At 48.2% G+C, this 57671-nt stretch carries 50 protein-coding genes (1 of these 50 running past the window's edge); 28 read left to right on the top strand and 22 right to left on the bottom strand.

What is annotated here, in order from left to right:
• From pabB to H141_RS0112445, 3 genes are all read left to right on the top strand, one after another.
• On the top strand, window positions 1-1275 hold the 3' portion of the coding sequence (gene pabB / locus H141_RS0112455; RefSeq protein ID WP_019676606.1) for an aminodeoxychorismate synthase component I. It extends 114 nt beyond the left edge of the window; 1275 of the gene's 1389 nt are visible here — the last part of the coding sequence; the start codon falls outside the window, past its left edge; it ends in the stop codon at window positions 1273-1275.
• Window positions 1265-1867, top strand: coding sequence for a CoA pyrophosphatase (locus H141_RS0112450; protein ID WP_019676605.1), 603 nt, complete (start codon window positions 1265-1267; stop codon window positions 1865-1867). Before pabB ends, H141_RS0112450 begins: the two co-directional genes overlap by 11 nt.
• 308 nt (window positions 1868-2175) lie before the next feature.
• A complete protein-coding gene (locus H141_RS0112445) occupies window positions 2176-3558 on the top strand; it encodes an L-serine ammonia-lyase (RefSeq protein ID WP_019676604.1) in 1383 nt (460 codons plus the stop codon).
• Window positions 3559-3621: 63 nt separating this feature from the next.
• Here the strand turns inward: H141_RS0112445 and H141_RS20240 are convergent, their stop codons facing one another.
• The 4 genes from H141_RS20240 to H141_RS0112425 are packed head-to-tail and all read right to left on the bottom strand — an operon-like array spanning window position 3622 to window position 10332.
• Entirely contained in the window at window positions 3622-3879 is a 258-nt protein-coding gene (locus H141_RS20240; protein ID WP_019676603.1) for a putative signal transducing protein, read from the bottom strand.
• Window positions 3880-3933: 54 nt separating this feature from the next.
• On the bottom strand, window positions 3934-5541 hold the full coding sequence (locus tag H141_RS0112435; protein WP_019676602.1) for an L-lactate permease: 1608 nt from the start codon (window positions 5539-5541) through the stop codon (window positions 3934-3936).
• Between the two features lie 44 nt (window positions 5542-5585).
• A complete protein-coding gene (locus H141_RS20235) occupies window positions 5586-9095 on the bottom strand; it encodes an efflux RND transporter permease subunit (protein WP_019676601.1) in 3510 nt (1169 codons plus the stop codon).
• 1 nt (window position 9096) lies between these two features.
• Window positions 9097-10332 carry an efflux RND transporter periplasmic adaptor subunit gene (locus H141_RS0112425; RefSeq protein WP_019676600.1) on the bottom strand — a complete coding sequence of 412 codons (1236 nt, stop codon included), beginning with the start codon at window positions 10330-10332 and terminating at the stop codon, window positions 9097-9099.
• A gap of 489 nt (window positions 10333-10821) precedes the next feature.
• Between H141_RS0112425 and H141_RS0112420 the strand changes: the two genes are divergently transcribed.
• Window positions 10822-11130, top strand: a complete 309-nt coding sequence (locus tag H141_RS0112420; RefSeq protein WP_019676599.1) for an isoamylase early set domain-containing protein — start codon at window positions 10822-10824, stop codon at window positions 11128-11130.
• 87 nt (window positions 11131-11217) lie between these two features.
• On the opposite strand, the gene H141_RS0112415 is transcribed toward H141_RS0112420, so the two are convergent.
• A complete protein-coding gene (locus tag H141_RS0112415; RefSeq protein ID WP_019676598.1) occupies window positions 11218-12336 on the bottom strand; it encodes a beta-ketoacyl-ACP synthase III in 1119 nt (372 codons plus the stop codon).
• A 330-nt stretch (window positions 12337-12666) separates the two neighbouring features.
• Between H141_RS0112415 and tamA the strand changes: the two genes are divergently transcribed.
• Together tamA and tamB are read left to right on the top strand one after the other, a co-directional pair.
• On the top strand, window positions 12667-14352 hold the full coding sequence (gene tamA, locus H141_RS0112410) for an autotransporter assembly complex protein TamA (protein WP_051090405.1): 1686 nt from the start codon (window positions 12667-12669) through the stop codon (window positions 14350-14352).
• Window positions 14349-17990 (top strand): autotransporter assembly complex protein TamB, encoded by a 3642-nt coding sequence (gene tamB / locus H141_RS0112405; protein ID WP_019676596.1) that lies wholly within the window; start codon window positions 14349-14351, stop codon window positions 17988-17990. The genes tamA and tamB overlap by 4 nt, the downstream gene beginning before the upstream one ends.
• A 2-nt stretch (window positions 17991-17992) precedes the next feature.
• Here tamB and H141_RS0112400 read toward each other — a convergent pair whose 3' ends face one another.
• Both H141_RS0112400 and H141_RS0112395 read right to left on the bottom strand, forming a co-directional pair.
• The gene (locus H141_RS0112400) at window positions 17993-18778 is read right to left on the bottom strand and encodes a methyltransferase (RefSeq protein WP_019676595.1); all 786 of its coding nucleotides are present in this window, start codon (window positions 18776-18778) and stop codon (window positions 17993-17995) included.
• Window positions 18775-19536 (bottom strand): Nif3-like dinuclear metal center hexameric protein, encoded by a 762-nt coding sequence (locus H141_RS0112395; protein ID WP_019676594.1) that lies wholly within the window; start codon window positions 19534-19536, stop codon window positions 18775-18777. The genes H141_RS0112400 and H141_RS0112395 overlap by 4 nt, the downstream gene beginning before the upstream one ends.
• Window positions 19537-19677: 141 nt before the next feature.
• On the opposite strand from H141_RS0112395, the gene H141_RS0112390 reads away from it, so the two are divergent.
• The gene (locus tag H141_RS0112390; RefSeq protein ID WP_019676593.1) at window positions 19678-20076 is read left to right on the top strand and encodes a hypothetical protein; all 399 of its coding nucleotides are present in this window, start codon (window positions 19678-19680) and stop codon (window positions 20074-20076) included.
• A 28-nt stretch (window positions 20077-20104) separates the two neighbouring features.
• On the opposite strand, the gene H141_RS0112385 is transcribed toward H141_RS0112390, so the two are convergent.
• On the bottom strand, window positions 20105-21355 hold the full coding sequence (locus H141_RS0112385; protein WP_026349423.1) for a glycosyltransferase: 1251 nt from the start codon (window positions 21353-21355) through the stop codon (window positions 20105-20107).
• 184 nt (window positions 21356-21539) lie between these two features.
• On the opposite strand from H141_RS0112385, the gene trhA reads away from it, so the two are divergent.
• The gene (gene trhA, locus H141_RS0112380; RefSeq protein WP_019676591.1) at window positions 21540-22187 is read left to right on the top strand and encodes a PAQR family membrane homeostasis protein TrhA; all 648 of its coding nucleotides are present in this window, start codon (window positions 21540-21542) and stop codon (window positions 22185-22187) included.
• Window positions 22188-22272: 85 nt separating this feature from the next.
• Here the strand turns inward: trhA and H141_RS0112375 are convergent, their stop codons facing one another.
• Window positions 22273-23811 (bottom strand): S8 family serine peptidase, encoded by a 1539-nt coding sequence (locus H141_RS0112375; protein ID WP_019676590.1) that lies wholly within the window; start codon window positions 23809-23811, stop codon window positions 22273-22275.
• Between the two features lie 404 nt (window positions 23812-24215).
• Here H141_RS0112375 and trxB point away from each other — a divergent pair, with 404 nt between their 5' ends.
• The 4 genes from trxB to infA all read left to right on the top strand — a co-directional run bounded on the left by trxB (window position 24216) and on the right by infA (window position 26952).
• Window positions 24216-25172: a thioredoxin-disulfide reductase gene (gene trxB, locus H141_RS0112370; protein ID WP_019676589.1), complete on the top strand. Its 957-nt coding sequence runs from the start codon at window positions 24216-24218 to the stop codon at window positions 25170-25172.
• Window positions 25173-25199: 27 nt separating this feature from the next.
• Complete coding sequence (gene aat / locus H141_RS0112365; RefSeq protein WP_019676588.1) at window positions 25200-25916, top strand: leucyl/phenylalanyl-tRNA--protein transferase; 717 nt, start codon at window positions 25200-25202, stop codon at window positions 25914-25916.
• Complete coding sequence (locus tag H141_RS0112360; RefSeq protein WP_019676587.1) at window positions 25909-26637, top strand: arginyltransferase; 729 nt, start codon at window positions 25909-25911, stop codon at window positions 26635-26637. The genes aat and H141_RS0112360 overlap by 8 nt, the downstream gene beginning before the upstream one ends.
• Window positions 26638-26733: 96 nt before the next feature.
• Window positions 26734-26952, top strand: a complete 219-nt coding sequence (infA, locus tag H141_RS0112355; RefSeq protein ID WP_019676586.1) for a translation initiation factor IF-1 — start codon at window positions 26734-26736, stop codon at window positions 26950-26952.
• A gap of 66 nt (window positions 26953-27018) precedes the next feature.
• Here the strand turns inward: infA and clpA are convergent, their stop codons facing one another.
• Both clpA and clpS read right to left on the bottom strand, forming a co-directional pair.
• Window positions 27019-29286: an ATP-dependent Clp protease ATP-binding subunit ClpA gene (clpA, locus tag H141_RS0112350; RefSeq protein ID WP_019676585.1), complete on the bottom strand. Its 2268-nt coding sequence runs from the start codon at window positions 29284-29286 to the stop codon at window positions 27019-27021.
• A 52-nt stretch (window positions 29287-29338) separates the two neighbouring features.
• Window positions 29339-29659: an ATP-dependent Clp protease adapter ClpS gene (gene clpS / locus H141_RS0112345; RefSeq protein WP_019676584.1), complete on the bottom strand. Its 321-nt coding sequence runs from the start codon at window positions 29657-29659 to the stop codon at window positions 29339-29341.
• 191 nt (window positions 29660-29850) lie between these two features.
• On the opposite strand from clpS, the gene cspD reads away from it, so the two are divergent.
• Entirely contained in the window at window positions 29851-30063 is a 213-nt protein-coding gene (cspD, locus tag H141_RS0112340; protein WP_019676583.1) for a cold shock domain-containing protein CspD, read from the top strand.
• Between the two features lie 95 nt (window positions 30064-30158).
• Here cspD and H141_RS0112335 read toward each other — a convergent pair whose 3' ends face one another.
• Window positions 30159-32387, bottom strand: a complete 2229-nt coding sequence (locus H141_RS0112335) for an NADP-dependent isocitrate dehydrogenase (RefSeq protein ID WP_019676582.1) — start codon at window positions 32385-32387, stop codon at window positions 30159-30161.
• A 298-nt stretch (window positions 32388-32685) separates the two neighbouring features.
• On the opposite strand from H141_RS0112335, the gene H141_RS0112325 reads away from it, so the two are divergent.
• The 6 genes from H141_RS0112325 (at window position 32686) to H141_RS0112300 (ending at window position 38022) form a co-directional block, all read left to right on the top strand.
• Window positions 32686-33222 (top strand): pseudouridine synthase, encoded by a 537-nt coding sequence (locus H141_RS0112325; protein ID WP_019676581.1) that lies wholly within the window; start codon window positions 32686-32688, stop codon window positions 33220-33222.
• A complete protein-coding gene (locus H141_RS0112320) occupies window positions 33219-33671 on the top strand; it encodes an NUDIX domain-containing protein (RefSeq protein ID WP_019676580.1) in 453 nt (150 codons plus the stop codon). The genes H141_RS0112325 and H141_RS0112320 overlap by 4 nt, the downstream gene beginning before the upstream one ends.
• A 67-nt stretch (window positions 33672-33738) precedes the next feature.
• On the top strand, window positions 33739-34842 hold the full coding sequence (gene mnmA / locus H141_RS0112315; RefSeq protein WP_019676579.1) for a tRNA 2-thiouridine(34) synthase MnmA: 1104 nt from the start codon (window positions 33739-33741) through the stop codon (window positions 34840-34842).
• Window positions 34843-34844: 2 nt separating this feature from the next.
• Window positions 34845-35474: a high frequency lysogenization protein HflD gene (gene hflD, locus H141_RS0112310; RefSeq protein ID WP_019676578.1), complete on the top strand. Its 630-nt coding sequence runs from the start codon at window positions 34845-34847 to the stop codon at window positions 35472-35474.
• Between the two features lie 15 nt (window positions 35475-35489).
• On the top strand, window positions 35490-36863 hold the full coding sequence (purB, locus tag H141_RS0112305) for an adenylosuccinate lyase (RefSeq protein WP_019676577.1): 1374 nt from the start codon (window positions 35490-35492) through the stop codon (window positions 36861-36863).
• Between the two features lie 4 nt (window positions 36864-36867).
• Complete coding sequence (locus H141_RS0112300; RefSeq protein ID WP_019676576.1) at window positions 36868-38022, top strand: ribosomal protein uL16 3-hydroxylase; 1155 nt, start codon at window positions 36868-36870, stop codon at window positions 38020-38022.
• A 99-nt stretch (window positions 38023-38121) separates the two neighbouring features.
• On the opposite strand, the gene H141_RS0112290 is transcribed toward H141_RS0112300, so the two are convergent.
• Complete coding sequence (locus H141_RS0112290) at window positions 38122-38571, bottom strand: DUF4826 family protein (protein ID WP_019676575.1); 450 nt, start codon at window positions 38569-38571, stop codon at window positions 38122-38124.
• A gap of 148 nt (window positions 38572-38719) precedes the next feature.
• On the opposite strand from H141_RS0112290, the gene H141_RS0112285 reads away from it, so the two are divergent.
• Window positions 38720-39841 carry a Leu/Phe/Val dehydrogenase gene (locus tag H141_RS0112285; RefSeq protein WP_276202889.1) on the top strand — a complete coding sequence of 374 codons (1122 nt, stop codon included), beginning with the start codon at window positions 38720-38722 and terminating at the stop codon, window positions 39839-39841.
• A gap of 102 nt (window positions 39842-39943) precedes the next feature.
• Here the strand turns inward: H141_RS0112285 and H141_RS0112280 are convergent, their stop codons facing one another.
• Both H141_RS0112280 and psrA read right to left on the bottom strand, forming a co-directional pair.
• Window positions 39944-42259, bottom strand: a complete 2316-nt coding sequence (locus tag H141_RS0112280; RefSeq protein ID WP_019676573.1) for an acyl-CoA dehydrogenase — start codon at window positions 42257-42259, stop codon at window positions 39944-39946.
• An 11-nt stretch (window positions 42260-42270) separates the two neighbouring features.
• Window positions 42271-42945, bottom strand: a complete 675-nt coding sequence (gene psrA / locus H141_RS0112275) for a TetR family transcriptional repressor PsrA (RefSeq protein WP_019676572.1) — start codon at window positions 42943-42945, stop codon at window positions 42271-42273.
• 480 nt (window positions 42946-43425) lie between these two features.
• Between psrA and H141_RS0112270 the strand changes: the two genes are divergently transcribed.
• The 5 genes from H141_RS0112270 to H141_RS0112250 all read left to right on the top strand — a co-directional run bounded on the left by H141_RS0112270 (window position 43426) and on the right by H141_RS0112250 (window position 50231).
• A complete protein-coding gene (locus H141_RS0112270) occupies window positions 43426-46029 on the top strand; it encodes a TonB-dependent receptor plug domain-containing protein (RefSeq protein ID WP_019676571.1) in 2604 nt (867 codons plus the stop codon).
• A gap of 152 nt (window positions 46030-46181) precedes the next feature.
• A complete protein-coding gene (locus H141_RS0112265; RefSeq protein ID WP_019676570.1) occupies window positions 46182-47444 on the top strand; it encodes an HD-GYP domain-containing protein in 1263 nt (420 codons plus the stop codon).
• Between the two features lie 44 nt (window positions 47445-47488).
• Window positions 47489-48115: a uracil phosphoribosyltransferase gene (gene upp / locus H141_RS0112260; RefSeq protein ID WP_019676569.1), complete on the top strand. Its 627-nt coding sequence runs from the start codon at window positions 47489-47491 to the stop codon at window positions 48113-48115.
• Window positions 48116-48181: 66 nt separating this feature from the next.
• On the top strand, window positions 48182-49063 hold the full coding sequence (locus tag H141_RS0112255; protein ID WP_019676568.1) for an alpha/beta fold hydrolase: 882 nt from the start codon (window positions 48182-48184) through the stop codon (window positions 49061-49063).
• A 64-nt stretch (window positions 49064-49127) separates the two neighbouring features.
• Window positions 49128-50231 (top strand): META domain-containing protein, encoded by a 1104-nt coding sequence (locus tag H141_RS0112250; RefSeq protein ID WP_026349421.1) that lies wholly within the window; start codon window positions 49128-49130, stop codon window positions 50229-50231.
• Between the two features lie 76 nt (window positions 50232-50307).
• On the opposite strand, the gene rplT is transcribed toward H141_RS0112250, so the two are convergent.
• From rplT to thrS, 4 genes are all read right to left on the bottom strand, one after another.
• Window positions 50308-50664 carry a 50S ribosomal protein L20 gene (rplT, locus tag H141_RS0112245; protein ID WP_019676566.1) on the bottom strand — a complete coding sequence of 119 codons (357 nt, stop codon included), beginning with the start codon at window positions 50662-50664 and terminating at the stop codon, window positions 50308-50310.
• Window positions 50665-50680: 16 nt separating this feature from the next.
• Window positions 50681-50878: a 50S ribosomal protein L35 gene (gene rpmI, locus H141_RS21155; protein ID WP_027672243.1), complete on the bottom strand. Its 198-nt coding sequence runs from the start codon at window positions 50876-50878 to the stop codon at window positions 50681-50683.
• Window positions 50879-50969: 91 nt separating this feature from the next.
• Window positions 50970-51512 carry a translation initiation factor IF-3 gene (gene infC, locus H141_RS0112240; RefSeq protein WP_026349420.1) on the bottom strand — a complete coding sequence of 181 codons (543 nt, stop codon included), beginning with the start codon at window positions 51510-51512 and terminating at the stop codon, window positions 50970-50972.
• A 40-nt stretch (window positions 51513-51552) separates the two neighbouring features.
• Window positions 51553-53463, bottom strand: a complete 1911-nt coding sequence (gene thrS, locus H141_RS0112235; RefSeq protein WP_019676564.1) for a threonine--tRNA ligase — start codon at window positions 53461-53463, stop codon at window positions 51553-51555.
• A 347-nt stretch (window positions 53464-53810) separates the two neighbouring features.
• Here thrS and H141_RS0112230 point away from each other — a divergent pair, with 347 nt between their 5' ends.
• Window positions 53811-54476 (top strand): hypothetical protein, encoded by a 666-nt coding sequence (locus H141_RS0112230; protein WP_019676563.1) that lies wholly within the window; start codon window positions 53811-53813, stop codon window positions 54474-54476.
• A 29-nt stretch (window positions 54477-54505) separates the two neighbouring features.
• Here the strand turns inward: H141_RS0112230 and H141_RS20960 are convergent, their stop codons facing one another.
• The 3 genes from H141_RS20960 to H141_RS22105 form a co-directional block, all read right to left on the bottom strand.
• Entirely contained in the window at window positions 54506-54661 is a 156-nt protein-coding gene (locus H141_RS20960) for a phage regulatory CII family protein (protein ID WP_157610903.1), read from the bottom strand.
• Window positions 54662-54687: 26 nt separating this feature from the next.
• Window positions 54688-54903 carry a phage regulatory CII family protein gene (locus H141_RS21460; protein ID WP_157610901.1) on the bottom strand — a complete coding sequence of 72 codons (216 nt, stop codon included), beginning with the start codon at window positions 54901-54903 and terminating at the stop codon, window positions 54688-54690.
• A 90-nt stretch (window positions 54904-54993) separates the two neighbouring features.
• Entirely contained in the window at window positions 54994-55206 is a 213-nt protein-coding gene (locus H141_RS22105; RefSeq protein WP_205620385.1) for a Cro/CI family transcriptional regulator, read from the bottom strand.
• On the opposite strand from H141_RS22105, the gene H141_RS0112220 reads away from it, so the two are divergent.
• Together H141_RS0112220 and H141_RS0112215 are read left to right on the top strand one after the other, a co-directional pair.
• Window positions 55191-55943, top strand: a complete 753-nt coding sequence (locus tag H141_RS0112220) for a S24 family peptidase (protein WP_019676561.1) — start codon at window positions 55191-55193, stop codon at window positions 55941-55943. The two genes, H141_RS22105 and H141_RS0112220, sit on opposite strands and share 16 nt — an antisense overlap.
• A gap of 20 nt (window positions 55944-55963) precedes the next feature.
• Window positions 55964-57010, top strand: a complete 1047-nt coding sequence (locus H141_RS0112215) for a hypothetical protein (RefSeq protein ID WP_019676560.1) — start codon at window positions 55964-55966, stop codon at window positions 57008-57010.
• The last annotated feature ends 661 nt before the right edge of the window (window positions 57011-57671 follow it).

Here is a 57671-nt window from a genome sequence, read left to right as displayed (position 1 = left end):
AACAGTCGCTACCAAATCATGGTAATCCAGCCACTGGCTACCCTGACCGCTGCCAGTGGCGTAACGACATTACGTGATGAACACGGCAACCATGATTACCAACAAGACCCCTTCACGGTTTTAGATTGCGCCCTACAGCGCTATTTCCCAGCACCTGCCGCCAGTGAACTGCCGTTTAGCGGCGGCGCTCTGGGCTATTTTGGTTACGATTTGGGCCGCTACCTGGAACGACTGCCGGTGCAAAGCGAGCATGATATTCAATTACCGGATATGGCGATAGGCTTATACAGCTGGGCGCTGGTACTGGACAAACAGCAACAGCAATTATGGTGCGTCGATTACCATAACGATGCCGAAGCGCACTGGCAGAAATTGCAGCATCAGCTGGCGCAGGCCATAACAGCAATGCCATTTCAACTAACCAGCGACTGGCAGGCTAATATCAGCCAGCAGCAATACAATCAACGCTTCCAGAAAATTCAGCAGCACTTACTTAGTGGTAATTGCTACCAGATTAATCTGGCGCAACGTTTCAGTGCGGGTTTTCAGGGCGATGAATGGCAGGCCTATCTGGCGTTGCGTGAAGCGAATGCCGCGCCTTTCTCGGCCTTTATCAATCTGGAGCAAGGCGCAGTGTTAAGCATTTCGCCCGAGCGTTTTTTGCAGTTAAAAAACCGCCAGGTTGAAACCAAACCGATTAAGGGCACCCGGCCCCGCCACCACAACCCGCAGTTAGACCAGCAAGCCGCTGCCCAGCTGCAACAGGCAGAAAAAGACCGGGCCGAGAATGTAATGATTGTGGATTTACTGCGCAACGATTTAGGCAAGGTATGCCGTATCGGCAGTGTTGCGGTGCCGGAGTTATTTGCCATTGAAAGCTTTCCGGCCGTGCATCATTTAGTCAGCACCGTTACCGGCACTTTAGCTGAGCAATACAGCGCCTGTGATTTACTGCGTGGCGCTTTCCCCGGTGGCTCTATTACCGGCGCACCCAAGGTAGCGGCAATGCAGATTATTGAACAGCTTGAGCCACACCGGCGTTCAGTATATTGCGGCGCTATTGGTTATATTAATAACAACGGCGATATGGACACTAATATTGCGATTCGTACTTTGGTTTGCAGTGAAGGCGTAATTCATTGCTGGGCAGGTGGCGGTATTGTTGCCGACTCTGAAGCGGCCAGCGAATATCAGGAAACCCTAGATAAGGTAAACAAAATTTTGCCGGTGTTGGTTAAGCTGAACAGAGCTGAGGAAATAGCTGATGCTGGCTGAGCAGTTTTGCAGCCGTTTTATATTAACCCGCAATAAACTGATGGCGGCTAGCCCGCTGCCAGTGCAACAAGGCCCGGTGCCTCTGGCTGACAGCCCGAAAAGCACGTCTCAGCATGCTGCTGTACTGGTACCCATTGTCGACTACGGTCATCAGCTTAAAGTGTTATTTACCCAACGCGCCTTGCATTTGCGCCATCACCCGGGCCAAATCAGCTTTCCGGGTGGCCGGATTGAACCAGGCGAAAGCAGCAACCAGGCAGCACTGCGTGAGGCACAAGAAGAAATAGGCCTGGCACGGACTGAAGTCACCCTGCTGGGCCGCCTACCCGCGCAAGACACCACCACCGGCTTTATTATCGAGCCCTGGGTTGGCCTGCTTAGTCCCCAGCGCAGCTATCAGTTACAGGTATCGGAAGTGGCAGCGGTATTTGAAGTGCCGCTTAGCCATTTCTTACCACAACATAACCGTCATCAATTATCACTAACGTTGCGGGGTAAAACCCGGGATCTGCATTTTATGCCGTATCAGGATAAGTTTATCTGGGGCGCCACCGCCGCCATTATGCATCAGCTCTGTTTGCAACTGGCTTAATGTAAGATTTAGTTTACGGAAAGTAAGGTACACAACATTGAATACCCAATGCATAGACTAAAATGAGTCGAACCGGTTTGTTCACGCCAACACGCCGTGAACCCATCCCTGGGGGCTCGTTTCCGCCCGTCCGGGGCTTCAACGGTTGGCTTAGAGCAAACCGATTCTCGTCCGAATACCCTTCCCCAAAGTTCTGGCGCCTTTACAAGCTGTAATAACACCCGACCAGTTACCAACCCGCTTACAGTAGTGGCCCGCTTCCGTTACAATGGCCGCAATTTCATAAAGTAAACTAATAGATACCCAATATGATTATCAGTGCTTTTGACATGTTCAGTATTGGCATTGGCCCTTCCAGTTCGCACACTGTGGGCCCAATGCGTGCCGCTAAAAAATTTACCGATAACTTGAGCGAAGCCTCGTTGCTGGAAAAGGTCGCCAGTATCAAAGTAGAACTATATGGCTCGCTGGGCCAGACCGGCGTGGGCCATGGCACCGGCAAGGCGGTGATTCTTGGTTTGTCGGGCTATTTACCGGAAACAATTGATCCGGACACCATCGACGGTTTATTAAAGCAGGTACACGACAGCCAGCAGTTGCAACTGGCCCAAAGCCAGAGCGTTAAATTTCCGCGTGAAGGCGCTATTGTATTTCACCGGCGCAAAACCTTAAAAGAACACTCCAATGGTATGGAACTGGTAGCCTTTGACAGCAGCAAAAATGAACTGCTGCGCGAAGTGTATTTTTCGATTGGTGGCGGCTTTATTGTCAAAGCCGAAGACTTTGCCAAAGAAAAAGAAGCGGCCAGTCAGTTTGCTGCTGATAACCCGCCGCCCTTTCCATTTGAATCCGGCGCCGAGTTATTGGCACTGTGCAAGGAAAATGGTTTATCAATTTCCGGCTTAATGCTGGAAAACGAAAAAGTACTGCGACGCCCGGTTCAAATTGAAAGCGAGCTGAACAATATCTGGTTAACCATGCGCGCCTGTATTGATCGCGGTATTAAAACCGAGGGTATTTTACCCGGTGGCTTAAAAGTTAAGCGGCGGGCACCGGCGCTTTACAAACGCCTGATGTCAGAGAAAAGCAACGACCCGCTGCAGGTAATGGACTGGGTTAACCTGTTTGCCCTGGCGGTAAACGAAGAAAACGCGGCTGGTGGCCGGGTGGTTACTGCCCCAACTAACGGTGCTGCCGGCATTATTCCAGCCGTGTTGATGTATTACGATAAATTTATTCAGCCGGTCAGCCCGGAAATTGCGACTCGCTATCTGTTAGCAGCAGCTGCTATTGGCATTTTATATAAGAAAAATGCCTCTATCTCTGGTGCCGAAGTCGGTTGTCAGGGTGAGGTGGGCGTAGCCTGCTCGATGGCAGCGGCGGCGTTAACTGAAATTCAGGGTGGCACACCACTGCATGTTGAAAATGCAGCGGAAATTGGCATGGAACACAACCTGGGGTTAACCTGCGATCCGGTCGGTGGCCTGGTGCAGGTACCCTGTATTGAACGTAATGCGATGGGCTCGATTAAAGCGATTAATGCCTCACGGCTGGCACTGCGTGGCAGTGGTGATCAAAAAGTATCGCTGGATAAAGTAATTAAAACTATGTGGGACACAGGCCGTGACATGCAAACCAAGTATAAAGAAACATCACGCGGTGGCCTGGCGGTAAATATTATCGAATGTTAAGTGGAAGTGCCCGTTCTAAAAACGATTTATTTCTGAAATCTATTTATTTCTAAAAGCTATGTATTAAGAAGACTCTGATGCCAGCAGCGGATCGTCCGGTTCGCTGCTGGTTTCGCCGTTTTGATATTGGCTAACAATGCGCTCCGCCTGTTCGATATCGTCATCCTGTACCAGAATATTGGCAATACCCAGCGGCGCCACATCTCCGGCGGCACCCTGCAGATAGTGGCCGCCAACATGCGCCTCAATGCCGTAAGATTGCAGCATACCAGCGACAATGTGCGCTTCTAAAATATCGTTGGCTTTATAAATAATTTTCATATTTACCTTATAACTTTATTGTATACCTATACCTTACATCATTACCCTAAATCATTACCTTAACAGCAACCATGCCACACTACTGGCCGCTAAACAGTAAAATAGCATCGGCCACAACGTATAGCGAATGATATCCCCCTCCCGACCATGCAAGTTAACGACACTGGCCGCCGCGACCACGTTAACCACACAAATCATATTGCCGGCATTGGCACCAAGCATCTGCAATGCCAGCGTTAAAGTCAGTGGCAAGTTAGCTTCAGCGGCCATTGCTTGTTGAAAGCTGCCAAACATTAAATTTGAAAAGGTAGCTGAGCCGGCAATAAATGAGCCCAAAGCACCGACAAAAGGCGCGATCCACAACCAGCTATCGGCTAAATAACGGGCCGCCTCTGTTGCCAGGGCGATTGGCATTGCCGGCAGCCCGGCAGTATTCACATCAGATTGCAAAAAAATCCGCACCATGGGTACGGCACCGGCCAGGGCAATAGCCGAGGGCAACAGCATCTGGTAGCTATGCCGGCACGAGGTTAGCAACATGCTGGTTGAACCCCTTAGCAAATAACAACTGAGCAGTGCCACTAATACAAACAAGCTGCCGGGCAAATATAACGGACTTACGGAAACGCTAAGTTCAGTGCCAAAAATCGCCGGCCAGTGCCAGGCGAATTGCTGTAAGCCCTGCTTAAACGGCAAGCCAGGGATCCGGCTCAGCACCAGCAATACTGCCACTAACCCATAAGGCAGCCAGGCGCGCCATAATGGCATGGTGGGTATGGTAACTAAACGCGACTGAACGGCTGCTTCGGTTGTGATGTTATCCGCATCAAATAACCAGGGCCTGGCTGGCAGCAACACCCGGTAACGGGCGGCAGTGCATATAATGGCTAAGCCAATAAGTGCGCCCAGCACCGATGGAAACTCCGGGCCCAGTAATAATGCCACCAGATAAGCCGGCAGCGTAAACGCTAAACCACTTAACAGGGCAAAGGGCGCAATAGCCAGGCCATCCCGCCAGCTGCGCTTGCTACTGAAAAAGCGGGTTAACATCACTACCATCAATAGCGGCAACCAGGACGCTACAGCGATATCAATACTAATCGCGGTAAGGGCTACCTGCAGCACAGTATCGGCATCAATACCCGGCACCCCCTGAGCTATACCAACCAGTACCGGCGTACCGACCGCCCCAAAAGATACCGCACTGGAATCGGCTACCAATGCCAACACTACTGCGGATAACGGCGTGAAACCAAGCGCGACTAACAAAGGTGCAGCAATGGCCGCCGGGGTACCAAAACCGGCAGCGCCTTCTAAAAAGCTGCCAAATAACCAGGCAATAATAATCAGCTGCACTCTTTTATCAGGGGATATAGCAGCGAATCCGGCTTTAATAACGTCGATAGCACCGGTCTGCCGCAGGACATTAAGCAGTAAAATGGCACCAAACACTATCCATAAAATAGTAGCAGCTATCACCAGCCCTTCCGCGGTGGCTGCCGCCAGCTGAACTACCGGCATTTGCCACACCAGATACGCCAACAGCCCACAGATAACAAAACTTAACGGCATAGCCCGGCGCGCTGGCAGCCGCAGCAGCACCAGCAACACAAACACACTTAACAGCGGCATGGCCGCTGTTATCCATTGCAATGCAGTCATTCGTTCTGGTTAACGCCTCCAGTTGTAATGGTTCTGTTTATTCACTATTTTGCCAACATTTCGCCAGATGCATGGGCTGTAGTATATCCGGCGTTGTCCCGGGCGCTTTTACCACCGAATAACATTAATACCAGCAAAATAATAAAGCCAAGCAGTGGAATAAGCAGCAACAATGCCCACCAGCGGCTGAATTGTAGATCTACTAACCGGCGGCAGATTGCCGCAGCAAGCGGTAAGGTCATAGCAATTAAATACGACATGCCAATAACGCCGTTAGGCAACAAGCCGATAGCAGCGACAATAGCATCGATGATCAGCAACAGCAGTAACAAGGCGATATGCACCCAGAAAAACTGCCAGAACTCACGGCGGCTATCGGCCTGATTAAACATGGCATAGCTGCGGATTGCCCGGCTGAAACTGCTGATGGCCTGCGGCACGGTTTTTTTAGTATCTTCCAGGATCACATACAGCGCCGGTATTAACACCAGGGTAATTACCGTCGCAAACAAGATACCAAATGCCAGTGAAACTGCCATTGGTACCACAATTTTGGCTTGTAAGCTGCGCTCAAGTACTATTGGCGCCAGGCCAACAAAGGTGGTGAGCGAGGTTAGTAATATTGCCCTGAAGCGCTGGGTACCCGCTTCAACCACCGCCTGCTTAATAGCGATGCCCTGCGCCCGGGCCCGGTTAACAAAATCAACCATAATCAGGCTGTCATTTACCACTACCCCGGCCAGCGCCACCAGGCCGAAAATGGACATAATACTCATGCTCAGCCCCAGCAACATATGGCCAACGACAGCACCTATCAGGCCAAATGGGATTACACTCATAATAATTAACGGCTGACTGTAAGACTTAAGCGGAATGGCCATTAGTGCATAAATAGCAAATAGCGCCAGTACCGCCGCTTTCATTAAATCTACCCTGGCATCAACTTCGTCCTGGCTGGCGCCGTCTAACGACCCGGTTACGCCAAGATACTTTTGCTCCAATTCTTTAATCACTTTAGTTTGTACTTCACGCACCACCACGCCCGGCTCAATTAAGGCTTTATCCGCAGCAGCCGTAATAGTAACTGCCCGTTCGCCATTCACCCGGTTAATCGCGCTAAAGCTGGGTTGCATGGTATAGCTGGCGACACGGGAAAATGGCACTTCACCACCATTGGCGGTGCGGATCCGCATATTTTCCAAATCACCAATTGAGCGCCGCTCTTCCCGCGGGTAGCGCACCATAACCTTGATTTCTTCACCGTTACGCTGCAGGCGCTGCGCTTCAGCACCATAAAAGCCATAGCGCACCTGGCGGGCTAAATCAGCCAGGCTGATCCCCAGCAAGTCAGCTTCAGGTTTCAATGCCAGCACAATTTCATCATTGCCACCGAGTAAGTTATCTTCGATATCAAACACCCCAACATACTCTGCCAACCTGGCTTTCAGCTCTTCGGTAGCCAGCTGCAGGTTTTCCAGATTGGTACCGCGCAATTGCAACGCAATATCAGCGCCACCGCCTCCCATGGTAGAACTGTTAATTTTAAATGATTTTAAACCCGGAATTTCCGGTACCTGCTCACGCCAGCGCCGGGCAATTTCAAAGCCATCAATTTCGCGGTTTTCGCTTTTCTCAAGCTCAACCACCAACTGGCCTGCGGTATCACTGTTTAAAAATACCAGGCGATGTTTAATCACATCTTCATTATATTCACGGCCAAGCTCAGTGTTAGCCCGTAGTAATGCCCGCTCGATTTCCTGCATCGCCAGCACGGTAGCTTCGTTCGACGCCCCTTCTTCCATTTGCACATTGGCCTGGATAAAGTCACTTGGGATATCCGGAAAAAACACCCAGGGCACAAAACCACCCCGTAGCACACCAAACATTAAAATCAGCATCGCGAAAAAACAGGCCATGGTCAGATAGCGCAGCCGGATACAACTTTCGATAAAAGGCTTATACGTATTATGAACAAACCGGAACAGCACGCGCGACACGGCTTCCCGTACCCGTTTTAAGGTGTTGCTGCCAAAGCGGCCAAGCGCATAAATGCCGCCTTTTTGCGGATCCCATGGTTTGGTATCCATATTGGCAATATGGGTAGGTAAGATCAGTTTTGATTCAATAATTGAAAACACCAGACACAGTACCACCACCCAGGCAATGGATTCCCAGATAGCAGACATGCCACCACCCACCATTAACATGGGTACGAAAGCCGCAATGGTAGTTAATACGCCGAAAGTAGCCGGCATTGCGACTTTTTTGGCGCCGGCAATAACTGCTTCAGTCGATTTACCGCGTTTCTCTATTTCGGTGTAAGCACTTTCACCGATAATAATGGCATCATCGACCACTATTCCCAGCACCAGAATAAAGCCGAATAAGCTAATCATATTAATTGAAACGTCGAACATCGGCAGCGGTAGCATGGCAAGGGCGCCCAAGAAACACACCGGGATACCAACCATTACCCAGAATGCCACCCGGAATTCCAGAAACAGGGTTAGTGCCAGTAGCACCAGCAGTACACCATAGACCAGGTTACTGGACATTAAATCAAGCCGGCCCTGCAGGTAATAGCTGGAGTCACCCCAGTAATCTAACTGCACGCTGGGCGGCAAACTGGCTTTTTTGTCTTTAACGTATTGTTTTACGGTATCAGCAATTTGCAGAGTATCATCTTCGCCTACCGCATCAATTCTGATAGAGACACTATTTTTGCCATCAAAGGTTGCCAGCCGGCTGCGTTCAATAAAACCATCATTCACGGTGGCAATGTCACCCAAAGTCAGCCGGCTGCCGTCGGCAAATTTAAGCAACACAATATTGTCAAAATCGGCCTGATTATAGGCCTGGCCTTTGGTACGCAGCAAAATATTGCCACTTTCGGAGCGAATAGCCCCACCGGGTAAATCGACCGAACTGGCCCGGATTGCTGCTACTACCTGATCCAGGGTTAAACCATATTCCTTTAATTTAAGTTCGGGTACCTCTACTGCCACCTCATAATCCCGCGCGGCCACCACGTCGACTTTGCTGACACCCGGCTGCTTTTTAATTTCATCCCGGATATCTTTAGCCAGCTCTTTTAACGTGCGCTCAGGCGCATCGCCATACAGCGACAACCACATTACATTGCTTTGAAATCTAACCCGGTAAACCACCGGCCGCTCTGTTTGTTCTGGCAGGGAGGAAATAGACCCGACCTGGGTTTTTATCTCGTCCATCACTTCCTGCACGTCATAATTTGACGCAACTTCTGCCCGAATCGTTGCCAGGCCTTCAACTGCCGTGGAACGAATACGCTTAATGCCATTCACCCCACGCAGGCTTTGCTCAATTTTATCAATAACGCCGGTTTCTACTTCTTGCGGCGCAGCGCCCAGATAAGGTACGCGGATATTGACCACTTCCAGCTCAATTTCCGGAAAGGCCTGCTTCTTGATAGTTAACGCAGAAGCAATACCTGCCACCAGAATAATTGCCATCAACAAATTAGCGGCAACACTGTTGCGGGCAAACCAGGCGATAATACCTTTATTGGTATCCATATTATTGCCCCTTTACACTGTTTGTTTCCGCTTTTTTGGCAGCGGCATCAGCCAACTGAGTTGGCTCTGCGGTTTCGTCATCAGCATTGTCCGCCCCGGCTACCCGCACTACAGTACCCGCCAGTGGGTTTGAAATAGCGGATAACGCCAGTTGGTCGGTTGCGGCTAAACCCGCCGCAATATAAGCAAACTCGCTGGTGGCCCGGTCGACTGTTACCTGACGAAACTGCAGGGTGTTGTCTTTATCAACTACCAGTATCTGATTGCCTGGCAATAATAAATGGCGGGCTATTTTTACCACCTGCTCTGCCTGGGTACCAACAATACTCGCCGCAACAAAACGACCAAAGTTCAATACCTGCCGGCCCTGGTTTTTCCGTTGATATGGGTCAGTCACTTCGGCCACCACGTAAATTACCCGGCTGCGCTCATCCAGCATGCCTTCAGTTCTCACCAGTTTTGCCGGCCAGGTTAATTGCTGGCCTGCTACGGTACTGCTCAGTGTCACCTTGTTGCTATCAGATCCATCAGCATCAGGCATCGCTAAAAAGGCCATGTCGGTATCAGTTAGCGGTAAGCGAATTTCAGCCACATCAGTGCCAACGATACTACCTAACACAGTACCACGGCTGATGAATTGCCCCAGATTGGCAGCCCGGCTGCGCACCATGCCATCGTAGGGTGCCCGGATTTCAGTGCGGGCCAGGTCGCGTTTTGCCCGCTCAAGCTCTGCCTCTGCTGACTGGACACTGGCCAGAGCACTGGCTAGCTGCGGCTGACGTAAGCCCAGCGCCGGCGCGCTACCATCGGTAAATGAACGCCATTCTTCCTCAGCTACTTTCACCCGGGCTTTTTCTTCAGCCAGCATGGCCTGAGCATTAGCCAGTGCTGCCTGGGCAGCTTTGACGTTAGTTAAATAATCACTTTGCTCAACCGTGACCAGCACGTCACCTTTACTGAAAAAACCACCGGCAACAAATTGATCAGCAACGGCAACAACCCGGCCGTTAACTTCAGAAATTAAGCTGGTTTCCAGTTTAGGCGTTACCATTCCCTGAGAGCTGACCTGGTAAATAATGTTGTCCGGCATGATAGCGGCCGTATTAACCAGAATTGCCGGCCGGCTCTCATCATTTTTTTCAGGTGGCTGGCGCAACTGTGATAACCCGACAGCGCCGGCTATCGCAACCATTACAACTAATACCGGCAGTATTACTTTTACAAAGAAAGACGACATTACTTACCCACCTGTCAAATTTAACTAGCTACATCATAATAGTTACAGCAATAAATGTATGCCGGCGACTGTTAATCTTTGTATCCTGATATAGCCACGTACCGCTTGCGTTTTAGCTTCGCTAAATTAATTTAAAATCATTCCACTACGCTACACGCCATTAATAACAGGGCTTAGCGCTTCATATGTGGTAAACCTTCGGTACAGCTAACACGCACCAGGCTTGCTATGCTATTTATATTTCGAAATGTTTTGTTACAAACGCCAATAATTAAAACAACCGTTTGACTGCCAGTTATAACACTACAACTTAAAGTTATTTGCCGATTGCCCCACCCTGTTTTATGGTAGCAACAGTGATCTGATTGGTCATTTTTCAATCATAATTTGCGCGTAGTATTTACAGTCACAAATAGCGTACAGAATTCACTATCGCACCGTCACTGTGCTTAAGCAGGCTGACAACGCAGCCAGATTGAGGGAATCAACATGAGTATCACCAAACAGTATTTAAAATCGAAACCCGTTTGCAAAGTCACGTTTAAATTGAGCGCTGAGCAATTAGCTGATGCTGAATCAGTCGCTCTGCTTGGCGAGTTCAACGATTGGGACCCCAGCGCTTTACTGATGAAAAAAAGTAAGAAAGGTGATTTCAGTGCCAGCCTGACTCTGGATAATGATCGCGAATATCAATTCCGTTATCTGGTTAATGGTGGAACCTGGCTAAATGATGATGCCGCTGATGCCTATCTACCGTCGCCATTATCGTATGACCATAACTCGGTAATCCGGGTATAACGGGTCTTAAATATTAAAACGTCAGGCAGTGGCTGATTTGGCTACTGCCTGCACGCTTTCCTATCTGATTTAACAGTTTATGCTGGCTTAGCAACGCTGCAGGATCAGGCATCCCACCGAATAGCCCGCGCCGAACGAGCATAGTACGGCTTTATCACCGCTGTTCAGCCCGGTTTTATTTTTGTGAAACGCAATGATAGAGCCAGCCGATGCGGTATTGGCATAACTATCAAGTACCAGCGGTGCTTCTTCTGGTAACGGATCCCGCCCCAGAATTTTCTTGGCAGCGAAAATATTCATATTAATATTGGCCTGATGCAGCCACAGCCGCTTTAACTGATCCGGGCTGATATGCAGCGCCGCCATTTCAGCCTGAATAACCTCAGCCACAATCGGCAATAATTCTTTAAACACCTTACGCCCCTGCTGTTTAAAGAACGGTACTTTAGGATCAGTTTGGGCAAAGCAATGTTCTGTATAACCGATATCACAACGAATATTATTGGAAAAACTGGTTTTCAGACGCATACCCAGAATAGTAAAGGCATTATCGGCAGTACAGCTGCTTTGTGCTTCAATAATGGTTGCGGTACAAACATCACCGAAAATAAAATGACTGTCCCTGTTTTTATAATCCACCTGCGGTGAAGCAAATTCAGGATTAACCACCAATACCACTTTGGCGGTACCACCCCGGATAGCATTTGCGGCATTACTAATGGCAAAAGTTGCTGAAGAACAAGCTACATTCATGTCATAAGCATAACCCTCAACCCCCAATATTTGCTGCAACTCAATTGAAAGTGCCGGATAAGGCCGCTGCATATTGGAAGCCGCGCAAATAACTAAATCAATGTCAGCTGCAGTCTTATTAGCTTGTGCCATGGCTTCACGTGCTGCGCTAACCGCCATTTCTACCATTTCAGGCGGGGTATTTTCATCACGTTTCTGAAAAACCGGGTGCATTATATCCGGGTCAAGAATGCCCTCTTTGTACAAAACATGCCGCGCTTTAATACCGGAGGCTTTTTCAATAAACTCGGAGCTGGAATATTCCAATGCCACACATTGCCCGGCACTTATTTCGTTAGCATGCTGCTGATTAAACAAGTCGACATACTGATTATAGCTGGCAACCAGCTCTGCATTGCTGATGGTAGCGGTGGGTGTAAACAACCCTGAGCCACTGATTACAATATTTTGCATTAAATTACACCTTGTCCGGTTGCAACGATCTTATTATCGGATTGTCATAACTCAGCGGTTGTTTGCTATAGTTTTATCTTAGTTACGTTGTTACCGCCGGGCTTATCTGGCGCCTAGTATAACGAAAAATCCAGATTAGGTTTAGTAGATTACCCAAACACTGGCCAATAACAGGGTCGTTAAGCCAGGATCCGGTAAAGACGGTATACACTGTCATTCGTTGTGCGTCATAATAGCATTTCTCACAGATAAACAGCCTCACACCCACAGGTGCATTTGTTAACAGGATATCAGATTAACCGCATGTCGCTATTCAGAAAAATAATTAGTATGTTATTTCTGACAAGTTTCAGCATTCAGGCACAAACTGAACTGAAAGTACTTGGACTTAGCGATGAACTGGAAAAAAACGTTAAAAATCATCTTGCCGGGTATACTGCAACGGATATTTCAGGCTCTCTGCGTTTTCAGATGCAATTACAGCAAGATATTGAAACGGCATTGCAGGCGCTTGGCTATTATCACAGTGAAACAGAATTTACCTTATCAGAAAGCTCTGGTAAATCGACGCTGCAGGTTAACGTGTTACCTGGCAAGCCAACCCGGATAGAAATCGCTGACATTCAGCTGAGCGGTGATGCCACCAAAGATCGGCAGTTCAGCAGATTACTGCGACAACAGGCACCTGAAACGGGCGAAGTACTCCATCATGGTAAATACGAAACGTTAAAACGCGAATTACGAAGCCTGGCTTTGCGTAAAGGCTATTTTGATGCTGAATTCAGTCGCAGTACCTTAGAGGTTATTCCGGAACTACACCAGGCTAACATTCATTTGCATTTTGCCAGTGGTAACCGCTACAAATATGGCAAAGTAAGCTTCAGCGGCCAGCAAATACGTGACGAATGGATGCAGTCACTAATCCCGTTTGAACCAGGTCAGCACTACCTGGCCAGTGAACTGGGCGAGTTTAACCAAACCCTGGCTAACACCAACTGGTTTTCGTCAATCTCAATAGAAGGTGACGTCGAGCAAATAGACGACTATACCCTGCCTGTCCTGGTGAAACTGGAACCAAGATTACGTAATAGTGTGGAAACCGGTATCGGCTACTCTGATGTGGTAGGCCCACGCCTGAAAGTTAACTGGTTAAAGCCTTGGCTCAATGATCGCGGTCATAGCCTGCACAGTCAATTTGAAATATCAGAAGTTGAGCAGACCGTTGAATCAGCGTACCGGATGCCACTTAGCACTGCCGCTACCGATTATTATCAGTTGCAGGTGGGTTTTCGCAACCGGGATAATCTGGATACCCGCAGTAAGGAAGTTAATATTGCACTGGAGCGACACTGGCTGCTCGGTAATGAGTGGTATCGTACCGCTTCTGTGCGCTGGTTGTATGAAGATTATATTCAGGCGGATCAAGATGCTAACTCAAGCCTGATCATGCCCGGGATCAGTTACAGCCGTTCCAGACAAAGCGGGGGCAATATGCCACGTTCAGCAGATCGTTTACTGCTGGGTGTTGAGCTTTCTGAACCGGCCTGGGCATCCGATACCCCTTTTGTAAGGCTGCGTGGCAGGGCCGGCTGGATTGGCAGTTATGATCGTAATCATCGTTTTGTAACCCGGTTGGATGCAGGTGCCGTGGTTATTGACGATATTACTGACATCCCACCATCGCTGCGTTTTTTCGCTGGTGGCGATAATAATATACGCGGCTACGGTTATGAAACGATAGCGCCCGTTAACAGTGAAAATGAACTGATTGGTGGCCGTTATATGGTCGCCGCATCCCTGGAATATCAGTACCGGGTTAAAGGCAATTGGTGGGTCGCCAGCTTCTTTGACTATGGTAGCGCCTGGAATGACAGCCCGGACTTTAAACGTGGCGTGGGCCTCGGTATTCGTTGGGGCTCACCGGTTGGTCCGGTGCGGCTTGATTTTGGTTACGGTCTGGACAGCGGTCAGCGCAACGCCTTTCAAATCCATTTTGCACTTGGCCCGGAATTATGAAGAGTAATGTAATCAAAAAAGTGCTGAAATGGCTGAACTGGACGTTACTGCTCCCCCTGTTAGTCATGGTGTTGCTGCTGGTTATTTTGCTCTACACGCCAACAGGTCTGAAGCTGGGCTTATGGCTCGGCCAGAAATATGTCCCAGAATTAACAGTAACCGCGCATCGCGGCAGCCTGCTGGGAGGCATGACACTGAGTAATATCAGCTGGCAGAATGAAACCAGTAACATGCAGCTGGCTCAGCTAAAACTTGATATCGACAATACCTGTCTTTTTCAGCTTAAAGTATGTATCTCAGACTTAACTGTAAAGGATGGAGTGGCTGAATTTGGCCCGAGTACCGTGCGCTTTACCCTTTTTACTACCTCGGTAGAAGCCTGGGGGCGGCAGGTGCAGCTTAACGATAGTCAGTTACAGCAGGTACGCATTGAACTTGCCACAGCCAGCGAGCCAGCATCAGAACCTTTTAGCTATCAGCCTCCACAGCTTACTGATATTACCCTGCCAGTCTCGGTGTTTGTTAACGGTTTTCGCCTGACTGATGCCAGCCTGCTGCAGCAGGATAAGCACACTGCGTTACCTGATATTACCTTCAGTCTGCAGGCCCGCGAGCAGAATATCCGTTTGCTCGACTTACAAGCCAGCCATACCCTTGCCCATTTAAGTGCTACTGCTGAAGTGACACTGCAAGGCAATTATCCACTCAGTGGCCGGCTTAGTACCGCACTGCACCAGGCGCCGCTTGCAGAACAACAACTTAATCTCAGCCTGAGCGGCAGCCTGGCTAATTTAGCAATATCCGGCCGTGCCATAGGCACGATTAATGCCACTGCCGAGGCTGAACTGGCAGTATTGACTGCTCAGTTACCGCTCAGCATGACCCTGCAATATGATGCCTTTAACTGGCCGCCTGCAGAAAGTGAAGCCTGGCAACTTAGTGATGGTAAAGTAACGGCCACTGGTGATTTACAGCAACTGCAGTTTGCTGTCGATGCCGGTGTGGCACACCGATCCGTCCCGCCCACTGAACTCAGTGCCGGGGGCGAGTTTCAGTTAGCAGAGTCGCTACTGACGATAAGCCGCTTTAACATTAAAACGCTGGATGGCACTATCGCTGGCGACGCCCGGCTTGAACTGGCGCCGTTACTGCACTGGCAGGCTCAACTTAAGCTGGATGCAATTGAACCTGCCACATTCTGGCCCTCGCTTAACAAAGAGCTTAGCGGCGAGCTGAATGGTCAACTGGTCAACAGCGGGTCTTTCAGTAGCGATGGCAGCTGGCAGACCGAATTAAGCCAACTGGCGATTAACGGCAGTTTAGGCGATGAAATTATCAATATCGGTGGCGATGTAACGGCAAGTTTTGATCAGCCCGCTAACCGCTATCAGTTCAGTAGCGAGCAGCTGATAGTGCAACATGGTGCCAACCAGATCACCTTAACAGGCTCGCTGGCAGAACAGTGGCAACTGGATGCCAAAGTTGCGGTGGCGGATTTAAGCAGCAGCTTGCCCACAGCCAGTGGTGTTATTAATGCGGATATTGCCATTCGCGGCGCGCAACGTCAGCCGGAATTAACCGCCAGCATTGTTGCCGATACCTTGCAATATGGCGCAGAACGGCTGAAGCAGCTGAGCGTTGAGTTACAGCTTGCGCTGCAACAGGATCAACAATGGCAGGCCACTGTTGCGGTTAACGCCAGCGATGGCCGTTTGCAGGGTTATAAATTGCAACAGCTGACTCTTAGTGCGTCGGGCAGCGAGGGTCAACACCAGTTTGAGCTGGCTTTGCAATCGCCGCTGTCCGATATCAATCTTCAGCTTAGCGGCCAGTTAACAAATCGTAATAGCTGGCAAGGCCAGTTAAGCAGTGCCGATATTGGCAGCCCGCTGGGCAGCTGGCAGCTACAACAAGCAGTCGACATCCTTTACCGTCATCAACAACAGCAACTGCAGATCAGCCAACATTGCTGGCTACAAAACCCGGGCTCGCTCTGTTTAACAGAAGATGCCAGCCTGAGCGCACAACGCATGGCGGCAAATATTGAACTACGGCAATTAAACCTGGCCAGTCTGAATGAATTTATGCCGCTGGTCGTTAGTTTAAGTGGTGAATTGAGTGCCAGTGCCAGTGCCAACTGGCAGCCAGGCCAAAGCCCCCGGGTTGAACTGACAATGCAAAGTAGCAGTGGTGCCCTGACCGAACAAACTCCCCCCCCTATTGCTCTGCAGTGGCAGCAGTTAAGCCTGAGTGGCACATTACAGGACGACCAGCTTAGCGCAAGTCTGCAGGCAACCTTGAATCAACAGGCGCTGTTGACCGCAACCTTAGGTATTACCGATGTCAGCAGCAATAACCGGCCGTTAAACGGCAGCTTGCAACTTACTGACTTTACTCTGGAGTTTCTGCAACCGTTGCTGGACGAATACAGTGAGTTAGCTGGCGTGTTAAGCGCTGATATTAACGCTGACGGCACGGTTGAAAGCCCGATGCTGGCTGGACAGCTGGCCCTGCAGCAATTGCGGGTGAAAGGTAAACTGGCGCCAGCCGACATCAACGACGGTAAACTGCAGGTAAATTTTAAAGGTGAACAAGCGGACTTACTGGGTGACATTGTGACGCCACAGGGTAATTTAAATTTAACGGGACGAGCCGATTGGCAGCAACTCGATGACTGGCGGGCCCGGTTAGCCGTGAAAGGCGATCCGTTAAGTATTCAGTTGGCACAAGGCAGCTTACAGGTTAAACCTGATGTTGAAATAACCGCCAGCCCTGCTCTTACTAAAGTAACCGGTAAAATCGAGATTCCCAGTGCCAGGCTTAGTATCGATGAGCTACCGCCAAATGCCATTGGCTTATCAAATGATACGGTTATTCTGACTGCTGAACGCCAGCCGGTAACAGAGAAACAGGCAATGGCCATTCCGCTGCAAGCGGATATCAGGGTGCAGCTGGGTGAAAAAGTTCAGCTTGAAGCTTTTGGTCTGGAAACCTTGCTGCGCGGTAGCCTGCAGGTTCGGCAGCAACAAAATAAACAAACCATTAATGGTGAGGTGCGACTGGTAGACGGCACCTTTCGCTCCTATGGCCAGGATTTACTGATCCGTCAGGGTAAAATGACCTTCACCGGCCCGCCTGACCAACCCTATCTGAACGTGGAAGCGATTCGTAATCCTGCCAATATGGAAGACAACGTGGTCGCTGGCATCCGGGTTACCGGCCCGGCAGATCGGCCGCAAGTTAACATTTTCTCTGAACCTGCTATGCCACAGGCCAATGCCCTGTCCTACTTACTGGTTGGCCGCGATCTGGACAGCGAATCAGGCAGCGCCGCCAATGCCGTTACCACCAGTCTGATTGGCATGAGCATTGCCTCCAGTGGCAGTCTGGTGGGCGAAATTGGTGAAGCATTCGGGGTAAGTGACCTGACCCTTGATACGGCGGGTGCCGGTGATAAATCACAGGTTACCGTAAGTGGTTATTTAAACCGGGATTTACAAATCAAATACGGCATCGGTATTTTTGAGCCAATTGGTGAATTCACGCTGCGCTACCGCTTAATGCAAAGTTTGTATCTGGAGGCCGTATCCGGGCTGGATAACGCGGTAGACTTACTGTACCGCTTTGAGTTCGACTAAAATCACAGTCTGGTCAGCAACAGGTGGGTATATCGCCCCAGCGAAGCATAGGGCTCTTGCCGGTTATATTTCAGCTCCAGCTCAAGCAACTGACTAAAGTGGCTTTGTTGCATACTGCGGTTTTGCAGATAATCGTGAAAACAGCGTACCCCGGTTTTGCTGATTACGCTAAACCCAGCTTGCTGATACCACTGCTCGACCAGCAGCGGCTCCAGCGGATTTTGCGGGCTTAAACTGACTTTCTTTTTTACCTTAAAATCGGCTGCGACATAGTCAAAGTTACCATACAGAATATTACTAAGCCGCTTAGCATCTTTGTTGTAGTACATCAATGACAATACCCCGCCTGGCGCCACCAGCTGGGATAGCTGATTTAGCGCCGCATCTGGCTGGGCCAGCCATTCCAACATGGCATGGCATAACACCAACGGATACTGTTGCTGACTATCCCTGCTTAACTCCGCCAGGCTTAACTTACTGAACTGCAGTTGCGCCGCCGGCCCTGATACCGCCAGGCCCTGAGCAGCAGCCGTTTCAGCAGCCATGGCCAGCATTTCAGCAGAGATATCGGTTAAATGAACACTATGTCCCATGTTCGCCAGCGCCAGACTTAGCTGGCCCTGGCCTGCACCCACGTCCAGTATCTGACAGGGCGCCTGCAGCATAGCTAAGCTGGCTAAATCACGCAGCAGCACCTGCTGGCGGATCTCGCCTTTACTACTTTGGTAAATGTTGCGTTGAAACTTGGCGGCAATGCCGTCAAAACTGCGATCGGTATCTTTATTCATGCCGGGTTATCGATATCAATAAACTTAACCTCTACCGGATAATTAGCGCCCAGGTATTCGCCCAGGGCCTTAACACCGTAACGCTCGGTGGCGTGATGGCCAGCGGCAATAAAATGAATATTGAGCTCGCGCGAAACATGAATGGTTTGTTCAGACACTTCACCACTGATAAACAAATCAGCGCCGGCTGCGGCCGCTTGTTCAATGTAGCCCTGGCCACCACCGGTACACCATGCCAGCTTGCGGACGATTTTATTAGTTCCGGCATCGTGCGCCAGCACCTCACGGCCCAGTTGCTGCTGCAACAGCACTGCCACCTCACTTAAACTTCTGGGCTCAGGATATTCACCCTGCATCAGCACTCCAACCGGTTCAACGGTTACTAACGGCGTTATTGACTCAGTGTTCAACAATTTGCCCAGCTGGGCATTGTTACCAAGCGTCGGATGAATATCTAATGGCAGATGATAGGCAAACAGGTTTATGTCATTGGCCAATAACGCCTGTAACCTTTTTTTCTTCATACCGGTTATCTCTGCTGCTTCGTTTTTCCAGAAGTAACCGTGGTGCACTAAAATGGCATCAGCGCCCCACTCAATTGCCGCATCTACTAATGCCTGGCTGGCCGTTACCCCGGTAACTATCCGGGTTATATTCTGCTTGCCCTCTACCTGCAAGCCATTAGGACAATAATCACGAACCCGTTCGGTTTGCAGCAGCTCTGCTAACAGGCTGGCCAGTTGTTGCCGTTGCAACATAAAATACTCCGGTTTAAATCATCCATTAATGGCACTATTGTACTTAAAAACTGTTAAAAAGCAGGCAGATTTGTCTATTACCCGTGTTTTGATGTATAAATAGCTGGCAACGATTAATTTTCACGCACAGGTACCCTAAGCATGACAAAATTGGATAAAGATCAGGTAATCGCTGATTTTACCGCAGCTTACAAAGCAAAATTTGGTAAAGAGCCCGAGCTGGAGCAAAAGCCAGGCTGGTTCAGTGTTGATGGCGGTAAAAATATCCGTCTGGCTGAACTGGCAGAATTAGCTGAAAGCTATGGTAAAGGCGCTAAAGCCAAAACTGCTGCGGCTAAATCAGAAAAACCTGCTAAGGCAGAAAAGGCTGACAAACCAGCTAAAGCCGCTAAACCAGCTGAAAAAGCTGCAGCCAAACCAGCGGCAAAAAGCAAAACTACAGCCGCTAAACCGGCAAAAACCAGCCCCGGCGCAGCTGCTGCTTTCTGGGCTGATAAAATAAACGATAGCAAGCAACGGCCACCTCGTGGTTCGCGTTAATACTATTACCTTTTGTATTAACAGTTAGTTATTCGTTACCCGATACTGGCGCAATTTGCGCCAGTTTACTTTTTACCTCTATCCACTGGCCCATAAACTTGGTACTGCGATAAGCATGATGCCTGAGCATCAGCCCGGTAAAGTTTGCCTGACGCTGTTTATCTAAATCTGCCCGTACCTGTTCAATCTGCCGCCAGACCCGCAACGCCTGCTCCGGACTAAAACGCCGGGCGATGATCTGAGAACCTTGTTGTTGTGCCAGCTGCCAACGTGGCTCGTCCTGATAAAGTGCTACTGCAGCACTGGCAATAGCAGCACTATCATTAGCAATAGCACCGCTCCAGCCGGTGTCGATGCTCATGCCCTCGGCGCCAATATCAGTGGTAACACTGGGTGTCCCCTGACACATAGCTTCCAGCAGTTTGCCCTTTAAACCCGCCCCAAAGGCCAACGGTGCCAAACAAACCCTGGCCTGGCGCATAACCTGCCTGCTGTCGGCAACCCAGCCTTTGACTAAAAAGCCCTGCTGCGGGTTATCCAGCGCAGTTGCTTTCGGTGGCGGATAAGCACCGTAAATATGCAGTTGAGCGTTAGGTAGCTGTTTACGGATTTGCGGCCAGATCTGTTGTTTTAACCACAATACCGCATGCCAGTTGGGGGCATGGCGAAAATTGCCAATGGCGATAAAGTGCTGGCGCTCATTGTATCCCGGGCTGTTGATTGGCGGCAGCTTATCCAACCAGAACGGGCAATAACACAGCAGCGCCGCCGGCACGCCATAGTGCTGTTGCAAGATCTGCATTTCTGCCTCTGAGATAACCAGCGTAAGATCACAGCGATATATGGCCGCAATTTCCCGTAGCGCCAGCTCAGAGTTAAGCGCCTCAGCGCCAACCGGCCGCTGCTGGGTGTGGCACTGCTGTCTGGCCTGACGCAGGGCATGGCAATCTTCCATATCCAGAATACGCATGGCCGCCGGGCACGCCTGCTCTACCCTCCAGCCAAATTGCTCTTCCAGCATAAAACGGTCAAACATCACCGCCTGCGGATTTTGCGCAGCCAGCCAGTTATCAAAACTAGTGCAGTTTAATGTAATTTGCTGCTCAGCTACGCCAAGTTCGGCCAGCCTATACCGATGCGGGCTCAGTTCAGCCGGGCTGGCAAACTGCACCTGCCAACCATAGCTCAGATAAAGCTTTATAAGGTTGAGCATCCGGCTGCCCGCAGCAGATGAATTAGGTTCGGGCCAGACATAACCCAGGATAATAAGTAGTGGCATAAGGCTAGCTTTGCTTAGTCGGTTTTGCGAAACCGGCTTTACTAAAAAAGCGCAGTGTAACGCTGCTGCCCGCAAATACCAATGCTTTTACCGCTTAGTGTCAGGTTGTTGTTTACCTGAGGCCGGTTGTTGTTAAGATACGCAACTGAATGACGCTGTTTAACTAACAGGCCCGGTAAACCCTATGACCAGTATAAGCCGTTATACTCCGCTGGAAGAACAGCTGCACGCGTTAAGTCACGCCATTGGCGCCGTACTGGGCGTAATTGGCCTGGTACTGATGCTGCGGCTAAGCCTTAGTTTTGGTGACAACTGGCAACTGGCCAGTGCGATAATTTATGGCAGCAGTATTATTCTGCTTTATAGCAGCTCGGCGCTGTACCACAGCATTCATAGCCCGCTTATCAAGTACCGGCTGCGCCAGCTGGACCATGCGGCTATTTTTATTCTGATCGCCGGTACCTATACGCCTTTTACGCTGATCAGTCTGCGCGATGACTGGGGCCTGACCTTATTTACAATAATCTGGCTTATCGCCATTACCGGCGTGATTTTGGAACTGGCTACCGGTCTTAAGTATAAAAAATTATCTTTAGCGCTGTATCTGGGATTAGGCTGGATAGTCGTGGTGGCGATTAAGCCGATGCTGGCAAATGTGCCCGCTCCGGCAATGTGGCTGTTACTGGCCGGCGGCCTGGCCTACTCCGGAGGCGTGCTGTTTTACATCTGGCGCAGGCTGTACCTGCATCATATGATCTGGCACTTATTCGTGCTGGCCGGCAGCATATTGCACTTTTTAGCGGTGTATTTGTATGTGATGCCACATGCGTAACGCAATGTCATAAATGGCGTAAAACCTATAAAAAAGGGCTGCTTACGCAGCCCTGATAACAACCTTAGCGGGTGTTTGTTACAGCTTAGTACTGGTAGCTGTACGTTACGCCACTAAAGGCCGTGTAGGCACGGATACCAACATGCCAGGTGCCGGCTTGCGGGTTGTTAATGGTGCAAACTTCGTTATTACCATTTAAGTAAGGCCGACAGGTGTAGGCACTGGTGCTTGGCTGGCTGCCATAACGTACATACAAGTCGGCATCACCGCTACCGCCCGAGATCTGGAAGGTAAGTTGCGATACGCCTGATGGGATCTGATAGCTGCCCCGTAACCATTGGCCGGTTGAAGCTGACAGGTTCGGGAAGGTAGCGCCGCCGCCCGGAGGGGTAACACCACCACCGCTGCCGTCACAGCCATTGTTGGTTATCCAATCATTCGCCGCTTTAGCTTGCACTATGCCCCAGCCGTAAGAGTTATCCCGGCCGGCTGTACCGCGATCTTGTGCGGTTGCATTTAACGCATTGCGGATTTGTGGTGCGGAACATGACGGGTGGTTACTCCATACCAGCGCGGCAACACCCGCTACGTGTGGTGAGGCCATAGAAGTACCGCTGATACTGTTGTAGCCACCATTACGCCAGGTTGAACTGACATTCACCCCCGGTCCGGAAATTTCTACCTGCGAGTTACGCTGCGAAAAACTGGCCACATTCCGGTTTGAATCTACCGCTGCCACTGATACTACTGAATTATAGGATGCAGGATAAGACAAACTGGTGTTACCGCCATTTCCCGCTGCCGCCACCAGTAACATGCCGTCATTATAGAAACTGTTCATGGCATTGTTTTCTGTCTGGTTAGATGAGCCGCCACCAAGGCTCATGTTAACCACTTTGGCACCGGCATCTTTACAAGACTGGATGCCCTGGATCAGATTGGAGGCAAAGGTCCAGTTACCTGAATCGTTGAATATTTTAACGATATGCACCCCGGCCTGACCCGAGCCGATAACGCCGACTACACCAGAGTTATTGTCCAGCGCTACCATGGTGCCGGCTACATGAGTACCATGACCATTGCCATCAGAAAACCAGTTGCCAGTGCTGGAAAATGCAAAACCGGTAACGCCTGAGCTTTGTAAATCTTCATGGCCAGAGGTATAGCCGGTATCAATTACACACACTTTAATATTGCCGGCGCTGCCATCACTCACCTGATTAGCCTGCACCATATTGATGCCGTATGGGGTCGACTGCGCCATCGGGCTTATTACATCCATCAGGTAACGTTTAGGATCTTCTTCTACATACTGAATATTCGGGTTAGCCTCTAACGCTTTCCGCTGGCCTGGCGTTAATTTTGCCACGCTGGCGTTTGCTGATTTTAAGTGCATCATGGCGTTAACCCGATGGCCACGTAATACTGATTCAGCCTGCTGCGTATTAAATTCACTCTGGCCATTATTGCTGCTCATAACCGCTGCGGTTGGCTTAAACTTAATAATGTAGCGGCCACTGTCGTCGCTGGCGTCAACCAGTGTTTCGGCTACAGCCTGAGAGGTTAAGGATAAAGCGAAGCAACTGCTGACACCAAGGACGATGAGGGATTTTGTTGTTTTCATTGTGGCACCTTTTTATAAAAATTGATTATTTTTAATAATATGGTTGTTCAATTATTAATTCTCAGACATCCTGTACATTAAGCTGCGTCCTGCGGCTTCTAACTAACCAGCTGCTCATAAAAACAACAATTACAAAAATCTTACAAATTGATTATAAATAAAAACACCCACCCTATTTCAGAAAAAGAAACCAAATAATAGAAACAAATATACTTTTTCAGGGAAAGTTACCAGGCTTCATATAACTAAACCGTCTTACTTATGCGTTTTAGCAATAACAGTTTTGAGACGAAAGTTTACAGCCAGCACCAAACTAATTCGTTGCCAGATCTTTCTATGGTCATTGCATTCTTTTAGAATCGTCCCCATTGCGTTTTCACTTAGTCGTTTTTTTGGAGTAAAAGATGTCAAACAGCAAGCATTGCCGGTTACTAATTCTGGGTTCAGGCCCGGCCGGATATACGGCCGCAGTTTATGCTGCCAGAGCTAATTTAAATCCGGTGCTGTTAACAGGTATGCAGCAGGGTGGTCAGCTGACCACTACAACCGAAGTTGAAAACTGGCCGGGTGACGCCCATGGCTTAACCGGCCCGGTGCTGATGGAGCGGATGCAGGCACACGCCGAAGCTTTTAATACCGAAATTATTTTCGACCATATTCATACCGTGAATTTAGAGCAGCGGCCTTTTACCCTGACCGGTGATAACGGCAGTTACACCTGTGATGCCCTGATTATCTGCACCGGTGCTTCTGCCAAGTATCTTGGCCTGCCCTCAGAGCAGGCTTACAGTGGTCGTGGCGTATCAGCCTGCGCTACCTGTGATGGTTTCTTTTACCGCAACCAGAAAGTAGCGGTAGTGGGCGGTGGTAACACCGCTGTTGAAGAAGCCCTGTACTTATCGAATATTGCCAGCGAAGTGCATCTGATCCACCGCCGCGACAGTTTTAAAGCAGAGAAAATTCTGGTTGACCGTTTAATGGCCAAAGTTGCAGCAGGCAATATCGTGCTGCATACCCACTGCGTATTGGAAGAAGTATTAGGTGATGAGATGGGTGTCACCGGCGTACGCCTGGGTTCGACCAAAGGCGAAGCAGCAACCGAACTGGCGTTGCAAGGTGTATTTATTGCCATTGGCCACTCACCTAATACCGATATTTTTAAAGGCCAGCTGGAAATGAATGGCGGCTATTTAAAAGTCGTCAGTGGCACTGAGGGTAACGCTACGCAAACCAGTATTGAGGGCGTCTTTGCCGCCGGAGATGTGTCTGATCATATTTATCGTCAAGCCATTACCTCTGCCGGTACCGGTTGTATGGCAGCACTGGATGCCGAGCGCTATCTGGATGGTCTGGCCAAATAGTGTCACAAGCTAAACAAGCCAGTTACCATGGCCATCTACTTACCTGAGCTCGACCCTGCTCAACTTTGGTTTCCGCCGGTTGAGCGGGCGCTCGGGCAGCCTGACGGCTTACTGGCAATGGGCGGCGATTTATCGGTTGCCCGCCTGACGCTGGCTTACCGCAGCGGCATTTTCCCGTGGTTCAGCGATGGCGACCCGTTGTTATGGTGGAGCCCGGCAACCCGGGCTATATTTGCGCCAGCCAGCCTGAAGTTTAACCGGACCCTGCGGAAAACATGGCAGCGCTCAGCACTAAGCCTGACCCTTAATCATGCCTTTGACGAGGTAGTACGGGGTTGCGCTGCACCGCGCAAAAACCAACCTGAAACCTGGATATTACCACCGATGCAGCAGGCCTATCAGCGCCTGCATCAGCACGGCCATGCCCACAGTATTGAAGTGTGGCAGGACCAGCAGCTGGTTGGCGGCCTTTATGGTATTGTTGTTGGCGGTTTATTTTGTGGTGAATCAATGTTTAACCGGGTACCCGATGCAGCGAAATTTGCCTTACTGGCCCTGCAACAACATTTAAGCCGGTATGCAGCAGGCTGGATTGACTGCCAGATCCCTAACCCGTTTTTACAGCAATTAGGTGCCGGGACTATCGACCGGCCACACTATTTGAGCTTGTTACAACAACAGGCAAAAATTAGCAGCCCGCACGATCACTGGCAGCCAAAATGGCTGAGTTTAGCTAATGGCTGAGCCTTTGCTGCCAACAAAACTGCCATTACGCTTTGGCATCACCCAACCCGGCCCGTGCAGTTACTTAGCCGGCCAGCAAGAGCAGTTAGTAGTGTTAATGCCGGACGAGCCCATCAGTGCTGAGTTATATCAGCAATTACTGGCAGCTAATTTCAGGCGCAGTGGCGAGCAAAGCTACACCCCGCACTGCCCGGCTTGTAAAGCGTGTCAGTCGGTACGAATTCAGCCGCAACAATGGCAGCCATCACGCAGCCAACGCCGGTTACTTAATAAAGCCCGGCGAGCAGGTTTGCAATACCGGCTGGTAACCAAAGCTGATTTAGCCGGCTATTTCAGGCTATTTGCCGCATACATCGCCTTTAAACATGATGATGGCATTATGTTTCCGGCAACCACAGAGCAACTGAACAGTATGCTGGAATGCAGCTGGCTACCGGTGCGATTTCTGGAAATATATGATGAGGAGCAACTTGTCAGCGTCAGTATTATTGACGAGCTTGCCGACAGCTATTCAGCGGTTTATACCTTTTTTGCTGAGCAATACCAGCAGTTGTCGCCCGGTAAACTGGCAATTATGTATTTGCTGGAGCAAGCCAGCGCAGACCAGAAAGCTTTTGTTTATTTAGGATATCTGGTCGCGGCCTGTCAGAAGATGGCATATAAGGCCGAATTTACCCCACAACAGCGATTTATTCAGGGACAATGGCACTCTTTTGCCTAAAAAAGCGCTTGCTGCTTTACTTATTGCTGTGATTTCGGCACAATCTGCGCAGTTTTTTGAAGGTTGACCCCAAATTTATAGAGGCGAGTACGCTGAATGGCGAAAGAAGACGTAATTGAAATGCAAGGTACCATCCTGGATACATTGCCAAATACCATGTTCAAAGTTGAACTGGAGAATGGTCATGTGGTTATCGCTCACATTTCCGGTAAGATGCGCAAGAATTACATCCGCATCCTGACAGGCGATAAAGTTACCGTTGAATTAACGCCTTATGATTTAAGCAAAGGCCGTATCGTATTCCGTCAGCGTTAAATCAGCTTTAGTAACAAAAAACCCGGTAATTACCGGGTTTTTTGTTTGTTTGCTGAAAATACTGACCTAATCCATTAATGCCAGATCCTGCTCCGTCTCATAGTCAAAAATCAACGTATCATTTTTCAGGCTGACTTTAACATCACCACCGTGCAGTAAGCGACCAAATAGAATTTCATTGGCCAGCGGTTTTTTCAGATGTTCCTGAATAACCCGCGCCATAGGCCTTGCACCCATTGCCTGGTCATAACCCTTATCAGCCAGCCATTGTCTGGCATCTGCGGTTAATTCCATTGATACCTGTTTCTTATCTAACTGCACCTGTAAATCACAAACAAACTTATCAACAATTTGCAGAATAATATCCTCAGCCAGGTGTTTAAACCAGATAATACCATCCAGCCGGTTGCGGAATTCAGGGCTGAAAGTGCGGTTTATCTCACTTAACGCATCGTGGCTGTGATCCTGCTGTTTAAAGCCAATCGATTTACGCACCGTTTCCTGCACCCCGGCATTGGTGGTCATCACCAGCACTACATTCCTGAAATCCACCTTACGGCCATTGTTGTCTGTCAGGGTGCCGTGGTCCATGACCTGCAACAAAATGTTGTAGACATCACTGTGGGCTTTTTCAATCTCATCCAGTAGCACTACTGAATATGGGTGTTTAGACACAGCGTCAGTGAGTAACCCACCCTGCTCAAAACCAACATAGCCTGGCGGTGCGCCTATCAGCCGGCTGACAGCATGCCGTTCCATATATTCCGACATATCAAAGCGCAATAATTCGACACCCATAACTTTGGCCAGCTGTTTGGTTACTTCAGTTTTCCCTACCCCGGTCGGGCCGGCAAACAAAAAGTTACCAATCGGCTTTTCTTCATTACCCAGGCCAGAGCGTGACAAGCGGATGGCCGCGGTTAGCACCTCTATCGGTTCATCCTGACCAAACACTACCAGTTTAAGATTGCGATCCAGATTTGCCAGCACGTCTTTATCGGAGGCCGATACTGATTTTTCCGGGATCCGGGCCATTTTGGCGATAACATGTTCTATCTCAGCAACATTAATCACTTTTTTCCGCTTGGATGCCGGCAGCAGCCGCTGGCTGGCACCCGCTTCATCAATAACGTCTATTGCCTTATCCGGTAAATGCCGCTCATTAATATATTTGGCCGATAACTCAGCTGCGGCCCGAATAGCTTTCTGGGTATAACGCACATTGTGATGCTGCTCGTAACGCTCTTTTAAACCCATCAGTATCCGGGTGGTATCTTCCACGCTTGGCTCAGTAACATCAATTTTCTGAAAACGCCTTACCAGAGCGGTGTCCTTTTCAAAAATACTCTTAAATTCCTGATAAGTAGTCGACCCCATGCAACGTAAGCGGCCACTCGACAGTAACGGTTTAATCAGGTTGGAGGCATCCATCACGCCGCCAGATGCGGCACCAGCGCCTATTACCGTGTGAATTTCGTCGATAAATAAAATGGAATCTTTCTCTTTTTCCAGCTCTTTTAACAACGATTTTAAGCGCTTCTCAAAGTCACCACGATATTTGGTGCCTGCAAGTAAGGCGCCCATATCAAGCGCATAAATGGTGGCATTGGCTATCACTTCAGGCACTTGCTGCTGTACGATGCGATACGCCAGGCCTTCGGCGATGGCTGTTTTACCTACCCCGGCTTCACCTACCAGTAACGGGTTGTTTTTCTTACGCCGGCACAATACCTGCACCGCCCGCTCCACTTCCCGGTCCCGGCCAATTAACGGATCAATATGACCATTTTTAGCCTGCACATTTAAATTGCTGGTAAAGTTCTCCAGGTATTTACTTTCTTCCGCTATGGTATCGCTCAGCTCTTCCTGCGGACTGTCATCTGTCTGTTCGAGTTTTTCGGTTTTAGTAACACCATGGGAAATAAAATTAACCACGTCTAGCCGGGTAATATCGATTTTTTTCAGCAGGTAAACGGCCTGAGACTCCTGCTCACTGAAAATAGCGACCAGCACATTTGCACCGGTAACTTCAGATTTTCCTGACGATTGCACATGAAATACCGCTCGCTGCAGTACCCGCTGAAAGCCCAGCGTTGGCTGGGTGTCACGTTCAGCGTCACCGTCAGGTAACAGCGGTGTGGTCGAATCAATAAAACTGGCCAGCTCCAGCCGCAGTTTTTCAATATTGGCGCCGCATGATTTTAAAGCATCACCTGCCGCAGGATTATCCAGCAATGCCAGCAGTAAATGTTCAACCGTCATATATTCATGCCGGCGTTCACGCGCAAACCGGAACGCTAAGTTCAGCGTCAGTTCCAGATCTTTATTTAACATAGCTCACTCCCAATACCCCTGAGAACCACTTCCAGACCATGCCAAGACATACCTAAGCGCGCTCCATTGTGCACAAAAGCGGGTGCTGATGCTCTTTTGCATATTGCTGCACCTGCTGTACTTTAGTTTCTGCAATTTCAGCAGTAAAAATTCCACATACTGCACTGCCCTCGTAATGTACCTTCAACATTATTTCACTGGCTTTTTCATACTGCATATTAAAAAAACGGGTGAGTACATCGATCACAAAGTCCATAGGAGTGTAGTCGTCGTTGTGTAAAATAACCTTATACATTGGTGGTGGAGTTACCTTTTGTCGGGTTAACTCTGCCAGGTCATCGTGTTTTGTATCTAAATTTTGCTTACCGCTCATAAACTATAGCCATGCCTGCGCCAACCAGCAAAGACGCTTTATTAAAAATTAGTAAAAAATTCGCACTATTTTTGCAAATAGCTTGACTGTTTGCTTAAATTATCTACATTAGATGTTGGGGCTGGATATGTCCCCTTCAAGTACACTCTAGAATACAGAATATAGCTAACTTAGAGAAGGAAGTAAGTAGTATGGCTACCGGTAAAGTAAAATGGTTCAATAATGCCAAGGGATTTGGGTTTATTCGTGAAGATGGCCGTGATGAAGATATCTTCGCGCATTATTCTACCATTAGCATGGATGGCTACCGCACGCTAAAAGCAGGCCAGGATGTGGTGTTCGATCTATCTGAAGGCCCGAAAGGGCTGCATGCTGTTAATATTAAGCTCCCCGGCGAAGAATAACTTTTCCATCGTTGTACCGACCTGGCATCGGCAAGTACTAATAAAAAAGCAGGCATTACGCCTGCTTTTTTTATTTAGCGACCAATTAAGCCCGTTTACAACGCCTGTAAGGTGCTGTTCAACGTGCTGCTTGGACGCATCGCGTCACTGACCAGCTTATCATCTGGCCGGTAATAACCGCCAATCTGAACTGGCTTACCCTGCACACCATTCAGCTCAGATAAGATTTGCTGCTCATTAGCCAGCAAAGCCTCTGCCAGCGATTTAAAGCGTGCCGCCAGCACTGTATCAGTAGTTTGTTTTGCCAGCTCCTGTGCCCAGTACAGCGCTAAATAGAAATGGCTGCCACGGTTATCCAACTCTCCCGCTTTTCGCCGCGGCGATTTATCATTGTCGAGGAAAGTTGCAGTGGCTTTATCCAGGCTGTCAGCCAGCACTTTAGCAGCACTGTTACCGGTAACCTGAGATAAATGCTCCAGCGATGCAGCTAATGCCAGGAATTCGCCCAGTGAATCCCAGCGTAAGTGGTTTTCCTCAACAAATTGCTCAACGTGTTTAGGTGCTGAACCACCGGCACCGGTTTCAAATAAACCGCCACCATTCATTAATGGCACCACAGACAACATCTTAGCGCTGGTACCCAGCTCTAAAATCGGGAATAAATCTGTCAGGTAATCGCGTAGAACGTTACCGGTTACTGAAATAGTATCCAGGCCTTGCTTAATCCGGGCCAGAGTATGGCGGGTCGCTTCTACCGGGGCCATGATTTGAAGATCCAGACCGCTGGTATCGTGATCTTTTAAATATTGTTCAACTTTTTTGATCAGCTGGGCGTCATGCGCCCGCTCGCTATCCAGCCAGAACACTGCAGGTGTGCCACTTAACCGCGAACGGTTTACCGCAAGTTTTACCCAGTCACGGATGGGGGCATCTTTAACCTGGCACATCCGCCAGATATCGCCCTCTTCAACCTGATGACTGAACAGAACATCGCCCTGGCTGTTAAGCACTTTAACGGTGCCTTTAGCAGCGATTTCAAAGGTTTTGTCATGCGAGCCATATTCTTCTGCTTTTTGTGCCATCAGACCAACGTTAGGTACTGAGCCCATGGTACGTGGGTCAAATGCACCATTTTCTTTACAGAAATTAATGGTTTCCTGATACACACCGGCGTAACAACGATCGGGAATTACTGCTTTGGTATCTTTTAACTGGCCATCCGGGCCCCACATCTGGCCGGAGCTGCGGATCATCGCCGGCATAGATGCATCGATGATCACGTCACTTGGCACGTGTAAGTTAGTGATACCTTTATCTGAATTTACCATTGCCATTGCTGGCTTTTCAGTATAGAGCGCAGCGATAGCGTCTTTAATTTCCTGCTGCTTTGCTCCGGGTAAGCTGGTAATTTTGGCATAGACATCACCCAGGCCATTGCTGACATCAACGCCAGCTGCGGCAAACTCAGCAGCATATTTGCTGAAAATTTCCTGATAAAACACCTTAACCGCATGGCCAAACATGATTGGGTCAGACACTTTCATCATAGTGGCTTTTAAATGCAGCGAGAACAGGACATCTTTCGCTTTAGCATCGGCAATTTCAGCAGCATAAAACTCACGCAGCGCTTTGGCGCTCATGGTGGCGGCATCAATAACTTCATCTGCCAGCACGGCTACCTTATCTTTTAATACACTAACCGCACCATCAGCCTGATGCAGCTCAATCCGCAGCGTATCGGCTGCCTGCAGCGTAGTAGATTGTTCTGAACCATAAAAATCGCCGCTGCTCATATGGGCAACATGGGAAGCAGAGCTTGCCTGCCAGGCCCCCATACTATGAGGATTTTTCTTCGCATATTGCTTAACTGACGCCGGAGCCCGCCGATCAGAATTACCCTCACGCAGTACCGGGTTTACCGCACTGCCTTTAATTTTGTCGTAGCGGCCTTTAACATCACGCTCTTGCTCGTTTTTTGGCTCAGCAGGATACTCTGGCAACCCATAGCCCTGGCTTTGCAATTCTTTGATAGCCGCTTTCAGCTGCGGTACTGACGCACTGATATTTGGCAGCTTAATAATATTGGCTTCAGGCGTTTTGGCCATTTCACCTAATTCTGCCAGGGCATCATTAATCCGTTGCTCTGGCTTTAAAAACTCCGGAAAGCTGGCGATAATGCGGCCTGACAATGAAATGTCCCGGGTTTCAACTGCAATGCCTGCGGCTGAAGAGAATGCCTGGATAAAAGGCAGCAGAGAATGAGTTGCCAGCGCGGGCGCTTCATCAGTGATGGTGTAAATGATTGTTGCACTTTCTTTCGACATGTTAGTTCCTGTATTGTAATCGCGGAATGTCCACGGAAGCCCGCGGTCCCTATGGGAAGTGCCGCGCTAACACTGTAAAACTCAGATTATTGTTTAAAACGCAGCAAAAACAACGGTGATTAGTATATCAGCATCAAACTGATTAAAACAGGCGCAGCATTGCCAGCCGCGTCGCTGACATCGCGCAACGCTAAGAGACTCATAGGAAATAGCTTTGAAACAGCCAACGCCTTATCGCCACAGGCAACATAAGCCAATTAACGGAAAAAACAATAGGACCAAGGTCGACACTCCATTATTGGTATTGTTCAATAAACCTTACGATGTGTTGAGTCAGTTTACTGATAACAGCACACCAGCACGCGCTACTCTCGCTGACTTTATCCCGTTAAAAGAGGTGTATCCTGCTGGTAGACTCGACCGCGACAGCGAAGGCTTGCTGTTACTAACCAATTGTGGTCAGACTCAGCACCAGTTAAGTGACCCTAAACATAAAGCGCCTAAAACCTATTGGGTGCAGGTTGAAGGAGAGATCACCGAGCAGGCTTTGGCACAACTTCGAGCTGGCGTTGTGCTTAAAGATGGTCCTACACTGCCTGCCGTTGCCGAACGTATTATGCCCCCACCATTATGGCCCCGTGATCCACCGGTACGTTATCGGGCAAATATTCCTACCAGTTGGATAAGTCTGACTATAACTGAAGGCCGTAACCGTCAGGTAAGACGAATGACTGCAGCAGTCGGTTTTGCCACCTTGCGTCTGGTACGTAGCCAGATCGGCGCATGGCATCTGAACACGCTGCAACCCGGAGAGTTTCAGGTAGTAAATTTATGAACAGAACACAACTACATTTAACCGTTGCAGCGGTCCTGTACTATCAAAATAAATTTTTACTGGTCGAAGAGATAGATAAAGTAACGGGTTGCCGTGTGCTTAATCAGCCTGCTGGACATATGGAAGCCGACGAAGATTTACTTAGCGCAGTAAGCCGCGAATTGTATGAAGAAACCGGACTGTCACTGGACGCCGACAGCTGGTTAGGCATTTCGCAGCTACACACCGACGGGCTTAATTTTGTACGAATTAACTTTGTATTTGAACCTCGCGAATTACCAACGCATTATAAACCTCAAGACTCAGACATACTGGCACTGCACTGGTTAACAGCTAACGAGCTTAACCGCCATGCACTGCCGGTTCGCAGTGCCCTGGTAACTGATGCAATAAAGAGCTATCTGTCCGGGTTGAAAATGCCACTAAAACTGATTCAGAGCCCGCGATAACAATTTTTTACCCGGCAAATTGGTGCTATACTCCGCGCCTTATTTTTTGTAAGAGCCATGTGGTGTAATGTCAGATAACAGCAGCAAAAAAGTCATCGTCGGCATGTCCGGCGGCGTAGATTCTTCAGTGTCAGCCTATTTATTAATCCAACAGGGTTATCAGGTTGAAGGCCTGTTTATGAAAAACTGGGAAGAAGACGACAATGACGAATATTGCGCTGCCGCTGAAGATATGCACGATGCTCAGCAGGTTTGCGATAAACTGGGCATTGTCCTGCACAAGGTAAACTTTGCCGCTGAGTACTGGGACAACGTATTTGAATATTTTCTTGCTGAATACCGGGCAGGCCGCACCCCAAACCCGGATATCATGTGTAATAAAGAAATAAAATTTAAAGCGTTTCTCGAGTTTGCTGCCGAAGCTCTGGGTGCAGATTATATCGCGACCGGCCATTATGTCCGCCGCCGGCTGCACAACGGCCACTGGCAGTTACTGCGTGGTTTAGATAACAATAAAGATCAAAGCTATTTTTTGTATACGCTGGGCGAAGAGCACGTTGGCCAGACTTTGTTTCCAATAGGCGAACTGGAAAAACCAGCGGTGCGGGCTATAGCCGAGCAGCAAGGTTTAGTAACCCACGATAAAAAAGACTCTACCGGTATCTGTTTTATTGGCGAGCGTAAATTCAAAGATTTTTTGCAGCAATATCTGCCTGCCCAACCCGGTGATATCGTCAGCATTGACGATCAACAGATACTGGGCCGCCACGATGGCCTGATGTATCATACTCTTGGCCAGCGTAAAGGTTTAAAAATCGGCGGCCTGCGTGATGGTAGCGATGACCCCTGGTATGTCGTCGGTAAAGACTTACAGCAAAACCGGCTGCTGGTTGCGCAGGGTCATGATCACCCGGCGTTACTGGCCACGGGTCTTGTTGCCAGTCAGTTAGACTGGGTCGACCGCAAGGGGCCGTTAAGCACATTGCGTTGTACTGTCAAAACCCGCTACCGGCAAACCGATATCAGCTGTACCCTGACCCCACTGGCTGACGGCCAGGTAAACGTTGTATTCGACCAGCCCCAAAAAGCTGTTACCCCGGGTCAGTCAGCGGTATTTTATCTTGATGACGTCTGCTTAGGCGGCGGTATTATCGACAAGGCCATTAAATAATTATGCAAACGTCTTTATCTACTCAAATTATTGGTCTGGCCGGTTTAAGCCAGGCTATCAGTTTACTGCAAAGCCTGGCCCGGCATAACAAACTGGACCAAGAGCTTTATCAAACCACCCTGGCCAGCATTACTAACCTGAATCCAGACTCGCCGCTAGCGGTATATGGTGATGATCTGAACCTGATCCGCAGCGGTTTGCAGAGTGTTATTAGCCAGCTTGGTGATAGCAGCAACAGGGATGTGGAGTTTACCCGTTATCTGGTAGGCGTGCTGGCACTGGAGCGTAAACTAAATAAAAACCAGGCCAATATGGCTGAGCTTGGCAAACAACTAGGTCAGCTGGAGCGTCAGCTACAGCACTTTGCCGTTACTGACGACACCATCGTTGGCCGTTTTGCTGATATCTACAGTGATTGCATCAGTAGCCTCGGCAGCCGCATTCAGGTATACGGTCAACCTGATCTGCTGCAACAAACCGCAATACAACAAAAAGTCCGGGCGTTGCTGCTGGCAGCGGTTCGGGCGGCCGTACTGTGGCGCCAGGCTGGCGGTAGCCGGCTGAATTTCATTTTTCAACGTCGTAAACTTGTTGCTGCTGCCAGACATATGCTGGCACAAACCACACCTTAAACTTCAGGAGTTTTCATGGAACTTAATGCCCTTACCACCATATCCCCGGTTGACGGCCGCTATGGTAGCAAGACGGTTGAGCTACGCCCGTATTTCAGTGAGTTTGGTCTGATAAAATACCGGGTTACTGTTGAAGTACGCTGGTTGCAACAGTTAGCCGCCAATGCTGCCATTACCGAAGTACCGGCACTGTCTGAGCAAGCCAATACATTGCTCAATAACATTGTCGACAATTTTAGCCTGGCCGATGCGCAGCGGGTAAAAGACATTGAGCGCACCACTAACCACGACGTAAAAGCAGTAGAGTACCTGCTAAAAGAAAAAGTGGCCGGCAACAGTGAGCTGAACGCCATCAGTGAATTTATTCACTTTGCCTGCACCTCGGAAGACATTAACAACCTGTCGCATGGCTTAATGTTAAGCCAGGCCCGCAGCGACGTGTTACTGCCGCAATGCGATGCCCTGCTTGCCGCTATTAAACAGCTGGCATACGAACATAAAACCGTGGCAATGATGGCACGAACCCATGGCCAGCCAGCTTCACCTACTACAATGGGAAAAGAAATGGCCAACGTTTACGCCCGTTTAAAACGGCAGCGTGATCAGATCGCCTCCGTGGAAATTATGGGTAAAATCAACGGCGCAGTAGGTAACTACAATGCTCATTTATCAGCGTACCCAACGCTTGACTGGCACCAGTTTGCCGAGCAGTTTGTCAGCAGTCTCGGTTTAAGCTTTAACCCCTACACCACTCAGATTGAACCGCACGATTACATTGCCGAGCTGTTCGATGCCGTAGCGCGTTTTAATACCATCCTGCTCGATTTTGACCGGGATATCTGGGGTTATATTGCACTTGGCCATTTTAAACAGAAAACGGTAGCCGGTGAAATTGGCTCGTCCACCATGCCGCATAAAGTCAACCCGATAGATTTTGAGAACTCAGAAGGTAACCTGGGTATTGCCAATGCCTTGTTTAACCATTTATCGGCGAAATTACCTGTTTCACGCTGGCAGCGCGACTTAACCGACTCTACCGTATTACGTAACCTGGGCATGGGTTTTGGTTATACCTTAATTGCTTATCAGGCAACGCTGAAAGGGATCAGCAAGCTGGAAGTGAATGCACCTGCCCTGCTGGCCGAATTAGATGCTAACTGGGAGCTACTGGCCGAGCCTGTGCAAACGGTAATGCGCAAGTACGGCATCGAAAAGCCGTATGAAAAACTGAAAGAGCTAACCCGCGGCAAACGGATTAACCAGGCTGATTTAGCCCGCTTTATAGATACTTTAGCACTACCTGAAGCGGTAAAAGCTGAGTTAAAACGCTTAACGCCGGCCAATTACATTGGCGATGCGATTGCCCTGGTAGATAAACTGGCGGATTAGCCCTATGTATGCACTTAATTTTGCCGACCTGACCCCGGCACGGTTTTTAGCTGAGTTCTGGCAAAAAAAACCGCTATTACTAAAACAAGGCTTTAAGCAGTTTAGTGACCCGCTGTCGCCTGATGAGCTGGCCGGCCTGGCACTGGAAGAAGAAGTCGAATCACGGGTAGTACAATGTGCCAACGGTGACTGGCAGCTTGAAACCGGCCCAATTACCGATTTCAGCCGCTTTGGCGAGCGCGACTGGACAATTTTAGTCCAGGCCGTTGATCACTGGCATGCTGAGGCAGCTCAGCTGCTTGAGCCCTTCCGCTTTATTCCAAACTGGCGGATAGATGATTTAATGGTCAGCTTTTCTACCCCGGGCGGCGGCGTAGGCCCACATCTGGATCAGTATGATGTATTCATTATCCAGGGCCAGGGCAAGCGGCATTGGCGGGTAGGCATGCCTGACAGTACGCTGCAACAATTCTGCCCGCATCCAAGGTTATTACAGGTTAGTCCTTTTCAGGCCTGTATTGATGTGGTAATGGAGCCAGGCGATATATTGTATATTCCACCAGGCTGCCCGCACGAAGGTATTTCGCTTGAGAACAGTTTAAACTATTCAGTCGGCTTCCGGGCTCCAGCCCAGAAAGACTTACTGACCGGGCTGGCCGATTACCTGATTGACAACGACATTAGCGGCCAGCGCTTTACCGATCCAGAGCGGCCGGTATGCCAGAATATTGGTGAACTGGGCAGCGCTGATTTAGCTCAGGTAAAGCAATTACTGCAACAATTGGTGAGTGACGAGCAAAGCTTGCCGTTATGGTTTGGCCAATACATTAGCAGGGCCAAGCATGAGTTAGACTTGCAGGAGCCAGACCCACATTATCAGGCTGATGAAATTGCTGAATATCTGGAAGAAGGCTCGGTGCTGACCCTGACCGGCGGCTTACGCTGTTGTTATCATCAGGCTGATGTCAATGCTGATATTGCGTTGTTTATTAACGGCGAGCAATACCTGCTGCCAGGCAATGAGCTTGCCACCGCTAAGCTTTTAACCGAACAGCGCCAACTTGATGAACAGCAATGCCGCCATTTTCTGGAGGTGCCTGAGCGCCTCGGCTTATTAGTTCATCTGATTAATCTTGGATACTGGCATTTTTCAGAGTAAGTTCTGAGTTGAACCGGCCAGCTGTAATCTGTGGCGGACGCAAATAAAAAACCGCAGCAACTGCGGTTTTTTTATTAACTGTATGCGCTTCGTTACAGATTAACGCTTGGTCGGCGCCTGCCACAAGGAGTCGTCTTCAAACAATTCGTATAATCCCTGCGCGCGGGCAACCAGCAAATTGGCAAAGTCCTGCTGGGTTTTATCAATTGATTCACTGTTAACAATATGCTCTGCTTTTAACTGCCAGTTTAGTGAGAACGAGCGCATTGCATCACGAGCCGTGGCTGCGGCAGAAAATGGCATATGGTCAGTAGGTAAATCACCACTGATCACCCAGTACGACTTATTATCTCTGGTGTTAAGTTTCCAAACCGCCACCAGTGGTGGTAAATAACAACTTTCCGTTACCGCGACATTATCGGGGATAATTCCTTTGCCAGCCAGATACTGATTCGCCTGCTGATACTGTTTTCTTACCCACTCTGCCCGCTGTTGTTCAGTAGCGGCTTGTTGTTCTTGCTGTTGTACCTGAGTTAACTGCTCACTCATTTTTTACGCTTCCAATTATAATTATCTGTCAGATCCCGGTACTTTAAGGGAGTCTGATCTGACAATCAAGCTGCGGTGTTAATTGTCGACAATTTACTTGTCTTACCAGCTATTATTTTTGGCGAAACATAGCGTAACTCAGGTTGAAATGTTACATTCCGCGGCGCAAAAAAGTGACGTAGTGTCACGCATTAACAGCCAGATTAAACCCGAGGGAGAATCAGAAGTGGCAGTATTTAATCATCCTGAATTCGACAACCATGAACAAGTCGTGTTTTGCAGTGACCAGGAAACCGGTTTACGGGCAATTATTGCCGTCCATAGCACCCGTTTGGGGCCGGCCGTAGGTGGCTGTCGCTTGTGGAACTACGCCACTGATGAAGCAGCCATTGACGATGTATTACGCTTATCCCGCGGTATGACATACAAAAATGCCATGGCGGGTCTGCCGTTAGGTGGCGGTAAATCGGTAATAATCGGTGATGCCAAAACCATTAAATCTGAAGCATTATTCCGGGCATTTGGTCGGATGCTGCATCGGCTGGGTGGCAGTTATTACAGCGCCGAAGACGTTAATATTACCACTGGCGACATTATGCAGGTAAACAAAGAAACACCTTTTGTGGCCGGTTTAGAGGGGAAAAGTGGTAATCCGGGGCCTTTTACCGCGCTGGGAACTTATCAGGGTATTAAAGCTGCCGCTATGCATAAATTTGGTTCGGCTGATTTAGCCGGCAAAACGGTAGCGGTACAGGGCCTTGGCAGTGTTGGCTTTTATTTGTGTGAGCATTTGCATAAAGAAGGCGCCAAACTTATCGTTACTGATATTAATCAGACTGCGGTTGAGCGGGCAGTTAATCAGTTTGGTGCAACGGCTGTCGGCCTGCACGGCATTTATGAAGTTGACTCAGATATTTACGCCCCCTGTGCGCTCGGTGCAACCCTGAACGATGAAACCATTAGCCTGTTAAAAGCCAAAGTAGTGGCTGGCTGCGCCAATAACCAGTTAAAACAAGCGCGCCATGGTGAAATGCTGCGCCAGCGCGGTATTTTATATGCACCGGATTACGTGATTAACGCCGGCGGTATTATTAACGTTGCCTGTGAAATGCGACCACAGGGCTACAATGAAGCGGAGTCAACGGCTAAGGTTAACCAGATTTATCACACCCTGCTGAATATTTTCCAGCGCGCCGATGCAGAAGGCAAACCTACCAGCGACATCGCTGATGTGATGGCTCAGGAAATTATCAGTCGCGGCCAGCAATAAGTTAACTGTTGCCGTTACCTTGCCGCCGTTACCATAAGGTATGGCTATAAAAAAACCGGAGCAATTTACTCCGGTTTTTTTGATGCTTAAGCCCTATTAATATCAGGCCGCATTTTGCTTGTTAATAGTCATTGCTGACAGCACCCCGGGCTTAAAGCTATCAACCGAAATTGATTTAAAGCGTAACCGGTTCATTTCTGTTAACTGCGCGGCTTCAGCCTCAGTGATAACCTGCTGCACCAATGCCTGCGTTATGGTCTCTGCCAGCGGCAGTTTACGGCCAAGTTTGCCGTCACGCTGTGCCTGGTAAATTTTCTTCATTACCGGTTGCGCTTTGTGCATGGCAACAAACGCTGACTCCATCAGGCCGGTGGCATCATCTTCACCCTGACCAATGAAACAGAGGTGGGTTAACCGGTCGCGGATAACTCCCGGCTTAGCCAGCGCGGTGCAAATAGCAATAGCGATATCATCATCCGGCATTTTGTAGCCGATGCCAAACGGGAACACCAGAGTGCGAATAACCCGCGCGACAATCCGGTTTGGGAAGTTCGCCAGAAAACCATCCAGGGCCTTGCCAATTTCAAACAATGAGCGCTGTACACTGTAATGAACAAAGGGTAAATCAGCATGCTGACGACCATTATCTTCATAAAATTTCAACACTGCCGAGGCAATATACAAGTGGCTTAACACATCACCCAACCGGGCAGATAACATTTCTTTGCGTTTTAAATCACCACCTAACATCAGCATCGACACATCGGCACTGAGCGCCAACGCCCGGCTCATCCGGCTTAGCTGCTTATAATAACGAGCTGTTTCACCGGCAACCGGTGCGCTGTTAAAGGCGCCCGCTGTTAAGCCCTGCCACAATGCTGCAAAGGTATTGCCGATAGCAAAACCGACATGGCTTAGCAGCAGTTTATCAAACTGTTTCAGGCCTTCGTCTGCATCAGGGTTAGCTGCTGCTTCAAGTTCTGCCAGCACGTACGGATGGCAACGGGTAGCGCCCTGACCAAAAATCATCAGGTTGCGGGTCAGAATATTTGCGCCCTCTACCGTTATTGAAATTGGGATCCCCATATAGCCGTGAGCCAGATAGTTCATCGGCCCACACTGAATGGCTCGCCCCGCATGGATATCAAAGGCATCATTTAATAAGGTGCGCGACATTTCTGTCATATGATATTTGGCAATGGCAGTTACCACAGAAGGGCTCAGTTTTAAATCAATAGCACCGGCAGTCATCACCCGCATCGCTTCCAGGGTGTAGGTAAAAGCGCCTATCCGGGCCATGCCTTCCTGTACGCCCTCAAACTTACCAATAGACATACCAAACTGCTGACGGACATAACCATAGGCACTGGTCATCCGCGTTGCTAAGTGGCCGGTAGCCGTTGCCAGCGCTGGCAACGATATGCCACGGCCGGCTGATAAACACTCTACCAGCATCCGCCAGCCCCGACCGGCATAATCCGGACCACCAATAATCCAGTCAATCGGGATAAACACGTCTTTACCGTAGGTAGTGCCGTTCATAAAAGCCATATTCATCGGAAAATGACGATCGCCTATTTCCACCCCTTTATGGCTGGTCGGAATAAGCGCACAGGTAATTCCCAGCTCTGCTTTATCACCTAATAACTTTTCAGGATCGAATAGTTTAAACGCCAGCCCCAATACAGTGGCAACCGGTGCCAGGGTAATGTAACGCTTATCCCAGTTAAGTTTGATGCCCAGTACTTCCTTACCTTCAAATTCACCTTTGCAAATAACCCCGGTATCCGGGATGCCGCCGGCATCAGAGCCTGCTTCCGGGCCGGTCAGAGCAAAACAAGGCACATCTGTGCCATTAGCCAGGCTTGGTAACCAGAAATCTTTCTGCTCCTGAGTGCCATAGTGCATTAATAACTCACCCGGGCCTAATGAGTTAGGCACCATTACAGTTACTGCCGCAGTTAAACTGCGGCTGGCAATTCTGGAAACTATGGTAGAGTTGGCAATCGCAGAAAACTCACGGCCGCCATAAGCTTTGGGAATAATCATCGCAAAAAAACCTTCGCGCTTAATGTAATCCCATACTTCTTTTGGTAAATCGCGGTCTTCCTGGACAATTTTATAATCATCCAGCATGGCGAGCAGGGTTTCTACTTGGTTATCCATAAAAGCCTGCTCGTCTGCAGACAGCTCCGCTTTAGGAATACTGTGCAGTTTTTGCCAGTCAGGTTTACCCTTAAACAACTCACCATCCCACCAGACATCACCCGCTTCCATAGCCTCGCGCTCGGTGTCAGATAGCGGCGGTAAGATCTTTTTAAATACCGCAAATACCGGTTTACTAATCAGGCTACGCCGGATATCGGTAACCCCGAGTATCACTACCACAGCCAAAACCAAAATTAACAATATTTCCATAACGGTTTCCTTTAAGTACCTGAGCGCAACTGCTGCTGAGGATGTGAACGAGTATACACCGGCGCGGCAATGCCTGCTGCAAGGTAAGGCAGCAGGCGTTGAATAACGCCTTCAATATCAACTTCTTCGTTAAAATCAGCTTCTGCAATTTCTGCCAGCGCTTCGTTTGACGCCATGGTAAATACCACAGTACCCAGTGAAAAATGTAAACGCCAGAACAGCTCACTGGCTGGCAATTGTGGGCAGGATTGTTGCACCAGCAACACAAACTTATCCAGCACCCTGCCATAGTGATTATTTATAAACCAGCGTAAATGGCCCTGCACATCAGTATAGCCCCGCCCCAGCAGCTGCAGAAAAATCCGGGTGCCGTTGTTATGCACCGAATTAAGCTCCAGTAAGGGTTTCACAAAAACTGCCAGCACCTGTGTCAGGTTATTCGGTTGCTGTGCTGCCAGTAAGCGGTTGAATTCCTGGTCCAGCCGGACCATCAGCACCCTTAAGTAGCGCTGCAACACCGCCTGAATTAACTCTTTTTTAGAACCAAAATGATAATTGACCGCTGCCAGATTAACTTCAGCCAAACTGGTGATCTGACGCAATGACGTGTCATTAAAACCCGTTTCAGCAAACAGGCTTTGCGCTGCGTCCAGAATTTTTTGCTGGGTGTTTTGCTTAGCGACCATATTCACCGCACAATTTAAACAAGTGTTTGAAATGTACGTTTGAATCTAAAACATGTCAAGCAACAACTGGCTCACTGGTCCGATATCTTTAGCCCGAGCGCTATAAAGGCCTATCCCATATCAGCATTTTCTGGCATCGCTCCGGCCAATAACGACTTTCAAAAAAAACGCTTGACATTATTTGGCCACTGAGCGAACTTTGCTGTCATATTAACCAACCGGAGAGTAGCCTGATGCAAAAATGCGCCCGCAATCATTATTACTATTGCTCTCCGTTCTACCTGTCTGAATGGTTCAATAATTAGTTCTCCCTCTGCGTCAGGCAGAGGCTTCCCCGTAGTGCATTTAAAACAATCCCAGCATTTTGCTGCCTTTAAATCGCCTGTGGGGTGTGACTACCCGTTTCTGCTTTGACGCACTTTTCCCTTTTTTTAATCAGATTGCCGCCAAAGGCAACATTTGTAATCCAGAGGAATGTGTATGTACGTTAAAGCAAAAATGAAGCTATCTACCTTAAGTGCAGCGGTTATCCTGGCCGCAACCGGCCAACATGCGCTGGCAGCTGAAGAAACCGTTGCTGAAGAGCAGAAAATTGAAAAAATTCAGATAACCGGCTCCCGCTTAAAAGGCGTGGATATGGAAGGGGCTAATCCGGTACAGGTGTTCAGCCGTGAAGACATGGCTAAACGTGGCTATGACAGTGTCGGCTCTTTCCTGCGTGACCTGCCTCAGGCATCCAGCGCCGGTACTTTTACCGAGAACGGTGGTGTAGGCGGTGCTGATGGCGCCCCAGCCGGCTCATCAGGCGTCAGCCTGCGCGGTCTGGGTAGCAGCTCTACCCTGGTGCTGGTTAACGGCCGCCGGGTAGCTGTAGACTCCTTCACCAATGGTTTTGACTCCTTTGTTAACGTTAACGCTATCCCGATGTCAGCATTAGAGCGGGTTGAAGTACTCACTGACGGTGCTTCATCCGTGTACGGTTCAGATGCTATCGCCGGGGTAATAAACTTTATCCTGCGCAAAGACGTTGAAGGCCATGAAGTATCAGTATCTTATGGTGATGACACTAAAAGCAGCAACTTTGGCCGTACTAACCTGACCTATGTTGGCGGCTTTAATACTGAAAACAGTAATACCACCCTGGTGGTGGACTATTTTGACCGCAATGCCCTGTTTAACAGTGACCGGCCAATTGAAGTAACATTAAAATCCAGCACCCGGGTTACCATCGATGGCGCTGACTATGCAGAACCCTGGTGTGGTAGTGATGTCAGCAATGGTGGCACCCGCTGTCGTTATGACTACGTTATTGAGCGGGCCATTCAGCCCGACACCACGACCATTGGCGCAACCTTGCATCATATTTACCAACTGGCCAATGGTAATGAATTCTTTGCTGAAGCCATGTTGCAGAATAATACCGGCTCGGCATACGACTCTGCTGCCGCCTTTGATGTCAGGATTGCCGGTGACTCAGCTCTGGTGCCACAATGGGCACGTGACATTAATGCTGAAGATGGTGAGGTTAATCAAATCCGGGTGCGTTCACGCTTTCCGGAAACCCGGGTGCAGGATTACGATACCACCAGTTACCGGGTATTAGCAGGTTTGCGTGGTGAGCTGGGAATGTGGTCCTGGGAAAGTGCAGCAACCTATGGCAAAACCGAAAACGAAATCACCCATGTTCAGGGCTATATGGGCCGGGACAAGGTCACTGCCGGTATTGCTAACGGCAGCTTCGACCCATTTAATTTAGGTCGCAATAACGGTAGCAGCGCCATTGCTGCAGTAAGGGAACTGGCGCCACGGGTTGGAGAGTCAGAGGTGTTCTCGGTTGATTTTAATATCGCCGGCGATTTAAACATTGAGTTACCAGCTGGTAATATCAGCGCGGTATTCGGCGGGGAGTTCAGAAGCGAAGACATTTTTGACAGGCCTGCTCTGGTTGCCCAAAGTGGCGGTGTATTCGCGCTTGGCGCCAGCGACGCTGCTGCTGATCGCACCCAATATGCGGCTTATGGCGAGTTTAACCTGCCACTTACCGACAACCTGGATATGATTGCGGCTCTGCGCTACGACCATTACAGCGACTTTGGTGGTGATACTAACCCGAAATTATCGCTACGCTACCGGGCAACCGATGATCTCATTGTCCGCGCCTCTTGGAGCACCGGTTTCAGAGCGCCGTCATTGTCACAGCTGGGTGCTGGCGAATCCTTGGGTTCTGCTTACATTAACTGCGGTGCAGACCAGCCATTTGATGCGTTATGTGGTGATTTTGGCGCTACATTTGGTGAACTGGAGCTTGATCAGGAGACGCTGGGTAATCGTGATCTGAATGCTGAGAACTCTGAAGCAGTTAACGTTGGTTTTTCATGGAACCTGACTGACAATCTGCAAATTACCGCCGATTACTGGCGCTATGAGCATACTGATATCGTCGATGTTGATGCCAATACCACTCTGAAAGCCTGTATTGCCGGCACTGCGCCGACAACCAGCAGTATTGCTGCACTGAACGGTGAATTTGGTTGTGTACTGGATGCTGGCAACGATTTAGTGTTCTTAAGAACCGGTTTCTTCAACGTAGGTAGTCAGGAAACCGACGGCGTTGACGTTAAAATCAACTATCAGATAAATACTGACAGCTTCGGTACATTTAAATTGTTTGCTGCCGGTACTAAAACCTTCTCCTACGAGCGTCAGGTTAATCAGGAAAGTGCTAAAGAAGACTTACTGGGTAAATTAAGTGGCGCTAATGAAATTGCCCGGCCAGATTTTGTAGCCGACTTTGGCACTGACTGGAGCATGAATAACTGGACGGCCAGTTTATCAGCACATTACATCAGTGAACTGGGTGACGGCGACTTTAAATTTGGTGGCAACGAAACTGTCGATGCCTGGCTGGTATTTAGCGGTAGCGTCGGTTATGAGCTAACTGACAGCCAGCGCGTGTTATTGACGGTGCGTAACCTGACTGACGAAAAACCGCCATATGCCTCATCACCAACCAATGGCTATGCCAGTTCGGTACATGATTGGACCGGCAGTTTATGGACGGTACGTTACACCATTAACTTCTAACACACAGTTATCAGAACGCTAAGCGTAGATAACACTGATCTATCACAAAAAAGGGGCTTCAAGCCCCTTTTTCATCAAGTTAAAGCTGGCTAAGCAGCTTGACCTTACATAAACTGGATACAGAATTGTCGTTTCCTTAAACGGAGTAGATTTTGTCTGCGCTGAAAATCAAACCTGAACAAGTTAAATTAGGCTATGCCATAAAACTACCCAGCGGCTGGATGAAGCACCCTTTTCTGTCCAGTAACATGCTGGTCGAAAACGAGCAGCAACTTCATATTATTAACCATCTTCAACTGGAGTATGTCTATTTCTATCCGGAGAAGAGTAAACAAATTGCAGAAAACATCACTGAACGTTCAGACGACGAAAACATAGAATTCAACAGTAAAATGTCTGAAGCACAAGCTACAATGCTGAACGAAAAAATGCGAAGGATTGAGCAAGCAAAAGCTCATCGACGTGATATTCAGAAAACTGAGAAAGCTTTTAACCATTCGTTAAATCAGGTGCGCGACCTGATGAAACAAGTGAGCGGCAGGCCACTGAATGCCATTACCGAAGCTTCCGAGCTGATTAGCCAGTTAGTTGAAACTATTGTCGATGCTGAAAGTCTGGTACTACACTTAATTTCCTCAGGCAACAAAGATCAGGAGACCTTGTATTATCATGTCCTGAACGTTTCGATTGTCAGCATGATGCTGGGTCGCAATCTGGGCTTCTCAGCGGCTGACATTAAAACAATTGGCATTGGTGCGCTGTTTCATGACATAGGTAAACTTAAAATACCCAGCCAGATTTTACGTAAAACGACGCCACTAACGGCGCCCGAACAAAATTTATTAAAAATGCATACCAAATATGGTACTGATTTAGTTGGGCTGGCTGATACCTTCCCATTGGAAGCATGGCCAATAATTGAGCAACACCACGAATACCTGGACGGTACGGGCTATCCGAAAGGACTTAAAAAAGACCAGATTAATAAAATGGCGCATATTGTGGCGGTAGTAAACGAATTTGATAATCTGTGTCATCCGGCAGATCCTGTTAAAGCCCGCTCGCCGCATCATGCTCTGGCCTACCTGTACCGCACGATGAAAAATAAGCTGGACGACACAACCATGCGGGTGATGATTAAGATGATGGGCGTTTACCCACCTGGCACAGTGGTAATGTTAAGCGACCAACGGATTGCGATGGTAATGTCCGTTAATAGTGACAGCCTGCTGCAACCTAATGTAATGATTTACGAGCCCGAAGTACCGAGGCTGGAAGCACCGGTAATTAGCCTGGACAGTGATGAGCTGACCATAAGCAAGGTGCTGACCATCGCCAGCTTACCCGAACGGGTCAGAGAATATCTGAATCCCAGAGCGCAGGTTAGTTATTATGTTCAGGGCAAACCGGGTTAAACTCATACTAAAATTATGAATAATAAAAGCATGGGGAACACCAGATGCATGTTACCGAAGTGAAGCACCCGTTAGTTCAGCATAAAATTGGTTTGCTAAGAGCTGCTGATATCAGTACCAAGCAATTCCGGCAACTGGCAGCTGAACTGGGCAGCCTGCTGACTTATGAGGCAACTAAAGATCTGCCGACGGAAACCACCAGTATCGATACCTGGAATGGCCAATGCCAGATAGAACAAATTCAGGGTAAAAAAGTTACCATAGTTCCTATTTTACGAGCTGGTTTAGGGATGCTGGATGGCGTATTGGATTTACTGCCGAGTGCGCGGATTAGCGTGGTAGGTGTCTACCGTGACGAAACTACCCTGCAGCCAGTGCCCTACTTTCACAAGCTGGCAGCAGAGCTGGATCAGCGTCTCGCTCTGGTAGTGGACCCAATGCTGGCGACCGGCGGCTCAATGATTGCTACCATTGATTTGCTGAAAAAACAGGGCTGTCAGCGTATCAAAGCGCTGGTACTGGTAGCCGCTCCGGAAGGTATTGCAGCCCTTGGCGCAGCGCATCCCGAGATTGAACTCTATACCGCAGCTATAGATACAGGTTTAAACGAGCATGGTTATATTTTGCCTGGCCTTGGTGATGCCGGCGATAAGTTATTTGGCACCCGTTAATCCGGCTTGCCTACCCGTCTGAAACATGGCACTTTGGTGCCATTTTTTTATTATTGAGCGTGATTTGTGGATCTTATTCCCTGGCATTACCTTACTCATTACGGCTTTACCTTACGCGGTTATCATAGTAAACCCAGCGGCAAACCGCTACTGCATATGTTGCATGGTAACGGGTTTTGCAGCCGTACTTATCTGCCATTACTGCAATATTTAACTGATCATTTTGATTTTTTCCTGTCCGATGCCCAGGGTCACGGTGATAGCGATCATGGTGGGCCCTTTTTAGGTTGGAATGTCAGTGCAGAACTGGCTGAAGCGGCATTGCAGGCGCATCAGCATCTTTTCGAAGGCCAGCCTGTGATTGGCGTGGGTCATAGTTTTGGTGGGGTGTTGACCGCACTCATTCACAGTAAAGCTGACAGCCCGTTTCAGCAAACTGTTCTGCTCGATCCGGTGTTATTTACTCCCTCTATGCTGGCGCTAATGCGCTCACTGAATGGTGTAGGCCTGTACCGCAGAAACCCGATGGCCAAAGCTGCGCTGCGTCGACGTCAGCACTGGCCGGATAAGAGTGCAGCTCACAACTATCTTAACAACCGCGGCATGTTTAAAAACTGGCAGCCCGAAGCACTGGCAGCCTATATTGAACATGCATTGGTAAGCTCTGAACATGGCATTAGCCTGAAATGCAAACCGGAACGAGAGGCTGAAATTTTCAGCTCCTATCCCGATAAACTCTGGCAACAATTGAGCCAAGCTTGCCCGCCCATTTTGATCATCTACGGTAGCAGCAGTTATCCCTTTATCAGCAAAGCCGTTAAAAAATGGCAAAATTGTAATCCAGCGGTACAAAGTAAAGTAACTGAAGGGGGGCACTGCTTTATGCAGGAGAATCCAGAAGCCACCGCGCAGCTTATGTTGCAGTACTTAAACCCCAAAGCTGGCTAAAATTGCCGTTATAAATAGCGGGGCTTTACGTTATAATGCGCCAAAATGGAATCAGGGTATGCAGATGAGAAAGTCCTTATTACTAGCGGCACTGGTGTTGGCAGGTTGTAGCCAACTACCAGCCCCTGAACAGGTTTCACCAGACCAACTTAATGGTAACCAGGCCGCACAGCAGGATATGCTGGAAGATGTTGTGCCTGACAGTGAGACCACAAAAGCAATTGCGACTAATTTTGAACAGATTTTTATTGATAGTGATATCAGTTTCACCGGCACCCTGCCCTGTGCTGATTGCCCGGGCATCCAGTACCATCTGAACCTTTACCGCGATGGCCGCTTTGAAGTTCGCCAGCAATACCTGGAACGCGGTGACATTAATATTATTAAAGGCATTTGGTTACTGGAAAAACGCAACCTGCACCTGGTTAACCAGCAACACACCTTGCCGGCATTTTATTTTTCCAACAATAATCAGCTAGCGATGCTGGATTTGGCTGGTAAGCCGATAAGCTCCGCCATGAACTATCAGCTGAAACGTCAAGCCGATTTTATTAAACTCGATACCCGACAGCCGATGCTGGGCTTGTATTTACTGCAAGACAACCAGGCTACCTTCACCTTGTGTCAGTCTGGCGAAAGCTTAACAGTTGCCAACACTCAACATCATTTGCCCATGATGCGCCACTACCAGCAGGATGAACGGTTGCGAAACAAGTCCGTTATTGCCACCCTGGTAGGCCGCAAACAGGACAACAGCCGGGGTGAAACCCAGTTATTAATAGAGAAGTTTGAACAATTCTGGCCCAATGCTGTATGTCCGGACCCCTATGCCCCGGGGCAAATTCAAGGCATTGTCTGGCGCGCTGAAAAACTGGCTGGCCATTACCTGCCGCAGCAACTGAATGTCAGAATGATTTTTGATTCAGAAGACCGCATCTATGGTTTCGCTGGCTGCAACAGCTTTAACGGCAGCTATAAGCAGCAGGCCAACCGTTTGAATGTTGCAGGCATTGCCAGCACCCAGAAGTATTGCAGCGACAGTAGCGACTTCGAACAGCAGTTTACCAGTTCATTGCAATCAGCCGACAGGGCCGAGGTAAATGGCGATAAATTGCAGCTGTTCAGAGACAACAACCTGCTAATAGAATTTAAACCGGCGCTAAACTAAAAAAAATACCCTCATACCAAAGGTAGTGAGGGTATTTTAGCCACGGTCAGGTGGCTTCCGATGCTATCGGCTTATATCAGACTAAGGCTTCTTTTGCTTTAGAAACTAAAGCAGTGAAAGCGGCTTTGTCGTATACAGCGATGTCGGCCAGGATCTTACGATCAATTTCAACAGAGGCTTTTTTCAGGCCTGCGATGAAACGGCTGTAAGATAAACCGTTCATCCGTGACGCCGCGTTAATACGCGCGATCCACAGTTGACGGAACTGACGCTTACGCTGACGACGGTCACGATAAGCATATTGACCGGCTTTAATAACGGCCTGGAAAGCAACACGATAAACACGACTGCGGGCACCGTAGTAACCTTTAGCCTGGTTTAACACCTTCTTATGACGCGCGCGCGCCGTCACACCACGTTTTACTCTTGGCATTTCTGACTCCTGTTAATTATGCGTACGGCATGCAACGGACTAAGCCGGCAATGTCTACTTTAGCGACTAAGGTTTTTGGACCTAACTGACGCTTACGCTTAGAAGTCTTCTTCGTCAGGATGTGGCGAAGGTGTGATTGCTTACGTTTAAAGCTACCAGAAGCAGTTTTTTTGAAACGCTTCGCGGCACCTTTATTGGTTTTCATCTTTGGCATAGTATTTAAACTCGCATTGTTAAGTTACAACGAATAATAAGGCGTTAAAAAACTGCGGCGAGCCGCAGCTTAATAAACTTGAAGGCACTTATTACTTCTTATTTGGGGCCAGCATCATGATCATCTGCCGACCTTCCACCCGTGAAGGGAAAGATTCGCAGATAGCGATATCAGACAAGTCCTCTTTAATTCGAGAAAGCATCTCAATACCAATTTCCTGATGCGCCATTTCACGGCCACGATAGCGCAGCGTTACTTTGGCTTTGTCACCCTCTTCAATGAAGCGACGCAGGTTGCGTAGTTTTACCTGGTAATCGCCTTCGTCAGTTCCAGGCCGGAATTTTATTTCTTTAATCTGGATCTGTTTTTGCTTCTTCTTCTGCTCTTTAAGAGCTTTACTCTTTTCGAACAGGAACTTACCGTAGTCCATCAACTTACAAACTGGTGGTTCGGCTGTCGGGCTGATCTCAACTAAATCATTGCCACTGTCTTCGGCCAGTTTAATGGCTTCAGCAATACTTACTACACCCAGTTGCTCACCTTCGACGCCAATTAACCGCACTTCTGGCAGGTTAATCTCTTCGTTGATCCTGTTAGGACGGTTTGCAGGTAATGTTTTCTTTCCTACTTTAATAGTATGTTCCTCCGAAAATTATTCTTATACGCTTAATGGCTTAAACCCGGCTTTTAATTTCAGTGGTAAGCTTTTCAACAAAAGCGGCCACCGACATTTTTCCAAGGTCTTCACCCTTACGCGTTCTTAAGGCGATATCGCCCGCTTCCATCTCTTTGTCGCCTACGACCACAAGATAAGGAATACGCTTAAGCGTGTGCTCGCGGATTTTAAAGCCTATCTTCTCATTTCTCAAGTCACTAATGGCTCTAATACCGTGAGATTTGAAAGTTTTTACTAAATTTTGCACATATTCGGCCTGATTATCGGTAATATTCATTACCACCACCTGAGTTGGGGCTAACCAGGCTGGAAAAAGGCCGGCGTATTCTTCGATCAAAATACCGATAAAACGCTCAAGCGAACCCAAAATAGCGCGGTGAATCATTACCGGCACCAGCTTTTCGCCACCTTCAGAAACAAAAGTCGCACCTAAGCGACCAGGCAACGCAAAATCTAACTGAATAGTGCCGCACTGCCAGGCCCGGTTTAAACAATCGTGCAGGGTAAATTCAATTTTCGGGCCGTAAAATGCGCCTTCACCCGGCTGCAAATCATAGTCAATGTTGTTGCTTTTCAGTGCTTCAATCAGGCCCTGCTCAGCTTTATCCCAGCTTTCATCTGAACCGATGCGCTGAGCTGGCCGGGTAGACAGCTTTACTTTCACGTCTTTAAAGCCAAAAGTACTGTAAACATCAAATACCATCTGGATACACTTGGTCACTTCAGCCTGGACCTGATCTTCAGTACAGAAGATATGGGCGTCGTCCTGGGTAAAACCACGCACCCGCATTAAGCCATGTAAACCACCTGAAGGTTCGTTGCGGTGGCAACAGCCAAACTCGGCCATTCTAAGCGGTAAATCGCGGTACGATTTTAAACCCTGATTAAAAATCTGGACATGGCCCGGGCAATTCATCGGCTTAATGGCGTACTCACGGTGTTCAGACTGAGTAGTAAACATGTTTTCAGCATATTTTTCCCAGTGACCTGATTTTTCCCACAACACCCGGTCCATCATCAATGGGCCTTTTACTTCGTCGTAGTCGTATTCGCCCAGCTTTTCCCGGACAAAGCTTTCCAGCTCACGGAAGATGGTCCAACCATCGTTATGCCAGAACACCATACCCGGTGCTTCTTCCTGCCAATGAAATAAGCCGAGCGCCTTACCAATTTTCCGGTGATCGCGCTTTTCCGCTTCTTCTAACTGCAATAAATAGGCTGCAAGCTGCTTTTTATCAGCCCAGGCGGTACCATACACCCGCTGCAGCATTTTGTTTTTCGAGTCGCCACGCCAGTAGGCGCCGGCCACTTTCATTATTTTAAAGTGCTGGCAAAACCGCATATTCGGCACATGCGGGCCTCGGCACATATCGATATATTCTTCATGATGATACAAACCGGGCTGGTCGTCTTTACTGACGTTCTGCTCCAGAATTTCCATCTTGTAGCTTTCGCCACGGGCTTTAAAGGTATCAAAAGCTTCCTGCCAGCTGACTTTATGCTTGATTACGTCATATTCGGTTTTGGCAAGCTGCAGCATCCGCGCTTCCAGCTCAGCTAAATCGTCGCTACTGATCGGCTGGTCTAAATCGACGTCATAATAGAAGCCGTTTTCAATCACCGGGCCAATGGCCATCTTCACATTTGGCCACATTTGTTTAATGGCATGGCCCAATAAGTGAGCGCAAGAGTGACGGATAATTTCCAGGCCGTCCTGATCTTTACTGGTAATAATGCTGAGAGTAGCGTCAGTACTAATGGGATCACAGGCATCCACTAACTGACCATTTACCTTACCGGCAATAGTGGCTTTAGCTAAACCGGGGCCGATGTCTTTGGCAACATCCATCACAGAAACAGCAGAATCAAAAGCACGTTGGCTGCCATCAGGCAGAGTAATAACTGGCATGATTTATCCTTTTACAGTGGTGGCCCACACCAAGGGTCACTTGATTAAACACATAAGTTCTTATTTCGTGCGCCTTGCGTGACAGTTGACACCCCTTACCAAGGGCTGTTTGGTACACAACGTGGTACACGTTTTTGAGCATGTTAGTTAGAGACATAAACAGACTCAGGCGCATATCATACAGGAATATTGACGCCTCTGCACGGGTAGTGCTAACGACAAATTGCCAAGCATCCAGTATTGGGGCATATTGGCACCGCGGCGGCCACTGGTGATATATTTATGGCTAATAACCGATGACTTAAGGCTGTTCGTTCTTTATTGAAATATTAATAAGGCTAATAGAAATGAGCAGCAGACCAAATAGAACAGCGACTGATAGAACTTTCGGTTTAGTAGATATATGGCAACTACTAAGAAAGCTGTATTGGGAGATGGAAATCTTAGCCTCAGTGCAAAAAAGTTATCTTCCGCAAGAAAAAAATAGCATTTTTAATTTCAAGGATGTGAAGAGTTATGCTTCAATCAACGTTGCTTCAACTAACGTATCTTTGATCGAATGGCTTTTCTATCGATTAGATAGCGATGACAACTTGAAGCAGGCTTTTATCAGCTTTTACCCTCTTGTTGACTTGAATAATCCCGCAAAATTTAGCAATTCGCTAAGAAGTTTTAAAGTCGAACTTCAGATATGCCATCAGGTTTGTAACGCAAACAAGCATTTTAAGTTACAAAAAGGTTTTGATAATAATGTCTCTGCAATGACTTTCGATATTGTCAAAGTGGATTATGAAGACGAAAAAAAAGTACTAGAAATACACACAGTACATGACTTTTCATTCGTAAGACACTGCTCTATGCGGGGCTATGAAAATCAAACACTTTTTCCAAAAGATATTTTTATAGAGCTATTAAAATGGTGGACTTCCCTACTCAAAAGCATCTCAATTCCGGATCAAACTATTTATTTCCCGGAGTTAGATGCTTGGCAAGATAGTCTGCCAGCTATCTGAAGTTCTCAGTTTTAAAGTCAGGTATAGACCTAAAGCAACCCATTAAAATCCATTGGGTCAATTACCCCATCTTCAAGGGCATGGCCTATTTCAGCCATAGCGCTGCCCAGTTCTTCGCTTACCCGCATTAGTTGGTCGCTTAGTTCTTCGTCACGGCAAACAGTCTCTGGCAGTTTTACAAACACCCCACCACGTGAGTGTGCCCAAGCGTCTAAAATGCCGTTGTCGTTAGCCAATAGCGACAGACAGCTTCACCCAAGGTAAGCTTGTGGAACTCCTGATCCGTGTTCACCTTATTGCCCAGCACATTAGGGCTAACACCCAGCTTGCGGGCTGAGTCGCTAATGTTGTGTCGCTTGCCAAGCAAATAGGACGCTGTTTGCGGGCATAGTGAAATTTGTTTTTGCTTTAACGTGTTATTGCTCATGGGACTGTTATCCTTGAAGCGTGGTTAAGAGGCTTGTTGAACAGCGTTGAGCTGATCAGCCTTAAGGGCGCCATCGGTAATCTTCTCGATCTAGGAACCCCTCAGCTCGGGAATATCTTCCGACCACTGAGAAACAGTCTGGCTTTTGATACCCAGCGCCTTAGCGGTTTTGGTTACACCGCCAAAGTGCGCTATAACATCGTTTTTTTCATTATCTGACCTAAAATGTAAATAATCCTTACTAGAGCAAGAACTCTTACATAATAACGCAAGGATTTTTTTCGGTGATGGAATTACATTCAAGTGGTAAGCTTGCTTACATGAAAATGAAAGATCGTATTTTAAGTAGGCGTATAAGCCTTAAGCTTACTCAGGAAGCCGTCGCTAAGATTGTCGGAGTTAATCGCGTGTCCGTATCCAACTGGGAGACGGAAAGTAAAAGCGGTGGCATGCCAAGCGGAAAGCATCTAATAAATTTAGCCAAGGCTTTAAAAGTAACGCCTGAATGGATACTTACTGGTGAAGAAAAGCCAGATGATAATAATAAAGTCAGCGCTACAGCAGCAGCTTACACAGTTGGTTCGTTCGACCTTTGGGATAGCAAAAGACCGCTGGAAGAAGATGAAGTTGAGATGCCTTTCTATAAGGAAATTGAATTGTCAGCAGGAACTGGTTCAGTAGTACAGCGACTGGATAGCGGGTTTAAACTCCGCTTCACTAAATCAACCCTGCGCCGTTATAACATTCAGCCAGAATTAGCCGCCTGCGTAACTGTTAGCGGTAATAGCATGGAACCGGTATTGCCCGATCAGGCAACCGTTGGCATAGATACCGGTAACACCAAAATTAAAGATGGCGACTTGTATGCTATAGACCACGATGGCCTGTTAAAGCTTAAAAGGCTTTACCGGCTGCCAGGCAACAGTATTAGGTTACGCAGCTTTAATACCGACGAATACCCTTATGAGGATTACCAAACCGACCAGGCCAGTGCCATCAAAGTGCTTGGCCGGGTGTTCTGGTATTCGGTTTTAAGATAAATTAATAATGGTTCATATTTATGACAGATAAATCCGGTACTAAAAGTTTTTGGGATGCAAGTAATGTACTGTTTCTAGTTGCAGTTGCAGCTACTGGTTTTGGCTTTATACTTGTTTCTAAAATCATAGGTCTAATTCCTGACTACTCACAGATAACAGACTCACTAAGATGGTTTTTTTCTATTCTTTTCAAGGAGTTTGGAATTGCAGCAATAATAGCTTCATTTTTAGGATTTTCTGTAGAGAAGTTTTCCAGAGCCAAGCAGCATCAAGAGCAAGCTGAATTTAGAAAGCAGGTTAGTGAAAATGTCCTTAGTGCTGTTTTTGAAAAAATTATTCCGCCAGCAATTTATAAAGAGATAAAAAGCACCGTCATGGAGCAGACTCTTGTCAAAAAAAATGCACACTTAACTTACGATCTGCAATCGTTGCCAGATGAAGTGATCAAAAAGTTAGGTTTGAGTACTGAAGACGCTGCTAACATAGTTTTTTGCAATATTGAAACTAGGCATGTGATTGAAAATTTAAGTGAAAATCCCGATGTTTCCTATGTCATAAAATGTGGTGTTTCCTGTGATCTAGATGGCCTTTTTGGCGAGTATCTAGAAATTAGTTCTGTTGAAATTGAAGGGAAAAAATTAAGCCAAGATGATCTAAATGAATTCGCTAAACCGGCGAAAGATGGAGGCGTAATTGAACTTAAGTATCCTAGACCTCTTGCAGGGGAAGAAAAAATTAGCGTAATTGTTCACTCTCGAACTATTAAAAGATTAGAAGACACTGAGGTATGGACAACGATGGTTCCAACTGAAAATATGACTCTAGAGGTAATACATGAGGGTAATTTGTGCATTGGGGCAAACGCGAATCATTCTAAGAAGTTAAAAGCTATTTCACTCAACCCGAGTATCCCTAAGGCTGTTTTCGAACTACATCACGGTGTATTGCCTCATCAAGGAATTACTTTCTGGTGGCGTAAGTGCAAGCCCATAGCTAAGGCGCCAGTTAAACCTAGTAATGTAGAAGCAGTTGCAGGCTTAGACACTGGCACATCTAAAAACAAGTGAATTTATACTCAAATAGGTTGTCTATTGCTATAGAACAGTTAAACTGCAAGATAATATTAAATTATCACTTAAGTGAGCTGTATTTTTTTAGCCGTCAATTTTGATGGGAATTCGTTAAAGTTATCAACTCAAAATAATAAAAAAATAATAGATAGTAAATTTCATGAAATTGGAGAGTTTAATGATGAAAAATTTAAGTGCTGGTGTTGGCGTGTGGGATGGTCCTGCTCGATAAGTATCTCAAAACCCGCTTAGGCGGGTTTTTTAATGCAAAAAATCCACATCAGCCGAAAGCCATATAGTTTTCACACAGTAAAACATAGATAGATCACCGACCCGCTTCGGCGGGTTTTTATTACCCGCAAAATAATTGTAAGAGAACATATTTACATTAGTAAGCGTCTGGTCGTTACAGGTTGATGTTTAATGCCGATTAATGCACTGGTTATTTGAGGTGCTCTCAGCGCACTATTTTTTTTCAGCAGTGAAACCGTAGAATGCTATTTTGGGGCGCTACTTTATATTACCGTTGTAACGGTAGCATAATTGCAGAATGCCATTTTTTAGCCCTGCTATATATTACCGTTATAACGGTAGCATATTTTTCGCTACACCTTACGTGAGTCCGTGTCCGACGACCTATGTGCATCTGGATGTTCTG

This window comes from Arsukibacterium perlucidum DSM 18276, assembly GCF_000382165.1.
GTDB lineage: Bacteria > Pseudomonadota > Gammaproteobacteria > Enterobacterales > Alteromonadaceae > Alishewanella > Alishewanella perlucidum.
The sequence above is the reverse complement of the archived record's forward strand: the minus strand, read 5'-3'. Positions and strand labels throughout refer to the sequence as shown.

Excerpts from the sequence above, each read along its gene's own strand:
- cspD (WP_019676583.1), top strand. The coding sequence starts at position 29,851 with ATGGCTACCGGTAAAGTAAAATGGTTCAATAATGCCAAGGGATTTGGG.
- tamB (WP_019676596.1), top strand. The coding sequence starts at position 14,349 with ATGAAGAGTAATGTAATCAAAAAAGTGCTGAAATGGCTGAACTGGACG.
- thrS (WP_019676564.1), bottom strand. The coding sequence starts at position 53,463 with ATGCCAGTTATTACTCTGCCTGATGGCAGCCAACGTGCTTTTGATTCT.
- H141_RS20235 (WP_019676601.1), bottom strand. The coding sequence starts at position 9,095 with ATGGATACCAATAAAGGTATTATCGCCTGGTTTGCCCGCAACAGTGTT.
- H141_RS0112400 (WP_019676595.1), bottom strand. The coding sequence starts at position 18,778 with ATGAATAAAGATACCGATCGCAGTTTTGACGGCATTGCCGCCAAGTTT.
- H141_RS21460 (WP_157610901.1), bottom strand. The coding sequence starts at position 54,903 with ATGAGCAATAACACGTTAAAGCAAAAACAAATTTCACTATGCCCGCAA.
- H141_RS0112285 (WP_276202889.1), top strand. The coding sequence starts at position 38,720 with ATGTTACATTCCGCGGCGCAAAAAAGTGACGTAGTGTCACGCATTAAC.
- upp (WP_019676569.1), top strand. The coding sequence starts at position 47,489 with ATGCATGTTACCGAAGTGAAGCACCCGTTAGTTCAGCATAAAATTGGT.
- H141_RS0112395 (WP_019676594.1), bottom strand. The coding sequence starts at position 19,536 with ATGTTGCAACGGCAACAACTGGCCAGCCTGTTAGCAGAGCTGCTGCAA.
- psrA (WP_019676572.1), bottom strand. The coding sequence starts at position 42,945 with ATGGTCGCTAAGCAAAACACCCAGCAAAAAATTCTGGACGCAGCGCAA.
- clpA (WP_019676585.1), bottom strand. The coding sequence starts at position 29,286 with ATGTTAAATAAAGATCTGGAACTGACGCTGAACTTAGCGTTCCGGTTT.
- rplT (WP_019676566.1), bottom strand. The coding sequence starts at position 50,664 with ATGCCAAGAGTAAAACGTGGTGTGACGGCGCGCGCGCGTCATAAGAAG.
- purB (WP_019676577.1), top strand. The coding sequence starts at position 35,490 with ATGGAACTTAATGCCCTTACCACCATATCCCCGGTTGACGGCCGCTAT.
- mnmA (WP_019676579.1), top strand. The coding sequence starts at position 33,739 with ATGTCAGATAACAGCAGCAAAAAAGTCATCGTCGGCATGTCCGGCGGC.
- H141_RS0112390 (WP_019676593.1), top strand. The coding sequence starts at position 19,678 with ATGACAAAATTGGATAAAGATCAGGTAATCGCTGATTTTACCGCAGCT.
- aat (WP_019676588.1), top strand. The coding sequence starts at position 25,200 with ATGGCCATCTACTTACCTGAGCTCGACCCTGCTCAACTTTGGTTTCCG.
- H141_RS0112300 (WP_019676576.1), top strand. The coding sequence starts at position 36,868 with ATGTATGCACTTAATTTTGCCGACCTGACCCCGGCACGGTTTTTAGCT.
- H141_RS0112215 (WP_019676560.1), top strand. The coding sequence starts at position 55,964 with ATGACAGATAAATCCGGTACTAAAAGTTTTTGGGATGCAAGTAATGTA.
- trxB (WP_019676589.1), top strand. The coding sequence starts at position 24,216 with ATGTCAAACAGCAAGCATTGCCGGTTACTAATTCTGGGTTCAGGCCCG.
- infA (WP_019676586.1), top strand. The coding sequence starts at position 26,734 with ATGGCGAAAGAAGACGTAATTGAAATGCAAGGTACCATCCTGGATACA.
- H141_RS20240 (WP_019676603.1), bottom strand. The coding sequence starts at position 3,879 with ATGAAAATTATTTATAAAGCCAACGATATTTTAGAAGCGCACATTGTC.
- H141_RS0112290 (WP_019676575.1), bottom strand. The coding sequence starts at position 38,571 with ATGAGTGAGCAGTTAACTCAGGTACAACAGCAAGAACAACAAGCCGCT.
- H141_RS0112250 (WP_026349421.1), top strand. The coding sequence starts at position 49,128 with ATGAGAAAGTCCTTATTACTAGCGGCACTGGTGTTGGCAGGTTGTAGC.
- clpS (WP_019676584.1), bottom strand. The coding sequence starts at position 29,659 with ATGAGCGGTAAGCAAAATTTAGATACAAAACACGATGACCTGGCAGAG.
- hflD (WP_019676578.1), top strand. The coding sequence starts at position 34,845 with ATGCAAACGTCTTTATCTACTCAAATTATTGGTCTGGCCGGTTTAAGC.
- H141_RS0112375 (WP_019676590.1), bottom strand. The coding sequence starts at position 23,811 with ATGAAAACAACAAAATCCCTCATCGTCCTTGGTGTCAGCAGTTGCTTC.
- H141_RS0112420 (WP_019676599.1), top strand. The coding sequence starts at position 10,822 with ATGAGTATCACCAAACAGTATTTAAAATCGAAACCCGTTTGCAAAGTC.
- H141_RS0112280 (WP_019676573.1), bottom strand. The coding sequence starts at position 42,259 with ATGGAAATATTGTTAATTTTGGTTTTGGCTGTGGTAGTGATACTCGGG.
- rpmI (WP_027672243.1), bottom strand. The coding sequence starts at position 50,878 with ATGCCAAAGATGAAAACCAATAAAGGTGCCGCGAAGCGTTTCAAAAAA.
- tamA (WP_051090405.1), top strand. The coding sequence starts at position 12,667 with ATGTTATTTCTGACAAGTTTCAGCATTCAGGCACAAACTGAACTGAAA.
- H141_RS0112230 (WP_019676563.1), top strand. The coding sequence starts at position 53,811 with ATGAGCAGCAGACCAAATAGAACAGCGACTGATAGAACTTTCGGTTTA.
- trhA (WP_019676591.1), top strand. The coding sequence starts at position 21,540 with ATGACCAGTATAAGCCGTTATACTCCGCTGGAAGAACAGCTGCACGCG.
- H141_RS0112445 (WP_019676604.1), top strand. The coding sequence starts at position 2,176 with ATGATTATCAGTGCTTTTGACATGTTCAGTATTGGCATTGGCCCTTCC.
- H141_RS0112335 (WP_019676582.1), bottom strand. The coding sequence starts at position 32,387 with ATGTCGAAAGAAAGTGCAACAATCATTTACACCATCACTGATGAAGCG.
- H141_RS0112220 (WP_019676561.1), top strand. The coding sequence starts at position 55,191 with ATGGAATTACATTCAAGTGGTAAGCTTGCTTACATGAAAATGAAAGAT.
- H141_RS0112435 (WP_019676602.1), bottom strand. The coding sequence starts at position 5,541 with ATGACTGCATTGCAATGGATAACAGCGGCCATGCCGCTGTTAAGTGTG.
- H141_RS0112270 (WP_019676571.1), top strand. The coding sequence starts at position 43,426 with ATGTACGTTAAAGCAAAAATGAAGCTATCTACCTTAAGTGCAGCGGTT.
- H141_RS0112450 (WP_019676605.1), top strand. The coding sequence starts at position 1,265 with ATGCTGGCTGAGCAGTTTTGCAGCCGTTTTATATTAACCCGCAATAAA.
- H141_RS0112415 (WP_019676598.1), bottom strand. The coding sequence starts at position 12,336 with ATGCAAAATATTGTAATCAGTGGCTCAGGGTTGTTTACACCCACCGCT.
- H141_RS0112385 (WP_026349423.1), bottom strand. The coding sequence starts at position 21,355 with ATGCCACTACTTATTATCCTGGGTTATGTCTGGCCCGAACCTAATTCA.
- H141_RS0112320 (WP_019676580.1), top strand. The coding sequence starts at position 33,219 with ATGAACAGAACACAACTACATTTAACCGTTGCAGCGGTCCTGTACTAT.
- H141_RS0112425 (WP_019676600.1), bottom strand. The coding sequence starts at position 10,332 with ATGTCGTCTTTCTTTGTAAAAGTAATACTGCCGGTATTAGTTGTAATG.
- H141_RS0112360 (WP_019676587.1), top strand. The coding sequence starts at position 25,909 with ATGGCTGAGCCTTTGCTGCCAACAAAACTGCCATTACGCTTTGGCATC.